At 68.6% G+C, this 52,851-nt stretch carries 67 protein-coding genes and 1 pseudogene (1 of these 68 only partly in view); 24 read left to right on the top strand and 44 right to left on the bottom strand.

Translation table 11 applies throughout. The annotated features are described in order from the left end of the window. Both BM228_RS19600 and BM228_RS19595 read left to right on the top strand, forming a co-directional pair. Positions 1 to 223, top strand: the 3' portion of a protein-coding gene (locus BM228_RS19600; protein WP_092043248.1) for a hypothetical protein. It extends 62 nt beyond the left edge of the window; only the last 223 of its 285 coding nucleotides appear in the window; its start codon lies off the left edge, out of view; it ends in the stop codon at positions 221 to 223. 222 nt (positions 224 to 445) lie between these two features. After that, entirely contained in the window at positions 446 to 763 is a 318-nt protein-coding gene (locus BM228_RS19595; protein ID WP_425284969.1) for a hypothetical protein, read from the top strand. Between the two features lie 39 nt (positions 764 to 802). Here the strand turns inward: BM228_RS19595 and BM228_RS19590 are convergent, their stop codons facing one another. Continuing rightward, on the bottom strand, positions 803 to 1,060 hold the full coding sequence (locus tag BM228_RS19590; protein WP_092043246.1) for a hypothetical protein: 258 nt from the start codon (positions 1,058 to 1,060) through the stop codon (positions 803 to 805). A gap of 201 nt (positions 1,061 to 1,261) precedes the next feature. Here BM228_RS19590 and BM228_RS19585 point away from each other — a divergent pair, with 201 nt between their 5' ends. After that, positions 1,262 to 1,567: a hypothetical protein gene (locus BM228_RS19585; RefSeq protein WP_092043245.1), complete on the top strand. Its 306-nt coding sequence runs from the start codon at positions 1,262 to 1,264 to the stop codon at positions 1,565 to 1,567. 308 nt (positions 1,568 to 1,875) lie between these two features. Further along, positions 1,876 to 2,136: a hypothetical protein gene (locus tag BM228_RS19580; RefSeq protein ID WP_092043243.1), complete on the top strand. Its 261-nt coding sequence runs from the start codon at positions 1,876 to 1,878 to the stop codon at positions 2,134 to 2,136. 19 nt (positions 2,137 to 2,155) lie between these two features. Here the strand turns inward: BM228_RS19580 and BM228_RS19575 are convergent, their stop codons facing one another. Together BM228_RS19575 and BM228_RS19570 are read right to left on the bottom strand one after the other, a co-directional pair. Next, a complete protein-coding gene (locus tag BM228_RS19575; RefSeq protein ID WP_092043242.1) occupies positions 2,156 to 3,115 on the bottom strand; it encodes a helix-turn-helix domain-containing protein in 960 nt (319 codons plus the stop codon). Between the two features lie 284 nt (positions 3,116 to 3,399). Beyond that, positions 3,400 to 5,862, bottom strand: a complete 2,463-nt coding sequence (locus tag BM228_RS19570; RefSeq protein ID WP_092043240.1) for an EAL domain-containing protein — start codon at positions 5,860 to 5,862, stop codon at positions 3,400 to 3,402. 882 nt (positions 5,863 to 6,744) lie between these two features. On the opposite strand from BM228_RS19570, the gene BM228_RS19565 reads away from it, so the two are divergent. The 6 genes from BM228_RS19565 to BM228_RS19540 all read left to right on the top strand — a co-directional run bounded on the left by BM228_RS19565 (position 6,745) and on the right by BM228_RS19540 (position 8,684). Continuing rightward, positions 6,745 to 7,005 (top strand): hypothetical protein, encoded by a 261-nt coding sequence (locus BM228_RS19565; protein WP_092043239.1) that lies wholly within the window; start codon positions 6,745 to 6,747, stop codon positions 7,003 to 7,005. Positions 7,006 to 7,149: 144 nt separating this feature from the next. Then, positions 7,150 to 7,434 carry a hypothetical protein gene (locus tag BM228_RS19560; protein ID WP_167367778.1) on the top strand — a complete coding sequence of 95 codons (285 nt, stop codon included), beginning with the start codon at positions 7,150 to 7,152 and terminating at the stop codon, positions 7,432 to 7,434. Positions 7,435 to 7,532: 98 nt separating this feature from the next. Continuing rightward, positions 7,533 to 7,820 carry a hypothetical protein gene (locus BM228_RS19555; RefSeq protein ID WP_092043237.1) on the top strand — a complete coding sequence of 96 codons (288 nt, stop codon included), beginning with the start codon at positions 7,533 to 7,535 and terminating at the stop codon, positions 7,818 to 7,820. Positions 7,821 to 7,878: 58 nt separating this feature from the next. Continuing rightward, positions 7,879 to 8,094, top strand: a complete 216-nt coding sequence (locus BM228_RS19550; protein WP_092043236.1) for a hypothetical protein — start codon at positions 7,879 to 7,881, stop codon at positions 8,092 to 8,094. A 158-nt stretch (positions 8,095 to 8,252) separates the two neighbouring features. Beyond that, positions 8,253 to 8,414 (top strand): YqaE/Pmp3 family membrane protein, encoded by a 162-nt coding sequence (locus BM228_RS19545; RefSeq protein ID WP_092043234.1) that lies wholly within the window; start codon positions 8,253 to 8,255, stop codon positions 8,412 to 8,414. A 30-nt stretch (positions 8,415 to 8,444) separates the two neighbouring features. Further along, positions 8,445 to 8,684, top strand: coding sequence for a hypothetical protein (locus BM228_RS19540; protein ID WP_092043233.1), 240 nt, complete (start codon positions 8,445 to 8,447; stop codon positions 8,682 to 8,684). A gap of 47 nt (positions 8,685 to 8,731) precedes the next feature. Here BM228_RS19540 and BM228_RS19535 read toward each other — a convergent pair whose 3' ends face one another. The 4 genes from BM228_RS19535 to BM228_RS19520 form a co-directional block, all read right to left on the bottom strand. After that, positions 8,732 to 9,055, bottom strand: a complete 324-nt coding sequence (locus BM228_RS19535; protein WP_092043336.1) for a hypothetical protein — start codon at positions 9,053 to 9,055, stop codon at positions 8,732 to 8,734. 207 nt (positions 9,056 to 9,262) lie between these two features. Further along, a complete protein-coding gene (locus BM228_RS19530; protein ID WP_092043231.1) occupies positions 9,263 to 9,454 on the bottom strand; it encodes a DUF3606 domain-containing protein in 192 nt (63 codons plus the stop codon). 85 nt (positions 9,455 to 9,539) lie between these two features. Continuing rightward, positions 9,540 to 9,863 (bottom strand): GCG_CRPN prefix-to-repeats domain-containing protein, encoded by a 324-nt coding sequence (locus BM228_RS19525; protein WP_092043230.1) that lies wholly within the window; start codon positions 9,861 to 9,863, stop codon positions 9,540 to 9,542. Between the two features lie 330 nt (positions 9,864 to 10,193). Next, complete coding sequence (locus tag BM228_RS19520) at positions 10,194 to 10,454, bottom strand: hypothetical protein (RefSeq protein ID WP_092043228.1); 261 nt, start codon at positions 10,452 to 10,454, stop codon at positions 10,194 to 10,196. Positions 10,455 to 10,990: 536 nt separating this feature from the next. On the opposite strand from BM228_RS19520, the gene BM228_RS19515 reads away from it, so the two are divergent. Further along, the gene (locus BM228_RS19515) at positions 10,991 to 12,424 is read left to right on the top strand and encodes a tyrosine-type recombinase/integrase (RefSeq protein WP_092043226.1); all 1,434 of its coding nucleotides are present in this window, start codon (positions 10,991 to 10,993) and stop codon (positions 12,422 to 12,424) included. An 89-nt stretch (positions 12,425 to 12,513) separates the two neighbouring features. Further along, positions 12,514 to 13,095, top strand: a complete 582-nt coding sequence (locus tag BM228_RS19510) for a metallophosphoesterase family protein (protein WP_092043225.1) — start codon at positions 12,514 to 12,516, stop codon at positions 13,093 to 13,095. On the opposite strand, the gene BM228_RS19505 is transcribed toward BM228_RS19510, so the two are convergent. The 9 genes from BM228_RS19505 to BM228_RS19475 all read right to left on the bottom strand — a co-directional run bounded on the left by BM228_RS19505 (position 13,092) and on the right by BM228_RS19475 (position 17,184). Continuing rightward, positions 13,092 to 13,586 (bottom strand): hypothetical protein, encoded by a 495-nt coding sequence (locus BM228_RS19505; protein WP_092043223.1) that lies wholly within the window; start codon positions 13,584 to 13,586, stop codon positions 13,092 to 13,094. The two genes, BM228_RS19510 and BM228_RS19505, sit on opposite strands and share 4 nt — an antisense overlap. An 86-nt stretch (positions 13,587 to 13,672) precedes the next feature. Next, entirely contained in the window at positions 13,673 to 14,311 is a 639-nt protein-coding gene (locus BM228_RS19500) for a hypothetical protein (protein ID WP_092043221.1), read from the bottom strand. Continuing rightward, on the bottom strand, positions 14,304 to 14,789 hold the full coding sequence (locus tag BM228_RS19495) for a hypothetical protein (RefSeq protein WP_092043220.1): 486 nt from the start codon (positions 14,787 to 14,789) through the stop codon (positions 14,304 to 14,306). Before BM228_RS19495 ends, BM228_RS19500 begins: the two co-directional genes overlap by 8 nt. 116 nt (positions 14,790 to 14,905) lie before the next feature. Next, on the bottom strand, positions 14,906 to 15,415 hold the full coding sequence (locus BM228_RS19490; protein ID WP_092043218.1) for a hypothetical protein: 510 nt from the start codon (positions 15,413 to 15,415) through the stop codon (positions 14,906 to 14,908). A gap of 112 nt (positions 15,416 to 15,527) precedes the next feature. Further along, positions 15,528 to 15,674, bottom strand: coding sequence for a hypothetical protein (locus BM228_RS34755; protein ID WP_167367777.1), 147 nt, complete (start codon positions 15,672 to 15,674; stop codon positions 15,528 to 15,530). 107 nt (positions 15,675 to 15,781) lie between these two features. Next, positions 15,782 to 16,417: a hypothetical protein gene (locus BM228_RS19485; protein ID WP_092043216.1), complete on the bottom strand. Its 636-nt coding sequence runs from the start codon at positions 16,415 to 16,417 to the stop codon at positions 15,782 to 15,784. A 28-nt stretch (positions 16,418 to 16,445) separates the two neighbouring features. Continuing rightward, a complete protein-coding gene (locus tag BM228_RS34750) occupies positions 16,446 to 16,622 on the bottom strand; it encodes a hypothetical protein (protein WP_167367776.1) in 177 nt (58 codons plus the stop codon). Continuing rightward, a complete protein-coding gene (locus BM228_RS19480; protein WP_092043215.1) occupies positions 16,619 to 16,843 on the bottom strand; it encodes a hypothetical protein in 225 nt (74 codons plus the stop codon). The genes BM228_RS34750 and BM228_RS19480 overlap by 4 nt, the downstream gene beginning before the upstream one ends. Beyond that, a complete protein-coding gene (locus BM228_RS19475; RefSeq protein WP_244537220.1) occupies positions 16,840 to 17,184 on the bottom strand; it encodes a hypothetical protein in 345 nt (114 codons plus the stop codon). The genes BM228_RS19480 and BM228_RS19475 overlap by 4 nt, the downstream gene beginning before the upstream one ends. 139 nt (positions 17,185 to 17,323) lie before the next feature. Between BM228_RS19475 and BM228_RS19470 the strand changes: the two genes are divergently transcribed. Both BM228_RS19470 and BM228_RS19465 read left to right on the top strand, forming a co-directional pair. Then, positions 17,324 to 17,836, top strand: coding sequence for a hypothetical protein (locus tag BM228_RS19470; protein WP_092043213.1), 513 nt, complete (start codon positions 17,324 to 17,326; stop codon positions 17,834 to 17,836). A gap of 98 nt (positions 17,837 to 17,934) precedes the next feature. After that, complete coding sequence (locus BM228_RS19465; RefSeq protein ID WP_092043211.1) at positions 17,935 to 18,558, top strand: hypothetical protein; 624 nt, start codon at positions 17,935 to 17,937, stop codon at positions 18,556 to 18,558. Between the two features lie 75 nt (positions 18,559 to 18,633). Here BM228_RS19465 and BM228_RS19460 read toward each other — a convergent pair whose 3' ends face one another. The 14 genes from BM228_RS19460 to BM228_RS19400 form a co-directional block, all read right to left on the bottom strand. Beyond that, positions 18,634 to 18,942, bottom strand: a complete 309-nt coding sequence (locus tag BM228_RS19460; protein WP_092043210.1) for a hypothetical protein — start codon at positions 18,940 to 18,942, stop codon at positions 18,634 to 18,636. A gap of 460 nt (positions 18,943 to 19,402) precedes the next feature. Further along, positions 19,403 to 19,780: a hypothetical protein gene (locus BM228_RS19455; RefSeq protein WP_092043208.1), complete on the bottom strand. Its 378-nt coding sequence runs from the start codon at positions 19,778 to 19,780 to the stop codon at positions 19,403 to 19,405. A gap of 5 nt (positions 19,781 to 19,785) precedes the next feature. Next, positions 19,786 to 20,022: a hypothetical protein gene (locus BM228_RS19450; protein ID WP_092043206.1), complete on the bottom strand. Its 237-nt coding sequence runs from the start codon at positions 20,020 to 20,022 to the stop codon at positions 19,786 to 19,788. A gap of 40 nt (positions 20,023 to 20,062) precedes the next feature. Further along, the gene (locus tag BM228_RS19445) at positions 20,063 to 20,272 is read right to left on the bottom strand and encodes a hypothetical protein (RefSeq protein ID WP_092043205.1); all 210 of its coding nucleotides are present in this window, start codon (positions 20,270 to 20,272) and stop codon (positions 20,063 to 20,065) included. 1 nt (position 20,273) lies between these two features. Then, positions 20,274 to 20,435, bottom strand: coding sequence for a hypothetical protein (locus BM228_RS34745; protein WP_167367775.1), 162 nt, complete (start codon positions 20,433 to 20,435; stop codon positions 20,274 to 20,276). Positions 20,436 to 20,638: 203 nt separating this feature from the next. Beyond that, positions 20,639 to 20,860 carry a hypothetical protein gene (locus BM228_RS19440; RefSeq protein ID WP_139234128.1) on the bottom strand — a complete coding sequence of 74 codons (222 nt, stop codon included), beginning with the start codon at positions 20,858 to 20,860 and terminating at the stop codon, positions 20,639 to 20,641. 25 nt (positions 20,861 to 20,885) lie between these two features. After that, positions 20,886 to 21,086, bottom strand: a complete 201-nt coding sequence (locus BM228_RS19435) for a hypothetical protein (protein ID WP_092043203.1) — start codon at positions 21,084 to 21,086, stop codon at positions 20,886 to 20,888. A gap of 287 nt (positions 21,087 to 21,373) precedes the next feature. After that, positions 21,374 to 21,751 carry a hypothetical protein gene (locus BM228_RS34740; RefSeq protein ID WP_092043201.1) on the bottom strand — a complete coding sequence of 126 codons (378 nt, stop codon included), beginning with the start codon at positions 21,749 to 21,751 and terminating at the stop codon, positions 21,374 to 21,376. Between the two features lie 210 nt (positions 21,752 to 21,961). Further along, positions 21,962 to 24,055, bottom strand: coding sequence for a hypothetical protein (locus BM228_RS19425; protein WP_139234126.1), 2,094 nt, complete (start codon positions 24,053 to 24,055; stop codon positions 21,962 to 21,964). A gap of 156 nt (positions 24,056 to 24,211) precedes the next feature. Further along, a complete protein-coding gene (locus BM228_RS19420) occupies positions 24,212 to 25,228 on the bottom strand; it encodes a threonine ammonia-lyase (protein ID WP_092043198.1) in 1,017 nt (338 codons plus the stop codon). A gap of 35 nt (positions 25,229 to 25,263) precedes the next feature. Continuing rightward, a complete protein-coding gene (locus BM228_RS19415) occupies positions 25,264 to 25,725 on the bottom strand; it encodes a RidA family protein (protein WP_092043196.1) in 462 nt (153 codons plus the stop codon). 64 nt (positions 25,726 to 25,789) lie between these two features. Next, positions 25,790 to 26,437 carry an RraA family protein gene (locus tag BM228_RS19410; protein WP_092043195.1) on the bottom strand — a complete coding sequence of 216 codons (648 nt, stop codon included), beginning with the start codon at positions 26,435 to 26,437 and terminating at the stop codon, positions 25,790 to 25,792. Further along, complete coding sequence (locus BM228_RS19405; RefSeq protein WP_244537219.1) at positions 26,437 to 27,105, bottom strand: RraA family protein; 669 nt, start codon at positions 27,103 to 27,105, stop codon at positions 26,437 to 26,439. Before BM228_RS19405 ends, BM228_RS19410 begins: the two co-directional genes overlap by 1 nt. Beyond that, positions 27,102 to 27,767 (bottom strand): RraA family protein, encoded by a 666-nt coding sequence (locus BM228_RS19400; RefSeq protein WP_092043192.1) that lies wholly within the window; start codon positions 27,765 to 27,767, stop codon positions 27,102 to 27,104. The genes BM228_RS19405 and BM228_RS19400 overlap by 4 nt, the downstream gene beginning before the upstream one ends. Before the next feature lie 101 nt (positions 27,768 to 27,868). Between BM228_RS19400 and BM228_RS19395 the strand changes: the two genes are divergently transcribed. Next, positions 27,869 to 28,798 (top strand): LysR substrate-binding domain-containing protein, encoded by a 930-nt coding sequence (locus BM228_RS19395; protein WP_092043190.1) that lies wholly within the window; start codon positions 27,869 to 27,871, stop codon positions 28,796 to 28,798. 189 nt (positions 28,799 to 28,987) lie between these two features. On the opposite strand, the gene BM228_RS19390 is transcribed toward BM228_RS19395, so the two are convergent. The 4 genes from BM228_RS19390 to BM228_RS19375 form a co-directional block, all read right to left on the bottom strand. Continuing rightward, positions 28,988 to 30,685: a dihydroxy-acid dehydratase gene (locus tag BM228_RS19390; protein WP_092043189.1), complete on the bottom strand. Its 1,698-nt coding sequence runs from the start codon at positions 30,683 to 30,685 to the stop codon at positions 28,988 to 28,990. A 25-nt stretch (positions 30,686 to 30,710) separates the two neighbouring features. Then, positions 30,711 to 31,610: an NAD(P)-dependent oxidoreductase gene (locus BM228_RS19385; RefSeq protein WP_092043187.1), complete on the bottom strand. Its 900-nt coding sequence runs from the start codon at positions 31,608 to 31,610 to the stop codon at positions 30,711 to 30,713. Further along, entirely contained in the window at positions 31,607 to 32,956 is a 1,350-nt protein-coding gene (locus tag BM228_RS19380; protein WP_092043186.1) for an NAD(P)H-dependent oxidoreductase, read from the bottom strand. Before BM228_RS19380 ends, BM228_RS19385 begins: the two co-directional genes overlap by 4 nt. A gap of 305 nt (positions 32,957 to 33,261) precedes the next feature. Beyond that, positions 33,262 to 34,188: a LysR family transcriptional regulator gene (locus BM228_RS19375; RefSeq protein ID WP_092043184.1), complete on the bottom strand. Its 927-nt coding sequence runs from the start codon at positions 34,186 to 34,188 to the stop codon at positions 33,262 to 33,264. Between the two features lie 238 nt (positions 34,189 to 34,426). Between BM228_RS19375 and dctA the strand changes: the two genes are divergently transcribed. The 8 genes from dctA to BM228_RS19335 all read left to right on the top strand — a co-directional run bounded on the left by dctA (position 34,427) and on the right by BM228_RS19335 (position 42,932). Next, positions 34,427 to 35,758 (top strand): C4-dicarboxylate transporter DctA, encoded by a 1,332-nt coding sequence (gene dctA, locus BM228_RS19370; RefSeq protein ID WP_092043182.1) that lies wholly within the window; start codon positions 34,427 to 34,429, stop codon positions 35,756 to 35,758. Between the two features lie 146 nt (positions 35,759 to 35,904). Continuing rightward, the gene (locus BM228_RS19365; protein ID WP_092043333.1) at positions 35,905 to 36,297 is read left to right on the top strand and encodes a VOC family protein; all 393 of its coding nucleotides are present in this window, start codon (positions 35,905 to 35,907) and stop codon (positions 36,295 to 36,297) included. 4 nt (positions 36,298 to 36,301) lie between these two features. Beyond that, positions 36,302 to 37,540 (top strand): CaiB/BaiF CoA transferase family protein, encoded by a 1,239-nt coding sequence (locus tag BM228_RS19360; RefSeq protein WP_092043181.1) that lies wholly within the window; start codon positions 36,302 to 36,304, stop codon positions 37,538 to 37,540. A 13-nt stretch (positions 37,541 to 37,553) separates the two neighbouring features. Continuing rightward, on the top strand, positions 37,554 to 38,447 hold the full coding sequence (locus BM228_RS19355; RefSeq protein ID WP_092043179.1) for a hydroxymethylglutaryl-CoA lyase: 894 nt from the start codon (positions 37,554 to 37,556) through the stop codon (positions 38,445 to 38,447). A 146-nt stretch (positions 38,448 to 38,593) separates the two neighbouring features. After that, a complete protein-coding gene (locus tag BM228_RS19350) occupies positions 38,594 to 39,922 on the top strand; it encodes an MFS transporter (protein WP_092043178.1) in 1,329 nt (442 codons plus the stop codon). Further along, positions 39,922 to 40,734: an N-acyl homoserine lactonase family protein gene (locus BM228_RS19345; protein WP_092043176.1), complete on the top strand. Its 813-nt coding sequence runs from the start codon at positions 39,922 to 39,924 to the stop codon at positions 40,732 to 40,734. Before BM228_RS19350 ends, BM228_RS19345 begins: the two co-directional genes overlap by 1 nt. Positions 40,735 to 40,803: 69 nt before the next feature. Continuing rightward, entirely contained in the window at positions 40,804 to 42,042 is a 1,239-nt protein-coding gene (locus tag BM228_RS19340) for a CaiB/BaiF CoA transferase family protein (RefSeq protein ID WP_244537218.1), read from the top strand. Next, positions 42,039 to 42,932, top strand: a complete 894-nt coding sequence (locus tag BM228_RS19335) for an HpcH/HpaI aldolase/citrate lyase family protein (protein WP_092043173.1) — start codon at positions 42,039 to 42,041, stop codon at positions 42,930 to 42,932. Before BM228_RS19340 ends, BM228_RS19335 begins: the two co-directional genes overlap by 4 nt. 785 nt (positions 42,933 to 43,717) lie before the next feature. On the opposite strand, the gene BM228_RS19330 is transcribed toward BM228_RS19335, so the two are convergent. Beyond that, positions 43,718 to 44,473, bottom strand: coding sequence for a hypothetical protein (locus BM228_RS19330; RefSeq protein WP_139234124.1), 756 nt, complete (start codon positions 44,471 to 44,473; stop codon positions 43,718 to 43,720). 828 nt (positions 44,474 to 45,301) lie between these two features. On the opposite strand from BM228_RS19330, the gene BM228_RS19325 reads away from it, so the two are divergent. Then, entirely contained in the window at positions 45,302 to 45,577 is a 276-nt protein-coding gene (locus tag BM228_RS19325) for a sigma factor-like helix-turn-helix DNA-binding protein (RefSeq protein ID WP_092043170.1), read from the top strand. A 516-nt stretch (positions 45,578 to 46,093) separates the two neighbouring features. On the opposite strand, the gene BM228_RS19320 is transcribed toward BM228_RS19325, so the two are convergent. From BM228_RS19320 to BM228_RS19280, 9 genes and pseudogenes are all read right to left on the bottom strand, one after another. Beyond that, positions 46,094 to 46,285 (bottom strand): hypothetical protein, encoded by a 192-nt coding sequence (locus BM228_RS19320; protein WP_092043169.1) that lies wholly within the window; start codon positions 46,283 to 46,285, stop codon positions 46,094 to 46,096. Positions 46,286 to 46,410: 125 nt separating this feature from the next. After that, positions 46,411 to 47,256, bottom strand: a complete 846-nt coding sequence (locus tag BM228_RS19315) for a transglutaminase-like domain-containing protein (RefSeq protein WP_092043167.1) — start codon at positions 47,254 to 47,256, stop codon at positions 46,411 to 46,413. 95 nt (positions 47,257 to 47,351) lie between these two features. Continuing rightward, complete coding sequence (locus BM228_RS19310; protein ID WP_092043166.1) at positions 47,352 to 48,128, bottom strand: hypothetical protein; 777 nt, start codon at positions 48,126 to 48,128, stop codon at positions 47,352 to 47,354. A gap of 11 nt (positions 48,129 to 48,139) precedes the next feature. After that, positions 48,140 to 49,312: a coiled-coil domain-containing protein gene (locus BM228_RS19305; protein ID WP_208612063.1), complete on the bottom strand. Its 1,173-nt coding sequence runs from the start codon at positions 49,310 to 49,312 to the stop codon at positions 48,140 to 48,142. Positions 49,313 to 49,342: 30 nt separating this feature from the next. Continuing rightward, positions 49,343 to 49,645, bottom strand: coding sequence for a hypothetical protein (locus tag BM228_RS19300; RefSeq protein ID WP_244537217.1), 303 nt, complete (start codon positions 49,643 to 49,645; stop codon positions 49,343 to 49,345). A 26-nt stretch (positions 49,646 to 49,671) separates the two neighbouring features. After that, positions 49,672 to 50,469 (bottom strand): annotated as a pseudogene (gene aqpZ / locus BM228_RS19295) (aquaporin Z). A 54-nt stretch (positions 50,470 to 50,523) separates the two neighbouring features. Continuing rightward, positions 50,524 to 50,997 (bottom strand): YidB family protein, encoded by a 474-nt coding sequence (locus tag BM228_RS19290; RefSeq protein ID WP_092043163.1) that lies wholly within the window; start codon positions 50,995 to 50,997, stop codon positions 50,524 to 50,526. Positions 50,998 to 51,094: 97 nt separating this feature from the next. Beyond that, entirely contained in the window at positions 51,095 to 52,045 is a 951-nt protein-coding gene (locus BM228_RS19285; RefSeq protein WP_244537216.1) for a PhnA-like protein, read from the bottom strand. 496 nt (positions 52,046 to 52,541) lie between these two features. Next, a partial coding sequence (locus BM228_RS19280) for an integrase core domain-containing protein (protein ID WP_139234123.1) occupies positions 52,542 to 52,851 on the bottom strand: 310 nt, incomplete at its 5' end.

The following is a 52,851-nucleotide window of genomic DNA, read 5'->3' as shown; positions in this document are numbered from 1 at the left end:
TTCGGCCGTTCCCGCCGGCCCCGCGGCCAGCGTCTCATCACCGTCCGACATGCTCACCCAGGTCCGGATGCGGCGTCACCGGATGCGGCGGTCCTCAATGATGCGGACGCAGCGGAAGTACCCCGGCGCCAGCTTCGTCCGGAACACCACCCGCGGCGCGCCGGCAGGGAGCAGCGGCGGCAACGGGACCACCGGCAGCTACGCCGCCCCCAGCGGGAAGTAGAGTTTTCGGTTCAGATCGATCAGCCCGCCCGGCTCCGGCCGCGGCGGGCTGTTTCGCGGCTGCACGGGCGACAGTACAAGCGGCTCATGATCTGAGAACACAGGACGGATAGGCCGGTTGGCAAGCCTAAAAGCCTAACGGTGGAAACCCTGGCTCCCATCATACGTTCTGGCACGAAGGCCCTGTGCAACGCACACGATAGGGCGAGATGCCGAGGAGCTCATGATGCGTCATGCCGTCTTCGCTGTTCTTGCGCTCACCGCTGCAACGCCGGTTCTAGCCCAGACGAATACCGGTCCCGCGCCGATCAAGCAGCCTGGACCGCCCCGACACGTCGCTCCGGGCACGCCGGAGGGGACCGTCGTCGTCCCCGGCGGAGCCGAGAATAGCGGCCCGGGCAGCACGGCCATCGTCGCGCCGACGGGCACGGGCGCGGCGACCATCACCACGGACACGGCGGCGGGCGGAAATGCCAGCCAGCCGGAGCGCGGCGTTCCCCAGACCGGCGCCGGTGGCGGCGGCGACAATGGCGGCGGCTGAACGCTCGCGGAGCGCGGGCCGCCTCGTCCACCAGCGGCTCTAGCCGCCCCCTCCGCCACCGCCGCCCGTCCCGGGGCCGCCGAGATTGCCGTCCTTGTTCGGCGTGTTCCAGTGGATGATGCCGTCGTCCGGGGGGCGCAGCGTCGTGGTCGGCGGTGGTCGTGGGCGGCCGAAGGGCGGTGCCGTGATCGGGCCGCGCCGATACGGCCTCTCGGCCCGGACGCGCTCGGCGATTGCTGGCGTGCTGCCGAGACAGGCGAGGGCGACCACGAGCCATCGCAGTGGCGCGCCGGTCATGACTCTGCCACGCCGTGCGGAGCGCGCCGCCCGGCGGGATCGCCGCAGGGCCGAGGGTGTTGCGCGAGAGCGGGGCTCATCCGGTCAAGGCCCATCCAGTCAAGGCTCTTGCAGGTCACTTCGTCAGGAACGGTCTGACCGGCCGTCGGGTTTCCAAGACGCCGGGGGCGCGCCTCAGCGGCCCCGGCGAGGAGAGAATCCGTGTTCAAAGTCCCGACGTTGACGGGTGGCCTGTTCGCCGCCAGCCTGTTTCTTGCGCCGCTTCCGGCCGCCGCCGCCCAGATCGGCCTCGGTGCCGTCACCGAACCGGCCCCGGCGGTCGAGCAGGTCCAGTACGGCTATGGCGGTCCCCGCTTCGGGCCGCGCTTCGGCGGTCATCGCCACGGCTTCGGCGGCCCGCGCTTCCGGGGACGGGGCTACGGCTATGGCCGCGGGTATGGTCGCGGCTACGGCCGGCCGCATGGCTTCGGCGGCCCGCGCGGCTATGGGTATCGCGGCGGCTTCTGACCGCTTTCGATCCGGATCCTGACCATCATGGGCCCGCCCGGCCTCAAGCCGCGGCGGGCTTCTTCATGGGCGCCTGGTCCCGGCCCGGGACGATCGACCCCGCGGCGCCGGCACGGCCCGCTAACCCTGGCCGGTCATCCTGCCTCACGAGCCGCGTTGCGTATCGGCTCGACCGCTGGTGAGATCGGACGCTCCCCCGCCCCGTGATCGGATCGGGGCGGGGCCGAGCGGCCGGTCCGCCCGGCCCACACGGGCTTGTCATGTCCGCGGTCGTAAAACCGCCGTCTCGTCCCTGCCTGGATTCCTGCATGCGCCTGACCTTCGCCGCCCTCCTCGTCTGCTGTGCCACGGCTGCCTGCGCCGGGGAGCCGCTCCTGGACGGTCCGGTCACGGGCGGCGGCTTCGGGATGAGCGGTTCGGATTATTACGGCGACATCCGCAGCCGGATGCCGTTCACGCAGGAGGCCTCGCCCCGGCCGGTCGGCGTCAGTAATGTCGAGCGCGCGCGGGTGGTCCGGAAGCGCGCGGAGGCGCGAGACCCGGCGCGGCGGCGCGCACCCCACGGCTGAGCCGGCCGGGATCGATGGCCTATGACGCCCGGAAGAGAGACGCGGCCCGGTACGCGCTCGGGGTCATGCCGTACTGCGCCTTGAAGCGGCGGGCGAAATGGGCCTGGCTGGCGAAGCCACAGCCATAGGCCAGGGTGCCGATCGGCAGGTGGGCGTGGCCCGGGTCGGTCAGGCGTTGGGCGGCCGTCTCGAGCCGACGCTGCCAGATCCAGTCCGAGATGTGCTGGCCGTGCCCGTGGAACAGCTCCTGCAAGCGGCGCAACGAGACGCCGACCGCGGCGGCGAGTTGCGGCGGGTCGAGGGTCATATCGCCGAGATGGGTCTCGACATAGGCCTTGGCGCGCTGAACCACGACGGTGCCGTGCAGCGGCCGCGGGATCTCCCGGGCCAGGCGCTCGGCGATGCTGGCCACGATCAGGTCCGTGCCGGCCGAAGCCATGCGGGCCGCCGCGGCGGGCGGGAGCTTGTGCTGCACGCGGATCAATTCGCGGAAGAAGGTCGAGACCAGGGTCGCCGAAGCGAGATCCGAGCCCACGGTCAGGGCCGTGTAGAGCCGGGTGGACCCGAGCACGTTCTCCAGGCGCTCGCGCGGCAATTGAAGCGAGAGGGTCGTGCTGCCCGCGCGCGTCGTCATCACGACCGGCCGCTGATCGATCACCACGAAGTCGCCAGGCCGCTGCGCCGAATTCCGACCATCCTGATCGGTCGTTGCCGCGCCGGCGAGCTGCAACATCACCACGACCATGCCCTCGTTGGTCGAGTTCCGGAGCATCTCGCCCGTGGCCTCGCTTCGCTGGGCACCCTGCGAGACGCGGTGCATCGCGACGGAGCCGATCCTGGTGGCCTCCATCTTGCCGTCGAATGGACCGTCGTCGAGGCGCTGCTGATCGAGATTTGCGCCCAGATCGAACAGCATGTCTCGCCAGCGCTTGAAGCTGTCACGGGGATGCACCCCCGCCGTCGAAAACAATGTCTGCATGAAGTGTGCTTAAGTACTCGCGTCGTGCGGCGGTCGAGAATATTTCTATCGCGCACAACTGTAATTTTCAAATGTATATAAATTAAATCTATGATTGAGGCTGCGGGGCGGCGGCTGTCCTCGAAAGCCCCGGGACTCGCTCGCTGAGGTGGGGCTATTGATTACAGATTGAACGCCGCCCGGCTTCGAATGCGGGACGTTGAGCCAAGACTGTGCCCGTCAGGCGCCGCCTGTGGCCTGCCGGTGACACGCGTATCAGGCCGCCCGTCCCGCAGGCGCCTTCTTCAGGCGGTCGCCCGGGCCAGGCGAGCCGGGCGGGGTGCGATGTCCTCGGCGTGTTCGGGCAGGCAGAGCATCGCGGCGTAGTCGCCGATCGGCCGCGGCTTGCCGAACAGGTAGCCCTGCATCTCCCCGCAGGCCTCGTCCGCCAGGAAGCGCCGCTGGGCGGCGGTCTCGACCCCCTCGGCGACGACGCCCATCCGCAGGCTGCGGCCCAGGCTCAGCACGGCGCGCACGATCACGGCGGCCTGCGGGTCGACGCCGAGTTGCGCCACGAAGGAGCGGTCGATCTTCATCTTGTCGAAGGGGAAGGCCTGCAGGGTCGCCAGCGACGCGTAGCCGGTGCCGAAATCGTCCATGCTGATCCGGACGCCGAACCCCTTCAGGCGCCGGAGGATGCTGATCGCCCGGGCCATGTCGTTGATGATGACGCTCTCGGTGACCTCCAATTCCAGCCGGTCCGGCGACAGGCCGGTCTGGGCCAGCACGGCGAGCACGGTCTCGGGCAGGTCCGGCTTCTGGAACTGCCGGGGCGAGAGGTTGACCGCCACCTTCAGCGACGGCGCCCAGGTGGCGGCCTCGCGGCAGGCCGCGCGCAGGACCCAGTCGCCGAGCGCGATGATCAGCCCGGTCTCCTCGGCCAGGGGGACGAACACGCTGGGCGGGATCTGGCCGCGCGTGGGATGCGTCCAGCGCACCAGGGCCTCGAAGCCGACCAGCACGCCGGAGGCGCCGTCCACCTGCGGCTGGTAGTGCAGGCTCAGGGCATCGTCGGCGAGCGCCTGCCGCAGGTCGCTCTCCAGGACCCGGCGCTCCTCCGCCTCCTCGTCCATGTCCGAGGCGAACACCCGGTAGGTGCCCCTTCCCTCGGCCTTGGCCCGGTAGAGGGCGAGGTCGGCACGCCGGTAGAGGCATTCGGCGCTCGCCCCGTGCTCCGGCGCCAGGGCGATGCCGACGCTCAGGCCGACGGCGATCCGCTGCTCGCCGACCCAGAGCGGCAACTCGAACAGGCCGATCAGGCGCTCGGCGGTCGCGATCGCCTCCGGGCGGTCCCCCCCCAGCAGGACGGCGAACTCGTCGCCGCCCAGGCGCGCCACGACGCCGTCGCCCACCGCCGACCGCAACCGGTCCGCCACGCTGCGCAGCAGGTCGTCGCCGGCCTGGTGGCCGAGCGTGTCGTTCACGCCCTTGAAGCCGTCGAGATCGAGATACAGCACCGCCCCGGTGCCGCCCCGGACAGCGACGTCGGCGAGCCGCGCATCGAGATATTCGCGGAACAGGCCGCGGTTCGGCAGGCCGGTGAGGATGTCGTGCCGGGCGAGGCGTGCCACCTCGGCCTCCGCGGCCTTGCGCTGGGTGATGTCGGTGAACGTCCGCACGAAGCCGCCATCCTGGAGCGGCACGGTCCGGATCTCCAGCACCAGGCCGTTCGGGCGGATCCGCTCGTGGACATGGGCCTGTTCCAGCCCGCCGCGCTCGATCCAATCCCGGTACGACCGGTCGGTCCGGTTGCGCTCGCGGTTCTGCAGCTGGTGGCGCAGGACCGCCTTGTAGCTGGGACCGGCCAGCATCATCGCCCGCGGCAGGTCGAGCAGTGTCAGGGCGCGCTCGTTGCAGACCTGAACCAGGCCGCGGCCGTCCACCATGATCAGCCCCTGGTCCATGCTGTCCAGGGTCATGTCGAGCAGCAGCGTCTTCTCGCGCAAGGCGACGCCCTGGCGGGCGAGGGCGGCGTTGATCGTGCGCAGATGGTCGAGCATCAGGGCCAGCGCCGCGAAGGCCAGGATCACCGCCATCATCACCGCGATGCCGCCGGCCAGGGCGCCGCGGGCGAGGCCGAGATCCGGATTCGCCAGCATCGGGTCCGGGATCACCCGGGCCGCCGCCATGGCCAGGAAGTGCAGCCCGGCGATGGCCGCCGTCAGGATGGTGGCCGCGGTCACGCGGGTCCGCGCGTCGCCGCCGCGGGCATGAACCACCAGGGCGGCACCGGAGAGGCCGCAGCCGATCACGGTCGCAGCCAGCGCCAGCGCCGGATCCCAATCGAAGCGTCCGGGCAGGACCACGCCCGCGATGCCGAGGAAGTGCATGCAGGCGATGCCGCCGCCCAGAACCAGTCCGGCGACGGCTCCGGCCCCGGACGCGCCTTGATGTGCAGCCCGCAGGAGCGTGAAGGCGACCAGCGCGGCCGCGACCGCGACGAGAAGCGAAAGCAGCGTGGTGGCCATCTCGTAGCCGACCACGACACCGGGATCGTAGCCGAGCATGCCGATGAAGTGCGTGCTCCAGATGCCGGCGCCGGCCGAGAAGCTGGCGGCCAGCAGCCAGGCGGGGGCCGAGGCGCCGCCCTTCCGGACGCGCTGTTCGAGCAGCAGGGCGACGTAGCAGGAGATCCAGCAGACACAGGCGGCGAGAGGGACCACCCAGGGGGTGTGCTCGTCGGTCAGGCAGGCCAGAGCGCGGTACATGAAAAGCCTCGCCGTGCGGCAACACGGGGGCACGATAGCGGGTCGATACTAATCAGAAGTTGCATATTCGGTTGCGATTTTGCCTGGCTGCTGGTTTTCAGAGTGTCGATCCCTGCGGCTCATCTCCGGCAACTGACACGGGTTCTGAGGCACAGGCGCTGTTGCAGACCGTGACGGGTTCTCTTTCCCGGGCAGGCTACCGTGCTCACATTTCGCATTCGGCGACGTGCAACGCGCTCTCCTCCCCCTTGCGGGGAGGAGGTGGGGGTGGTGCAGACGGCACCGTGCCGTTCGATCCTGCACCACCCCCACCCCTGCCCCCTCCCCGCAAGGGGGAGGGGAAATGCGTGGTGTTTCATAGCCTCGCGACAGAACGATCTGGATGCGTGAATCCGCTCGCCCGCTCGCCCGCTCGGGAGAGGGGACCCGCGTGGCCTGTGGGCACTGATGGGACCGCGGCTACGATCGAACCCGGTGTGCCCGAAGGCTCTTCCTTGAGCGATGCTTGGAGCAGGCAACTGCGCGCCAACGAGCGGCCGCCGCGACGGCTATAGTTCTCATCCCCACCGTGTTCGCGGCCCGCATTATGGGCCGCTTCGCCTTTGAACACTTCAAATCGGCTCGATCGCGGCCCTGAAGCGTACAAGCGTAACGGTTACATGCTTTCGGCGCGCTTCTGCCATGCCGGATGGCCCATGCCGCGGCCGGAGTCCCTGCGGTAGGTGATCCGTCCTCCCAAGACGACCCCTTCGAGCCCGCTCGGCACCAGCTGCGGCGGGCTCTTTTTCGTTAAGCGGTTCGCCTTACGCCTTATGCGCGTCCGCGATCCGACGTTCCGCCCGCCGTCAACGGATGCTTTGACGGCACGCTGTGACCGCCCGCATGACAAGATTCCTGGCCCTCGTCGCGACCCTGATCGTGTGCGCGACCCCGTCGCTGGCCGAGGGCGATCGGCGGAATCTGGGCTGCGACGACCCGCGCACCACGGGCTCGCTGCCGATGGAGGTCCATGGTCCGGCAGCCCTGGGGACCGCCTCCCGCCGGGTCGAGGTGACGCCGCCGGAAGACAGCTGGCAGGAGCAGGCGCAGCAGAACGCCGAGCGCCGCCGGCGCGAGCAGGCCGAGGGATGCCCGGTCGACTGAGGGCCGGTCTTCACCCTATCCCGCGTGCGTTCTCGGGTCGTTTGCCACTCCACGTTGATCCGTCGAGCAATCCCCGGCACTCTGTGTTCGGCGGCGATCCGTGGTGCTCGCCACCGGGCACCGGACGACGAAGGGCTCTCTGACATGCGGCACTTGGCTCTCGGCGCCTTGATGGTGCTCTCGGTCTCGCCGGAGGCGCTGGCCCAGGACCTGCGCGACGTCCCGGTCCAGCGCGACCTCAAGCGGATGGACCGAATCGACAGGCGCCTCGGCCGCGACGGCATCCGGCCGATCGACCCGAACGTGACGCCGGACAATCCCGACGGCGTCGTCGGCTTCGACGGGCCGCCCTTCAACGATGGCGATCCCGGCGTCATCGACGGCGGCCCACTGCCGCCCGGCTCGCCGGCCGATAGCGACGACGACTGAGCCGTCTCTGGGCCGCATGCGTCGGGCCCGCTGTCTCGGAGGCCGCCTGCTCTAGGTAGAGGAGGCGCAGACGGCCATGCGCGATCAGGGGATCCACGATGGCACAGGACACACCGGACGCGGACCGCGCCGCCCGCGTGATCGCCGAGAACGTCTACGCCGCCTTCTGCCGGCAAGCGACCCTGCCGATTCGCCCGATGGAGGAGCAGACGATCCTGGCGCGGCTCGTCGAGGCGATCCGCCCCCAGATCGGCAACGGCGCCCCGGGCGCGATCGTCGAGGCGGCCAACGCCGCCCTGTCCGCGTGGGAGCAACGGGATCCCGAGGTGCGCGGGCCGCGCGTCGTCGCGGTCAATCCGATCGATGGCGCCGTGACCGTCGGGTAGAATGGGCGTTTCATGAATGAGGCGCCGACAGTGAAGCGGTTGGGGTCAGGGATGCAGCATGCGTAAGGGGCGGTCTAAATCTGGCTCGTCGCAGCGTCCGCTGCCCGAGAGCCTGACGCAGCATCTCTCGGATCCGAAGATCCGGGTCCTCAGGACGCCGGACGGCCGCAAGCGGCCCTCGCGCGCGGCCGGGACGGCCCGGAAGGTCGGCATCTCGGTGGTGACCCTCGCGGTGCTCGTGCTGGCCGGCGGCCACCTCGTGCACGCTTGGTAGGGGATCGGTCGCCGGGGCGGTTTTTTCGGGCTCGGGCCCTCTGCATCTCCGCCGGATCCCGAAGGCTTTGCTCAGCGCGCCGCATCGAGACCGTCACGGCGAAGGTCTACCTGAACCGCTCCGGCTCCCTATGTCAGCCGCAAGGAGCCGTTCAACCCATGATCATGATCATCATCTGCTTCCTCGCGCCATGGCTCGCCATGTTCCTGCGTGGGAAGGTTATCCAGGGCATTCTCTGCATCTTGCTCCACCTGACCCTCATCGGCTGGATCCCGGCGACGATCTGGGCCCTGGTCGTCACGCGTCGGGAAGCCGCCTGACCCGCCACCCGCGACGGAGAGGAGGTGTTGATGCCGGCCAAACTCACCAAGACGATCGTCGGGGCAGTCATCGCCGTCGCGCTCGCGGCGGCCGTCTCCTACGGCTTCATCAGCCAGCAGACGGCCGATCAGATCCAGACCAAGGCGAACCAGACCCTGCAGACCGACCAGACCGGGCCCAGCCCGGTACCGCAGCAGCCCCAGCCGGCCCCGGAGGCGAACCCGCAAGCCCCCGCTCCGTCACCGCAGCCCTCCGCGCCGCGCCCCTAGCGCCACAGGGCGGATCGGTCGCCGTCCCCCCTAACCCGCGAGCGGGATCACTGGAGAGAGCCGGGTCCCGGAGACATCGAGCGTCCCGCTTCGAGCAGGGCTCGAATCTTGGCCGTCGCATGCGCGAGGATGTCGGGACGCGCGTCGTCGTAGGACGTTTCGGTCAGGAAGCTCTGGAGGGCTTCCTCGATCCGGCCCTCAATCTCGTCCATCACGGTCAGGCCGTTGGGGCCTTCCCGGCGCAGATAGGCATCCGCGAGGGCCAGATAGGCCGCGCTCGCGAGCAGAAAGGCCACGCCATTGGCCTCTTGCGCCTGATCGGAGCCCGGCTCGGTATCGCCCGCCAGATCGTCCGAGAATTCATCGATCATCAATGCATGCTCTGCACGGAGCCCGTGCGGAGCATGTCTCAGTTACTGCGGCGCACACAGCTGCAAATACTGCGTAACGGCCTGACCATTCGGGTGATAATTCTATTCTAGATGAGGCAATTTCGCAGTAATGCGCCCCTCGGTTGTGTTCACGCCGGCCGCAAGACCGTTCGCCGCGCGCGTCGAGACGCGAGCCGGCATGGTGACCTACACGATCCCGCTGCCGTCATAAGGCCAGGGCCGATCCAGATGCGCCGCCACCGCCGCTGGTTCATCGCCGACCGCGCGCACCGCCGCGGTCACGGCTTCGACCGGCACCTGGAGCCGGCGTGCCCAGTAGGCCGCCGAACTCGGATCCTCGACATTCACGCGCTTGGGCTCTTGGGACAGATCGGACATGGGGCCTCCGGCTGGAGAACCGCCGGGAGCCCTGGCGGTTCAGTCGCGCCTGTCGCGACCGGTCGGTCCCGGCCGCGGGCGGCGCTCACCAGCCGCCGTAGAACCGGCGCGGGCCGTCATAGCCGCCGGGGCCGCGCTCATAGCCGCCGCCGTATCCGCCGCCATAACCGTATCCCGGGCGGCCGCCATAGGGTCCGCGCGGGCCGCCATAACCCCAGCCGCGATCGTTGGGTCGGCAATGGCCCCACGGGTTCGGATGGAAGCCCGGGCCGCAGCCGCCGGCGACGCGCTCGATCAGCCCGGCGCCGCCGGGCGGCCCGTAACCGAACGGCGCCGCGTTCGCCGCCGTGGCGCTGGCGAGCCCTGCCGCGAGCAATGCGGCCATCCCGAGGGTCTTGAAGCGCACCATGACACGACCTCCTGAAACCGTCGGTCCGCTTGGCCGGACCGGATGCCAGGAGACTAGAGCCGGTGTGCTGAACCCGTTCTGGTCGGACCGTTCATCAACCTGATGGTGAACCGGACACGCGCGGATCGCGGTGTGGTTTCGGCAGGACGCAGAAAAAGCGGCGGGGCTCGCACCCCGCCGCAAGGCGATTGGTCGTCTGGGCTTGGGCCTTACGAGCCCAGCAGCATGCTGGCGGACCCCAGGAAGGTCATCAGCAGGCCGCCGACGAAGGCCCCGATCATGGCGTACGAAAAGGCTTTCAGGGTCATGCGGGGATGCCTGATCCGCGGATCAGCACCGGTAGCCGCCGGTGGTCTGGCCGTACTGCTTCACGGGACGGGTCTGCTGGTCGGCATTGCCTTCCGCGGCCGAACTCATCGGGCAGCGGTCATAGATGGGCGCGTCATGGACGCCGAGCCCCAGCGCGCCGGTGGTCTCGACCTCATAGGGCGCGAAGCCGGTCCAGCGCGCACCGTTGGATGCCATGGCGGACGAGATCGGGGCGACGCCAAGGACAAGCGCGGTGACGGCGGCAGCGATACGGGTCTTCATGGATAAATCTCAGCTCCTGCAAACTACAGACCGGTCATTCGGGTCTGTTTCATCTTGTGCAAGACTAAGATGGTGCATCCCGTCCCGCCGTGACGTGCCACCCCGCACGCAGCGCGACGGATTAAAGGCCGGCCTGCATTTGCGTGAGGTGTCGCAAGAGCGCCGGGAGCGGACGAGCCAAAATCGGGAGGGACATGAACCCGGATCGGAAGTCCACGCGCTGCAGGCCCTGTCATCGTGTTTGCGGAGCGGCGTTGGCCCTTCGACCGGCGCAGGCCGACATCCCGGTGCGGTGAGGTGGACGGCGTTTCGGCACAGATCGATCGTCCCCGTAGATCGGGGCGACGGCTCGGCGTAGGCACTCGGAAAAGGCCAGTTGCGGAGGCTGGCCGCTAGGCTGGCGGAGACGGAGGGATTAGACCCCAAGCATCGCTTAACCGATTCTAGGATAAGCAAGCCCAGGCGATTGCACGGAATCGTGGTTCGAGATAGCGGTACGACTGCGGTACGAACCCCCTTCCGAGGACGCCCATCCAGTGCCCCGCAGAACCAACACCGGCGTGCGCTACCTCGCCGAGTACAAGGGCTACTACCGGGTCACGATGGCGGTCCCCCGGCAGCTCCAGGACCAGCTCGGCCAGCGCCTCGTCAAGGGGCTCGATACGCAATCCCTGCTCATCGCCAAGGCGCGGGCCCAGCCGGTCATCGCCGGGTTCAAGCGCCGGATCGAGGATGCCTGGACGGCGCGAGGCGGCAAGAAGCACAGCCTGCTCGCCGAGGCCCTGGAGGTCCGGAAGCTGTTGGAGGACGCAGACGAGGACATGGCGCACTTCCTCCTGCAGGGCGTGCGCGAACGCGCCGAGGAGCTGCTCAACAAGGGGGCACGGGACGAGGTCGTATGGGACCCGGACCTGGGACCCGAAAAGCGCCGCGTCCCCACCAAGGAGGCGATCGCGAATTCGGAGACGTTCAAGGGCGTCGTCGCCGGGCGGACACCGATCGCCTACTACCACGGCGACTTCATGCGGACGCTCAAGATCTCCGACAGGTCAAAGTTGGACGAACCCCGCGCCCTTGCCCTGTTCACCGACTGGCTGATGACCAGGGAGCGGCCGATCGATCTATTCATCGAGAACGTGACCCGTACCGTCGCCCTTAGCTACATGGACGACATGCCGGCGCACACCGGGCTCGCGTGGGGATCGAACGCCAAGTATTTCGGACGGCTCAAGTTCTACTGGGGTTGGCTAGCCCGGCGCGGATACGCGAAGGAAAGCCCCTTCCATGACCTGACGATCGCCAAGGAGAAGGTCCAGCACGACGAGGAGGAGCGGGCGTTCACGGACTCAGAGATCCAGCGGCTGTTCATGGGCGACCCGCCCGAGGGCCGGTCCATGCTCGACGTCATGATGGTGGCGGCCCTGACCGGGGCCCGGCTCGACGCGGTGATCGACCTGCGCGTCGGCGAGTGCGACGACGGCTGGTTCACGTTCAAGCCGCAGAAGAAGGAGAAGTCGTCCCGGGACGTGCCGATCCATCCGGACCTGCTGCCGATCGTGCGCAGGCGGATCGAGGGCAAGCGCCCCGACGACGACCTGTTCCCCGAGTGGCCGGCCCCCAAGGCGCCCTCGGTCAAGCCGCGCTCGTCCTATTTCTCGAAGCGGTTCACCAAGTACAGCCGGGACATCAAGGTACGGGACGAGCTGGAAGGCAAGCGGCGCAGCCTGATCAACTTCCACAGCTTTCGGCGGTGGTTCATCACGAAGATGGAACGCGCGGCCGTGCCGGGCGACCTCATCGCGGCCATCGTCGGCCACAAGCGGTCCGGGCTGACGCTCGGCCGCTACAGCGAGGGCCCGGACATGCGGGCCGCCATAGAGGCCGTCGGGAAGGTCCGGCTGCCCCCGCTCGACGGCAGCGTCGTGATCGAGGACCGGGGCCTGACCCCGCGCCGCAGGAGGCAGACGTGAAACGCTTGACCCGTTCGAATCCCGACCTGTCCGCCAAACCCTAGGGGCCCCGCAGGGGGCCCGCCCAGCCTCCTACGGATCCTCTCGCCATGACGACCTTCCTGACCGCCGACCAACATTTCGGGCATGCCCAGATCTCCAGGCTGTGCGGCCGCCCCTTCGACGACCGCGACCCCTCGCCCATGAACGAGGCCCTGATCGCCGCCTGGAACGCCAGGATCCGGCCGGGGGACGACGTCTGGCACGTGGGCGACTTCGCCATGCGGCTGAAGCCGGGTCCCCTGCGCGAGATCTTCGATCGCCTCCACGGCAACAAGCGGCTCATCCGGGGCAACCATGACCACCGCGACACCCAGGACCTTCCGTGGGCCGAGCCGCCTCGCGACCTGCTGGAGACGACCATCGAGGGGCAGCGGCTCGTCCTGTGCCATTACCCGATGAGGGCGTGGAGAGGCTCGATGTCGAGCACGATCCATGCCTATGGGCACGTGCACGGCCTGATGGAGCCGACGCGCCTGAGCCTGGACGTCGGCGTCGACGCGTGGCCCGGCCTGGAGCCGGCCAGCCTCGCCCAGGTCATCGCCCGAGTTGAGCGGTCCGAGCTGGAGCCGGAGGAGCAGCGGCTCGTCCGGGAGAGGCGGGAGAGGCGGGAGAGGCGGGAGAGGGCCTAGAGCAGGTCCTCGCCGCGATGGGCGCCCCAATCGGTCGGGCCGGCCTCCATGACTTGCGCCAAGAATCCGTCGACGTCGAAGTCCTCCCCCTCCGGGGCGGCCTCGGCCTCGGCCGCGGCCGCGGTCGGCCCGGATTCGCGCGGGGCCTCGCCGGCCGCCCCGGGCTCGCCTTGGGCCCTGGGCGGGGCCCCTCCATCCGGATACAGGGCCTCCAGCTCGGCGGCGCGCCGGCGCAGGTCGGCCGCCTTATCCCGGGCAATCGCCGGCAGGGCGTCCATGACGTGCGAGGGGACCGGCTTCGGCGGTACGTTCACGCGCTTGTCGGCGCTCGGCTTCAGCAGCCATTGCCCCACCCGCGGCTGCGGGATGTCCAGCTCCCTGGCGAGGGGCGTCTGCCAGCTGTGCTCCCCCCAGGCGAGCGTGCCGACGAGCTCGACCCGTTCCCGGCGGCGCTGGCGCTCGTTCTCGTCGATGTGCTCTCGCTTCGCCATGACCGCCTCCGGATGCGCAACACCCCGGGGGAGAGCCCCGGGGTGAATGATTGTATCACCTACCCTGCGAGAGTGAATGGGCTTATTCACTCACGGTACGGCGTCTGGTCCCTCCAGGCCCGGTAGCGGGCCGTCCTCGCATGGCGGTAGAGGAGCGCCGTCAGAGCGCGGGTCGCGCTGTGGGCACGATCGACGAGCCTTTCCGCCGAGAGCGTCAGGGCGCCCCCACGGCGGGTCGCGTCGAGGAGCGCCATGCCGCGGCAGACCCCAACCCGCTCGATCGCGTCGCAGATGCAGTCGAGCCCGATGTCGTCGACCATCGCGTGGGGATCCGTCAGGCGACGCTGGCTCAGGATGATGTGGACCACTGTGGGCAGGGCGTCCACGTCCTCCGCGGCCCGGATCCAGGCATCGTGCGAGAGCTCGAAACCGCACAGGCCGCCCAGCTTCGCCATGTCCCGGCACCCCACCGCGACCTGCGCCATGTGCCGGGACGCGTCGTGCATGGCCTCCGACTCCTCCCGGTCGAGCATGACGCCCTGGTCCTCGCGGACGATGCCGGGCCGCTCGGTGACGCCGGTGGCGATGTCGTTTACGTACGCGTCGATGTCGAACGCACCGACGCGGCGCGGCCGCGGCACCGCGTTGCGGGCCTCCATCGCCGCGAGCCGGGCCTTGAGCTCCGGCGTGACGACGGCCTGGGGGCGGACGATCTTCTTAGGCATGGCGCTGGATGCTCCCCCGCTTCGAGGGCGACGGGACGTCGAGCCGGCGCGCCTGGTTCCTGACGTTGTGCTCGTGGACGCCGTACTGGCGGGCCAGGTCGGAGAAGCTCCGGCACGCGAGCAGGTCGCTCCGGAGCGTCTCGTCGTCCGGCAGGAACCGCCGGATAGCCCGGCGCCCGTCGACACCGACCCTGTCGCTCTCCTCGGTGAGGAGCTTGCGGCGCACGCCCAGGCGCCGGGCGACGGCCGACAGGCCGGTGCCGTTCCGGGTCTCCCGGAACATCCTCTTGAGCACGGTGTCGGACTGCGGGATCTTCTCGAAGCCGTAGCGGAACCGGGTGCGGATCCCCAGGCGATCGGCGTGCGTCCGCACGCACGTCTTGGACAGGCCGAGCCGCTCGGCAGCGTCGGCGAACGATCGCGAATCTTGGATGACGCGCTTGAGGACGATGTCGTCGGGCGCCTTGCGCTCGGCCATGGCTGCTCTCCTGTGGTGGGGGATCCTCATGCGAGGGATGCCTGTCGGCCCTCGGCGGGCGGCCCCGGGCGGGGCGGCCGGCGAAGGGCCGGGGCGCGGGGCCCCGGCTTCCACGCTCAGTCCACGCCCTCCGCCAGGGCCTGCACGTCCGGGACGTACAGCCGGGCCTCTGTGACGCCCGTGTAGCCGTCGGCCATGGCCTTCGCGGCGACCTTCCGGGGGCAGTCGTGGATCACAACCGTCGCGTCGACCACAGTCGTCCAATTGGCCCTGGAGCCGCCCGACGTGACGGAGCCATCCAGGCGCACGATGCCCTCGCCGAGCTTGGCGCCCGAGTCCCTGCCGAAAGCCCTGGCGATGATGCGTCCGGCGACCTCGACGGGGGACTGCCAGCTGTCCTTCTCGATGTGGCACTGCAGCGACACCGTGTCCGGCTCGCCCTCGCCGTCGCCGCCGTAGGAGCGCACCAGCGCGGCCCTGACCAGGGCCTCGTTGCGGGCGTCGACGCGCCAGGCCGGCGCCTCCCAGCGGCCGCCCATGTCCTTGATGCGCGCGTTGAAGTTCGTGTTCGCGTGCGGGGTCCGGACGAGCAGGTCGGTGCCGGAGCGGGTGATCTGAATGGCCACGTGGCGTTCTCCTAGATCGTGCCCGCGAGGTCGGGCGGTTGGCAGGCCCCTCGACGGGCCGCCCCTGCGCCAGGGCGGCCGGTGGAGGGGCCGGGGCGAACCCCGGCCGGTCTCAGAAGATCGTGGGGAAGGCGATGACGCTCTCCGGCTCGGGCAGCTCGCGGAGCTCGGCGTTCTCAGCCTCGACGACAGCCAGGAGGGTATCGAGGAGGATCTCTGTCAGCGTCTGCTCGGGGAGGGTTTCGGTGGTCTGGGGCATCAGGTGTCTCCGTCCGTCTTGGTAAATGATTTAATTCACTTAGATGCGGGATGCAAGTAGGTGAATGAAATTATTTACCGTGCTGGCTGCGTCCGCGTGACGTCATGTCAGCCGCCGCGTGGGCGCCTCGGGAAGGGGATGACGGTCGAGTGCAGAAGCTCGACGTTCAGCCGTTTGCGGGGCCAGGGCTCCCGATTCTCGGCCTCCGACCTAGGGTCCCGGCTGTAGAGCTCGTCGATCCACCGATCCTCGACGGCTTGAGCGGAAAGCTCTGGCAGGCCGCTGGGGAACAGGTCCGACTGGGCCTCGGCCTTCGCCCTCGCTGCGGTGCGCTCCAGGGCGGCCTTTACGTCCGGGTCGGCCTCGAACTCGGCCCGCTGTGCCGGGGGCACGCTTCGGCGCAGCCGGTCGTCTTGGATGTGCCGTGCCCGGCGCGACAGGAGCGGGTCGGTGTAGGCCTGTTTCCGCCCGTCCCAGACTAGGCCTAGCGCCTCCAGCATCGGCCCGCTGGCCCGTCGCTCCCCCGTCAGGACCTCCCACATGAAACCGGGCGTGCAGCCCAGGCGATGGGCGTACTGCGCCGGCGTGCCGACTTCTGCCGTGGCCGACACGAGCATCTGGCGCAGGTCGTCCGGCGACAGCCGCCACGAGGATCGGTGCCCTTCGGCGCGCTGGCGGTCGATGATGCGCCTACGCGTCGGGTCCCAGAGATGCATGTCCGGGGGGATGGGCGGTCGGGCCATGGGGGTACTCCACGCGTAGAGGGGACGGTCAGCGGCCGCCGGGCTCGCAGGCGGCGGCGGTGAGGCCCAGGAACAGGCCGACGAATCCGGCACAGACGCAGACGGCCACGTCGCCGGGCGTGGACAGGTGGGCATGGGCCGCCAGGGCGACCGCGGGCGCGCCGCCGGCCGAGATGACGACGCGCAGCAGGAATCGCTCGATCACGGCCGACCTCCATCGATGGGTGTGTAGGTGCGGGGCATCTCGGCGAGGCCGAGGGCAGCCAGGACGCGCTCGCCCGGCGGCTGGTCCCCTCGCAGCACCTTCGAGACGTAGGACTGGCTGATCCCGTTGAGACGCGACCAGGGTCGCTGCCCTCCGGCGATCCGGACGGCGGCGGAGAGCACGACACGGACGTCCTCGTCCGTCAGTGGGCGCCGGCTCACGACCGGGCCTCCATCAGGGCGCGGCGGCCGGCCTCGTCGGTCGGCAGGCCATAACGGCGCGCGGCCACGCCGATCGTGCACGGCTCGCAGCCGAACGCCTTGGCGATCCTCGTGAGCGGGATGTCCGAGTGCGACAGCGCCAGCGCCAGCGCGTCGCGGGCCGGCGCCTTGCCCTTGAGCTCGCCCAGCCCGAGCCGGCGGCACCGGTACCGCACGCGGTGCACCTCGACGCCGTGCTTGCGGGCGATCGAGGCCAGCGTCTCGCCGGCCTCCAGGAGCTCGCGGAGGAGGGCGGGCGGGGCCCGGTACTCCCCGTCCCGCATGTACTGACCTTCGTCCATCCCCTCGTCCTCCGATCGCCGCGAGTCCTGTGCTGGCCTCGATGGTTCTCAGTATCGGTACTTGATTGAGGTACGCAAGGGGGAGATTATATGGATGGTGAATCCACGATGAGTCCCACCCAGGACTCGGGAGGCGGCGATGGCGGAGACGGCGACGGTGGTGATGCGGGCGGGGGCGATCCTCCGGCCGGTCCTCGTCTGGAGCGGGACGCGCACGCGCCTGGAAGACCGCCTCGTCGCCGGTTTTGCTGCCTACCCGAAGCGGCCGCACTACTTGGACGCGGCCCGGACGACGTGGCGGTCCGAGCACGACCTGCCCGTCGGCGTCATCGTCACGACGGGGCGCAGCATCCCCTGGGACGACGACACGTACCTCGTCACCGCCGACGGCCTGCAGCCCCTGACGCGCGAGCAGGCCTGGGACATGCTCGACCCGGCCGGCGCCGAGGACCGGGCCGCGCAGCGCGCCCACGACGCCGCGGCCGACGCGGCCGGCCTGCCCGCGACGCTGACCCGATTCGTCGGGGCGCACAGCCTCCAAAACGGGGTCCACCGGACCGTGACTTCCGCTTATTTCGCAGAGAGATGCACCGCGCGGCAGGCATTCATGCGGCGGGCCACCTGGGCGGAAGTGGCTGGCCTTGCTGGGTGATGCGCGCCTGCACGCTTTGTGGCTTGCAGGGCGGAGTGCTGGAATCCGGTTGAGGGGCCGGCGACACGGATCGGACCCCAACCGCACAGGGTCCCCCCATGAGCTTCCTCGCCCGCCTCGCCTCCATCCTCGCCCGGATCATGGGCGGCCTGCAGACCGCCGTCGGCTACGGACTGCAGGTCCCCGGCGCCGTGCTGAGGTCCATCTTCCCGAGCCCGGCGCTGACGCCCCGCGCGGTCGCCGACGACGCCGTTGCGCAGGACGACGTCACGGACCCGGACTTCGACTGGCAGAGCCCGACGTTCGGCCTGTTCGTCCAGCACGCGGCCGTGGCCCTGCGCGACGGCGGGGAGAAGGCCTTCGCCCGGCACGTCGGCCACATAAGCGAGCCCGTCGCTGGCTGGCTGCGCAGCCTCGCCCCGCAGGACCTGGCGGTGGCCGCCCGCATGCCGGTGCCGGACCTGACTCGGCACGTCGGCGCCCGGACCGTCTCGGAGGGCTCGCCCCTCCTGCCGTCGTACGTGACGTTCATCGAGAAGCGGGCCAAGGATTCGGCGCGCTCAACGGTCGATGTCGCGCTGCTGGCCGCGAAGGCCCGCACGTCGTTCCGGACCATGCAAGCCGAAGTGGCCGCGATGGCGGCGCGCGGCCCCCGCCCGATCTCCGGGCAGGAGTGGGACGACGGGCACGACCTCGGCGGACCGAAGCCGTCATTCCACTGAGCCATCCTCCGGGAAGCGAGAAGGGCCCGCCGGAATGACCGGCGGGCCCTTCTGCGTTTCGCGGTCCCCCGCGGGTCAGATGCCGCAGACGTCGCGGAGCGCGGCCGTCAGCTGGCGCTCCTGCGCCAGGGCGTGTCGCAGCGCCATGAGCTCGGCCTGGGATGCGGCGAGCCGCGCCTCGGCCTGGGCAGCCCGGTGCAGCGCGGCGCGCTGTGCCTGCCGGGCCTCCTGGAGCCGGATCGCGAGCTCCGAGACCGAGTCGACCGCCTGCTCGCGGCGGCCCCGGGCCTTCGCCGAGGCGATCTGCATGCCCAGCCCGATGGAGCTGCCGACGCTCGCCAGCGTGCCCGCCACGTGCAGCGTCGCCTCAGTGCCCCGGTTCATTGCCGTCTCCCTCGATCCGTGAGCCCAGGAGAATCCACCTGGGCCGGACGGTCAACGGGTGTCCCTCGGCAACGGTTAAGGCATCCCTGGACGGGCTGTGCGCCCATGTGCGCCCGACGTGCGCCCGATGTGCGCCCATCTGTAATTTTGTATTCATTCCGATAAGCGACTCTCGGGACTCGCGAAATCGGCCTGTTTTCGGAAAGTCCGGTACATGAGCCGGTACATCGTGGGTCCAAGACGTGGCCCGGCGGGTGTCCCGTATTGAATCAGGAAAGCCCGGCCGGAGATTTGCGAGATGCCGTTACTCGGCTGTGGAAAACCTGCGTTGCAACGCACTTCTACTTGCGTTGCAACGCAGTTCCAGGCGCTCGACTTTATCGTTGCAGAGTGAACCAGTAACGGTAGAGTAAATGGGGTTGATAGAATTCCTACGTAAAATGGACCCCTCCGCCCTGAACTACACGTGGGTGCCGGCGATCCCGAGCGCGATCATCGTCGCCTTGAGCGCGGCACCGGTGTTGACGAGGTCGAGGAGGTCGCCGGGCTTGAGCACGATCGCCCCCGCCCCGGACAAGACGGCGTGGTCCTGCCCGGGCGGGATCGAGAGCGTGGCGACCGTCGCGCCGTTCACGCGCAGTGCGAGCGTGACGTTCGACTTGGACGTGTTCCCCGGTTTGATGGTGCCCTCCGACCCGGACCAGGCGGGCGGGATCGACATGGGCGTGCCGAGACGCCTGGAAGCGATCCTGCCTCCGGCCGCCGTGTCCGGCGCCGCGTATTGGAAACGGTTTTCCAGCTCGACATGCGCGACCTCGATCCGGTCTCGGCCTGCCATGTCCCTCACTCCCCTATGCCGACCCGCGGAGTGGCAGCCCCGCCCGCCGGGGCCAGCCCGAGCTCGCGGCGCAGGTCGTCTCGCGCGGCGAGCAGGCCATGCCGGTAGGCAAGGTGCGCCCACGGCAGGATCCCCTCGGGCGGGTTCGTCTGCCACGCGGCGAGGTCCCGCTCGAACTCGTCGAGTTCCTGCCTCGCCGTGGCAGCCTGCCGGGCGGCGAGGCGCTCCTGTGCCCGTCTCATGGATCGCTCCTCGGTAATGGAGGGGCTCCGATTGAGGCCCCTAGTCCTTCCGGTCCGCCTTCGGGATGCCGAGCTTGTCGCGCAGCTCGTCCCGGCGCTTGACGAAGCTGGCGAGGTCGAGGGCGAGCAGCTCGGGGCGGACGCCCTCCGGCGGCTTGGATCGGATGTTGCGGACGGTCTCCTCCCAGACGCGCAGCTCGGCGCGCAGTCCGGATTCGACGAAGATCTCGTGGGCGGTGCGGGTGGTCATGTCAGTGCTTCCTTCTCTTGCAGGTTTCCCGGAGGATGTCGGTGATGCCGTCCCGGCGTGGCCGGGGACGCTCGGCGGCAGCCAGCGCGCCGACCAGAACGACGGCTAGAACGAGCACGAAGGCCGCGCCCCAGATGACAAGGTCTTGGGCGAGCTCAGCCATGGCGCTTGCTCCAGGCGATGCCCTTGCCGACCGCGACGCCGATCGGCAGGGACGCGACTGTCCAGAGGGCGATGATCTCGGTCACGGTCATGGACGGCCTCGCTGCGGGCGGTGCGTGGCCAGCAGGGCGATGCCCACCGCTGCCGTGAGCAACATGCCCCACGGGACGGTGACAATGAGCAGGAGGGCTAGGCCGGGCGGGATCACCATGTCAGCGCCCCGGCAGGCTCAGGCTCAGGCTCAGGCTCGGGGGCGGCGACGGCGCCGAGGGACTCGTGCCGGACGGCGAGACGCTCCTCGATCGCGGCGATGCGGTCCTCGACGGCGCGGGCCCACGAGGGCGACGACGCGTACCGGACGGTGTCGCGGTCAGCTTCCCAGGCATCCAGGCGCGCGACGAGCTCGGCCGTCGTGAGCCTGTCCATGTACTCGTCGCGCGGGAGCGGGAGGCTAGGCACGCCGCACCTGGACGAACTCTACGCGCCGCTCGATCCCGATGGCGGCCAGGATCGCGGGCCCTGCCTTGCGGCGGCCGTGGACGACGTCGCCGACGTGGATGGCGCTCACGCCCGCCATGCGCGCGAAGGCACGGTGGGACCCTGCCGCGGCGACGTGGCGGAGGAAGATCGCGTGTACGGCGGAGTAGTCCATGGCCCTGCCGGGATCCCGGTTGCCGCGAATCCTGAACGCTCGCGGGTAGCCAAGAAGCTAGCAAGCTTTCACGCGTATTACAGCGCAATGTACATGCCGATTTCAGAGTTGACGCGACGGCTCCTCGTAGCGGTCCGTATCGGATGTCTACAGGCGTGTCGGAACAGCGCTCCACGTTGCCCGGATGCCACATGTACATGTGTGCAAGCCCGACATGTACATGGCCCAGAATGCGGGGATGTTTCCGGGCCGCCCCTATGCTCTCCCAGGAACTACAGGCGAACGGCTCAGGCGGCCTCGGCGACGGACGCGGCGGGATCCGGAGGGGCGCCGAGGCGGAGGCGCTCGCGGACGGCCTCGCGGGCCACGGCGGGCTCCATACCCCCGGCCTGCAGCCGCTCGCGGGCGAGGCGGATGACCTCGACGAGGGGCAGGGCGGGATCCCGGCGGCCGGTCGCCTCGCGGGCCTCCACATGCAGCCGGACCAGGGCGCGGACCACGGCGGCGTCCACCGCGGCGACGTCGGCCTCGGCCTCCAATGTCGACAGGCGACCGGCGCGGGCGTCACGCCACCGCTTGTTTCTGGCGCGGCCGCGCTCCAGGCGGACGGCGTAGCGGGCCTGGGACTCGGCCGAGCAGACCTTCTTCCGGCGGGGCTTGGCCATGGGAGTGGATCCAACTGAGTTGCAACGCTCGCAGCATCGGATGCTGGGATGCAAGGATCAAAGGACGGGACGGCGAAGCCCAGAAACACGGAAGCCCCCGCGGTAGTCCGCAGGGGCCTCTCTACGTGTGGTGCACGTCCCAGCCGCGCTGGCCAGTGCCGAGATTATAGCGGGCCACCATGCCCGCCACAAGGGCTGAGAGGGTTGGGTTCACCGGCCAGATGCCAGACGGTAGGCCTCGGCGGCGGCCTTCACATCCAGAGGGGCGACGGCAACCCGGCGGGCAAAGGAATGGGCCGCGGAGACCCGGGATCCCCGGCGACGGTCTCGGGTAGCCTCGCGGTGGAGATCGGCTTGTACGGCGGCGAAACGGGCGTCCGTGGCGGCATTCAGGCCGGACGTCAGCGGCGTGCGGTAGCCGCCCTCGGGCACGAGGTCCGGGGCGTCGAGGGGCATGTCCTCGCGGACCTCGTAGGCCATGCAGCCTGTGCCGACCTTGAGGATAGTCCAATGCGCCGTGCTCGACCGGTACTCGGCGAAGAAGGGGGTGTACCGCCGGACCAGAACCGGCTCGTCGGCAGGGGCGGTAGTGGGGTCGGCCGCGACAGCTGCGAGGGTTTCTGGGGCAGGTGGGGCGGAGCCCCCGATATAGCGTCCCGAAAACCGAACCTGTCGAATCCCGGACTTCCGGGCCGGAGCGGTCCGGGGCTCGGGGGCGGCGGCGACCGTCTCGACCGTTGCCTCGGCCGGTGTCGCGGCCGCGAGCTTCATCGCCTCGATCGCCCACGTCCTGCCGCGGCCGGACAGGTTCATGACAGCCGCGACAGCCTCCGCCTTGGACTTGCCCTCGGCCTGCAGCGTGAGGCCCTGACGGCCGGCAAGGAGCTTGGCGTCGGCCCGGGCCGCGTGCGGGACGGCGCCGTCGCGGACCCGCTTCTCGGCCTTGCGCTGGATCGCCGGGATCGCGTGGCCCTTGCCGGGACGGACGATGCCGAGACCGGCGCCGTCCGCCTCCTCGACCGTGACCCCGAGAGCGTCCGCGATCTTCGCGCCGCTGTAGTGGAACAGGGGGTTCCACGTCAGCTTCCCGTGCTCGACGGTCTCGCCGGCCTCGCGGCGCTTCTGGCGCCGGCCGAGACTGCCGAGGCAGTCGAGGGCCTCGGCGACGCTCAAGCCGGCGAGCGGGGCCAGCAGCTCGGCCCACGTCGACGGGTCGCCGCCCTTGGTCTGGGCGTAGCAGTTGGCCGTGAGGAACACCCACAAATGCCTCTGCCCTACGGCGATGCGGCCGCGGTGCTCGCGCAGCCTGAGCAGGTCGGCGAGCTTCCGGTCCCAGGCGGCCATCTTGCCAGCGTGGGGATTGGCGCTGCGGGTGCGCTTGGGCTTCGGCTGCCTGGGGGCCTCGGTCGGAGCCCTTTCGGCCTTCTCGGCCAACCGCTGCCGGTAGGCCACGTTCGTCAGGGGCAGGACCGCATCGGCGATCAAGTCGACCCGGTGGCTCTGGATGTCCTCGATGAAGGCGGGCCACAGCCTGCGGCACAGGCGGCTGGCCTTGCTGTTCCAGGTTCCCCACATCCTCAGGACGCGAGAGGGATCCCGGGTCTGCCTGTCGAGGCCGGCATCCCGGAACACGCGCCACATCGGGGCGAGCCGGGATTCCTGGGCGTCGCGGTCCGGGTCTTCGAGGCTCCGCGCCGGGACCGATCCGTCGGGATTCAGGGTCGGGCCGTACAGCTCGTCCATGATGCGCTGGACCTTCGTGGCCGCCTTGCCGGGCAGGGCCTCGCACAGCCACACCGCGTGCAAGCCCCGCCCGGAGTCGGTCCAGTACGAAGGTGCGGGCAGGCCTGCCTCAAGGATCGCCGCGAGGATGATTGCCATCAGCGCCGCGGGGTTCATTCCGCGGTATGGCAGGGCGTTTCCCTGGGCGTCCTCGCCGTAGGGGTCGAACTCCAGCCACAGGTGCCCGACGCTGGCCAGCGCCGAGCCGAGGCGGCGGCGCTGGAACCGGTTCATCGAGACGAAGTCCTCGTACCGGACCGAGGCCTGAACGAGCCGATCTCTCGCCCGGTACGACCGTTCCTTGTAGGGTCCGCGCTTCGAGGCCAGGACATAGGCCCCGTCGGAGCCATGCGGGTGGATGAGCCGCACGTGCCGCATCATCTCGCGCTCGCACTCATGCTGGCTGGGGTAGTCGCGCGCGACCTCAGCGGTACGCGGCTGGCTGCCGGGCCGGATGGCGGTCAGGAATGCGGGGACGACGGGCTTGCGGGCTTGCATGGTCCTGTGCGCGGCTTGAGACATGCGCGGGCACCACTCCGCGCGTCGAGCCATCAGGCTAGCCGGGACGCCTGCAATCTCCAAACGGGCTCCGGCTCGGCGGATTACCGAGGCCGCTTATGTTCGGAGGAGGCTCAAGGCGGGGGGCCTGCCGACCCCAGACTGTCCGGACAGGACGAGCTATGATCCGTCGCCGGAGCTGCGAGCGCTGGATCGAGCATCTCCGGCCACCGCGTCCGCGAAGACGTCCTCGTCGACGTTGCCCCCCGTACCAATCACCGCCACCGTCTTGCCCGCTAAACTCGAACCCTTGGTGATGGCGGCCGCCAAGGCTGCGGCCCCGCCTGGTTCGAGGACAAGCTTTAGGAAGCGGAAAGCCACCGCCATGGCTTCTTGGGCTTCCGCATCCGTGACCGTCAGTCCCGTCGCACCTAGCCCGCGCAGAACGGCGAGCGGGCGAGCACCTGCGATCGGCCCCGCGATCCCGTCCATGATTGTCGTGGGCGAACTCGGCTTCGGTTGAGGAAAGCCGCAGGCGAGGGATCTGGCCATCTTGTCGAGCCCGGCTGGTTCGACGACGTGGCAGGCGAGATCGGGGAAGCGGGCTTTCATTGCGGTGGCCGCACCGGATGCGAGTCCGCCTCCGCTGCAGCAAACCAGTAACGCGTCCGGACATGCGTCGAGCCGGACCAGCTCCTCGGCAAATTCCAGCCCGGCCGTCCCTTGCCCGGCCATCACCTCGAAGTCATCGAAGGGCGGGACAAGTTCGAGGCCACGCGGCTCGGCGATCGCGCGGGCGACCTCCTCGCGGTCCTGGGAAGTGGGGTCGTAAAAGACCGTTTCGGCGCCCCACCACCGACAGTTGTCGACTTTTATCGTCGGTGCGGTGACTGGCAATACAATGACCGCCGGGCAGCCGACCTCGCGCGCAGCCGCCGCGACCGCATGGCCATGGTTTCCCGCGGAATAAGTGATGATGCCCCGACGGCGTACCTCGGGGTCCATGGCGAGGATCTTGTTCAAGGCACCCCGAAACTTGAACGAGCCCGTTCTCTGCAACGACTCGGCTTTCACGAAGACGCGACATTTGGCCAGCTCGTCCAGCATGGGCGAGCTGAGCACCGGCGTGCGGATGACGCGTCCCGCGATTCTTCGAGACGCGGCCTCGATCTCAGCCAATCCGAACTCAGTCGCCATGATACCCTCACCCCTTCTCCGACATGCGCCCGGCTTCAGATCATTTCGAAAATCGCCTCGACCTCGACGCAGGCCCCCCGCGGCAGGCATAGGACTCCTACGGCCGCACGGGCGTGATCTCCGCGCTCGCCAAGCGCTAAGCGGAAGATTTCCGACGCACCGTCGATGACGCGTGGCTGCTGCGTGAAGTCCGGGCTGCACCTGACGTAGCCGTTGACCTTGACCGCCCGGACCCGCCCGAAATCGCTGTCGCAGGCCAAGCCGAGGTTGGCGAGCAGGTTGAGGGCGCAGACAGCCGCCGCCTGTTTCCCGTCCTCCAGCGACAGGCTGGCGCCCACCGTGCCCGGAAACAGCAACTCGCCGTCTCGCATTGGGGTGGCCCCGGCTAGGAACACGAGGGATCCCGCCCGGGTGAAGGGGACGTACACGCCGTTGGGGGGATTGGGCTGCGGCAACCTCAACCCGGCGGCTTCCAAGCGTTCGACGACACTGGTCATGGGTCCCTCTCGACAGATCGGCGGTGGCTCGGTCTAAAATGCTGTGCCCGCGGACCGGTGCTGGCTAGGCGCTCGTCCGCCAATCGGACAGGCCCATGAGGTCCAGGGTCGACGCCCCCTGCGCAAGCCGTTCCATCATCGCCGCCTCCTTTGCCGCCCGGGCCTCGCCGGCCGTAAGCACCCGCTCCGCCTCCGTGGTCGGTAGGATGATGACGCCATCGTCGTCCGCGACCACGAGGTCGCCGGGAGCTACCGCCACGCCGGTGATGAGCTGCGGCTTGCCGATCGAGGGCGCGCTTGCCTTGATCGTGCCACGCACCGAGATGCCTCGGGCGAAGACCGGGAAGCGGCGTGCGGCGAGCGCGGCGATGTCGCGAGCGCCGCCGTCGATGACGAGGCCGACGATTCCGGCGACCTCGGCCGCCACGGTGAGCACCTCGCCCCAGTACCCGGCGACGAAGTCGCCGGTGGACACGACGAGTACGCTGCCCCGCGGGGCCCGTTCCAGGCCGATGTGGATCGCGAGGTTGTCGCCAGGAGAGCAGGTCAACGGGTAGGCTGGCGCGGCAATGCTGGCCCCGGGCCATACGGGCCGGACGAGGGGGTCGACGGAGCAGGGCAGGCCTGACGCCTCGTAGAGGGTCGAGCTGCCGAGCGCGCGGGCCCGGGCGGCGAAGTTCGCCGGGAACGCGGAGAAGGCCGGATCGGACATCAAGCCTTCCTCGACTGCAGGGAGTGGTAGTCTAGCGCCTCGCGCGCGGCCTTCAGGCTCTTGCCGCCCTCGATCTCGCGCCGAATCTTGTTTTCGACGCCCTCGATCTCACGAGCGAGCTCAGCCACCTCACGGGCGCGGGCTCGGGGCACGACCAGCGCCCCGTTAGCGTCGGCCACGACGATGTCGCGGGGACTGACGCGGGCCTGACCCACGGAGACGGTGACGTTCACCGCCTCGACCTGCACTCGGTCCTTGCCGGTGCGCATGAAGCGCCCGCGGGTGAACATCGGGTAGCGGTCGGCGAGGGCCTTCGCCACGTCGCGGCAGACGCCGTCGATGAGCGTGCCGGCGAACCCTCGGCCCCCGGCATACTGGGTCATGATATCGCCCCAGACCGTGCAGTCTGTGCGCCCATCGTTGTCGATGACGACGAAGTCGCCCTCGGCCACGTCATCGATGAAGTCGCCGACCGTGCCGGGCGGGGTGGTCGCCGATACGTACTTCACCGTGAACGCCGGCCCGACGACCGTCTTCGTGTAGTCGGCGAGGGGGGTGATGCCGAAGCAGTGGCCGGGCAGGCCGAGCTTGTCCATCGCATCGGAGACGCCGGGCGTGTCGAGACCCTCGAACAGCGCCACCAGGGTCTTATCGTCGTCCGCCATCATGCCTTCTCCGCCTGGATCGCCTCGAACTGCTTGTCGTGCATGACCTCCTCGACCGAGCGGCTGGCTCGGACCGCCTCGACCATTCCTTCCTGGCGGCGCGCTATGCGATCGGCAAGGTCGAGGACCTCCGCGATGCGCTCGGCCGGCACGAAGACGGCACCGCAACGATCGGCAATGACGTAGTCGTCCTGGCGCACGGTCACGCCGGCCATCCTGACGGGCTCGCCGGAGGAAACTTGCACCACCCGATTGCGGGCGCTGATCATGGTCACGCCGCGGCCGTAGACCGGGTAGCCGATGCCCTCGCTGCCCTCGATGTCCCGGCTCAGGCCGTCGATGACCGAGCCGCGGATGCCCTTCGCCTTCGCGGCGTTGGCGAGGATGTCGCCCCAACAAGAAATGCCCTCGACGCCGCCAGCGATGACGAGGACGCGGTCGCCCGTCTCGATGCGGGCGATGACCGGGGAGATCAGGTGGACGGTAGGCGCGGATCCCTGCTTAAGCCCGAGCTGGATGGTGCTGGCCCGGCCAACGACCTTCGGGCAGTTCCATAGCGGCCGCAGGCCGTAGGTGGCGCCGGGCAGCCCGAGGAAGTCGAGCGCATCCGAGACGGTGTTGGTGTCCTGGCTGGCAAGCCGGTCGAGGTGGGTTGCGTCAGGCATGGAGTCTCGCAAACGCTGTGTGGATGATCTCTTCACAGCTTCGCTTCGATCGGTAAAATACGAAAACAGGATGCCTGTGATAGGTTGAACGGATCGCCGCGATGATCAATTTTCGGCTCGTTCGGCACCTCTGGCTGTTTCTGGCCGTAGCTGAGGAGAAGCACTTCGGGCGTGCGGCGAAGCGGCTGGGCATGTCGCAGCCACCTCTGACCGAGCAGATCCAAGCCTTGGAACAGGCCCTGCGGGTCAGGCTATTCGATCGGAATCGGCGCGGCGCGAAGCTGACCCCCGCGGGGGCGGCGATCCTGCCGGCGGTACGCAAGTTCGCCGAGCAGCTGGAACGCTTGGAACTGGCTGTCCGCGAGGCAGTCGATGGGCAATCGGGGACGCTGACGATCGGAGCCATCAACGCGGCGATCGTGAACGAGTTGCCGCCGCTCGTTGCGCGGCTGCGCGCTGTCCACCCACAGCTCACGATCTACGTGAGGGAGATAGACAGCGTCGAGGCCGTTCCAGCGTTGGAAGCTGGCGACATAGATATTGCTTTCGCGCGGGTCGATGGCGAACTCGGACCATGGGTCCGTAGCTTGCCCGTTGCGGAGGATAGACTTGCCGTCGCGCTACCGCGGGGGCACAGGCTCGCGGAAACGGCAGAGGTATCATTGCGCGCGCTGGCGCAAGAGGACTTCACCATGGCATCACGTAGGGGAAGTCCGATCTACTTCGATCACATCGTCGCTGCCTGCCGAACGCACGGCTTCTCGCCGCGCATCCTTCACGAGGTCCGTTCCGTGACCTCCCAGATCGCATTCGTCGGCTGCGGTCAGGGGATCGCCTTGATACCGTCGAGCTTCGAGCAACTTGCCGCGGCGACGGTCATCGTTCGCCCGCTTGTGGAGGATATCAACGTCGTGTCGACCGCGATCGTTTGGTCTTCAGCGAGGCACAATCCATTGATAGACTTCATCATCGAGACCGCACAGCCTCTCGGCAGCCGAAAAGACATGACTATGCCGCGCGTTGTATCGTGATCCGCGCAGCAGGTTCTCGTCTATTGTCGGATGATCGGTCGTCGGCCGTTCCTACGTGCTGAGCAGCTTTCGCGGCACTCTATGCCGGCCTCGTCCGCGTTAAGATCGCTGGATCCTTGAGCGGCCACAGAGCGTCGCACACGCTCCGTGTTCATACATTGCAAGTTTTCGAGCCATCCGAAGGCTGGTTCAGTTTGTGCCGCTTGCCAAGAAATCGAAGTCACAGCCCTCCGGGGCCTGAGTGACGCTGCGCCGGTAGAGCGCTTTGTAGCCCCGGGTCGGGGCTGGCGGCGGCCGGTGGTCGGCGAGCCGCCGTGCGATCTCGTCCTCCGCGACTAGGAGGTCGATCCGCTTGTCCTTGATCGACAAGCGGATGCGGTCGCCGTCGCGCACCGCCGCGAGGGGCCCGCCGATCGCAGCCTCGGGCGCCACGTGCAGGACGATCGACCCGAACGCCGTGCCTGACATCCGCGCGTCGGAGATGCGCACCATGTCCTTCACTCCCGCCCGGGCGAGCTTCTTGGGAATCGGCAGGTAGCCCGCCTCCGGCATGCCCGCCGCGTGCGGACCGGCATTCTGCAGGACCAGCACGTCGCCTGGCGCGACGTCTAGGTCGGGGTCGTCGATCCGCCGGCTCAGGTCCTCCAAGCCGGTGAACACCACGGCCCGGCCCTCAGATTCGAACAGCTCAAGCGTCGCCGCCGCACGCTTGAAGATCGCGCCCTCGGGGGCGAGGTTGCCCTTGAGCGTTACCAGCCCACCGAGCGGCGAGACCGGATTGTCCGAAGCGCGGATTACCTTCCGGTCGACCCATCCGGCCGGCTCGTCGAGCCGCTCGGCGAGCGTGCGGCCCTCCACGTCCACCGTGTCGAGGTGGAGGAGCGGGCGCAACTCGCGCAGTAGCGCGCCCATGCCGCCGCCCGCATGGAAGTCCTCCATATAGCCATCGCCCACGGGCTTAAGGTCGACCAGCACCGGCGTCTCGTCCGAGATCTGGTTGAATCGCTCGGGCGAGATCCGGATGCCGAGGCGCCCGGCGATGGCAGTCAGATGGACGATGGCGTTGGTCGAACCGGATACCGCCATCAGCACCCGGATCGCGTTCTCGACCGACTTCTGCGTGATGACCTGCGACGGCCGGATCTTTGTCCCGATGAGACGCACCGAGGCGCGGCCGGTCTCTTCCGCGGCGACCAAGCGGTCGGAATGCACCGCCGGTATCGCGGCCGTGCCCGGCAGCGACATGCCCAGCGCCTCCGCGATACAGGCCATGGTCGAGGCCGTGCCCATCACCGCGCAGGTGCCCTGGGTCACCGAGAGCCGGCCCTCGACCTCGGCGATCTCCTCCGCATCGACCGTGCCGGCCCGGTACTTGGCCCAGAAGCCCCGGCAGTCGGTGCAGGCCCCGAGGCGCTGGCCCTTGTGGCGACCGGTCGACATCGGGCCGGTGACGAGCTGAATCGCCGGCAGGTCGGCGGAGGCCGCTCCCATGAGCTGGGCCGGAACGGTCTTGTCGCATCCACCGATCAGCACCACCGCGTCCATCGGCTGGGCCCCGATCATTTCCTCGGTGTCCATGGCCATCAGGTTGCGGTACATCATGCTGGTCGGGTTGAGGAAAACCTCGCCGAGCGACACGGTGGGGAACGGCCGCGGAAGAGCGCCGGCTGCCAGCACGCCACGCGAGACTGCCTCGACGAGTTCCGGCATGCCGCGGTGGCAGTTGTTGAAGCCCGACGGCGTCATGGCGATCCCGACCACCGGCTTGTTCAGGAGACCCGGCGAGATACCCATCGAGCGGGCGAAGGAGCGGCGCAGGTAGCGGGCGAAGTCGCGGTCGCCGTAATTGGTCAGGCCCCGGTCGAGGCCGTGGGGTTCATCCGACATAAGCGTTTCCTCTCCAGTAGCTTTGTTATTGCGAACCGCCGGTCGAACGGCTTCGAAAATTCACTCCCAGGGCTTCCTCGAAGACGCGTACCATCGCACCCTTGTCTTTCGCACCGTGCCCCTGGAGCAGCGCGGTCTGATAAGTGGCGGTCGCGGCCGCCAGCACCGGCATCGGGATCGTGCGGGCCGCCCCGAGTTCGGCTGCGCTCACGAGGTCCTTGTAGGCGTGCGCCAGCGGGTATCCGTCCCCGAAGTGGCCGCGCAGGATGCGCGGGATGAAGAACTCGGAGGCGTGGCTGCGTCCGGTCCCGCTGTTGACGACCTCCCCTACCAAGTCGGGATCCAAGCCCATCTTCGCGGCCATCGGCAGTATTTCCGCGAGGCCCGCTGCATTAATGTCGAAGAGAAGCTGATTCACGAGTTTGGTGAGCTGTCCGCTCCCGGCCGGCCCCATGTGGAGGATCTTGCTTCCGATCTGAGACAGGATCGGCCGCACTTGCTCGAAGGCTTCGGCCGTTCCGCCGCACATCACGGTCAGCGTACCGTCGACGGCGCGCGCCTCCATGCCGGAGATCGGGGCGTCGAGGAAGGCGATGCCGCGCGCCTCCAGGGTTTGCGCGATCGCGATGGTCGCCCCGTACGCGATCGTGCTGAGGTCCACGACCGTCCGGCCGGGGCCGAGGCGTTCGACGAGCAAGTCGCCGCCGACAACGGCCTGCACGGTCTGCGCGTCAGGCAAGCACAGGAACACAAGCTCCGCGTCCGCAAGATCGGCGACGTCGCTGGTGCAGCGTGCTCCCTTCTCCCGGAACTCGGCGAACCAGCGGTCGCTGCGGCTGCTGACGATCAGGTCATTGCCGTGCTTGAGCAAGTTGTGGGCGATCGGACGCCCCATCTGCCCTAGGCCGACGAAGCCGATCCTCATGAGAGTTCTCCGGCAAAAGTCGTTTCCATTTCGCGCCGGATCTTGTAGGCCGAGACGGTCTCGTCCACTTCGACGTCGTCCCAGGTCAGAGCCTGATCTTTCGCCACCGGCCGCACAAGCTTGAGCTTGTGAGCGAGGCCGAGCGGCAGGATCCGCTGCTCCAACGAGCGGCGGGCGGGTACGAGCTTACCGTAGACCGTGTAGCCGCCTTCGCCGTCCAGCATTTCTCCAGCCTGAAGATTGCGCTTGGCGGTGGCGGCGACGTCGGCGTTGAAGTAACGGCCGTAGCCGGTCGGCTCGTTGCGCAGGCCGATCGAGGCGACCGAGATGCCAAGTTCCAGCCCGATCAGGTGCCAGCGTTTGTAGAGCGACATGTAGCGACCGTCCGGGTCGGTCACGACCTGATATTCCTTGAAGCAGCGACGAATGTAGTCCGTGTCACCCTCGATGCAGACCCAGACGCCCTTGCGGATGTCGTAGGGAAGCGGTGTGCCGTCCAGCCTGAGCGACGAGGCCACCTCGACGATTCCCTTGCGCTCCAGAACTCCGCCTTCGCTGCGCGGTCGCATCACGGTGGGGATCTCATCGATCGAGCAGGGCGGGAACTGAAGGCCCTCCTCGGGCGCCTCAAGGCCGGTGGCGTTCGCGATGGCGGTACTCTCGATCGCGGGCTTGGAGCCGTCGAGGAAGGCGTTGAACATCTTCGGGTTCATGCCGCCGATCCGGGCCTGCTCGGCCGTGAGGCCCCAGAAATCCCAGACCGTGTCGGGCGTCGACTCGCGGAACTTCGGCAGCCACTTGTGGCCGCGGCCGGCGGCGACGACCGGGAAGCCGCAGGTCCGAGCCCAGTCCACCAGATCGCAGGTCAATGCGGGCTGGTCGCCGTAGGCCATGCTATAGAGCGTCCCGGCCTCGCGCGCCTTGCGCGCCAGGATCGGCCCGCAGAACGCATCCGCCTCGACCGTCACGTTGATGACGGGTTTGCCGTGACGGAAGGCGGCGAGGCAGTGCTCGACGGCGGCGATCGGGTTGCCGGTGCACTCGACGACGATGTCGATCGCGGGATGGCCGATGAGGGCCTCCCAATCCTGGCCGACATGCGTGTTGCCCCGCTTGATCGCCTCGTCGATGGAACTGGCGGCGCTGCGGTCGGCCTCCCAACCGACGCGCTCAAGGTTCGCGCGGGCGTTCGACACCGAAAGGTCGGCGATCGCGGCGAGATGGACGCCGGGGATCCTGGGAACCTGCGCGAGGTACATCGAGCCGAACTTGCCGGCCCCGATGAGTCCGACGCGCACGGGCGTACCGGCAGCAGCGCGCTCTTGGAGCTTCGTGAAAAGGTTCATCGATTCTTCCTCCCGGATGGCTCGCAACTCGTCGTTGGAAGCCCGCCCGGCAGCAGACGGGCGAACTCGGCGCGGTTGCTCGCGTTGCGATCGCCATCAAGGAAGCGAGTTCGGGAAGCCGACGGTCGGAAGCAGCACGTGCTTCCGCAGGGACGGCTCCGGAGATCGCTGCTGTGATCCTCAGATAGCTTTCTTGGCGTCACCTTCCGTTCGGTTTCGCAGAAGGGCAATTTCCGGTTGGGAAGCACCGCCATCGCGGCTCGGCATGGCGCAGGAACAGAGGCCTCGGCCAGGGCCCGTCGCCGTCAGGCGTCAGGACAGAGACAGGCGAGGAGCGCTCGTGCGGAGCGAGGTAGGGCGGCTTCGTCGCGAAAGGCCGCCATCAACGATCGACTGGCCCAGGCATCCCGAAGTTCGAGAGCCACGAGCTTGTTGTTGACGAGGTAGGGCAGGACGGCCCCCTGGGGCAGGATGGCGATGCCCAGTCCGGCCTCCACCATGCGGCGGATGCTGTCGAAGCCGAAGACCTGCACGCGCATCCGGACTGGCAGGCCGAGCCTGGCGCTCTCTTCCATGACACGCGCCTGGAGTGAACTGCCCTCCTGGAGCCCGACGTGATCGTAGGCGCTGGTCTCCTCCAGCGTGATGGCCTGCCGTCCGGCCAGGGCATGGCCTGTGGGCACGACGACCATCAGCGTGTCGCGCCGGTAGGTCCGCTTGCACAGATCGACCGGTCCGATGTGGTCGGAGTAGACGCCGATGTCGGCGAAGCCGTCCTTCACCGCGTCGACGATACGCTGGCTCGTGTCCTCCCGCAGTTCGATCCTGACGTCCGGAAACTGTTGCGTGAACACCGCGAGGTCCTCGGGAAGGAATTGCGTGACCGCCGAGGTGTTCGCCCACAGCCTCACGTGACCCTTCTCGCCCTCCGCGTAGGTGCTGAGTTCCGCCTGCAACTCGTCCGCGGTCCGCGCCATCAGCTTGGCGTACCTGTAGAGCGCATGTCCCGCCGGCGTTGGCTCCACCCCTTCACGGAGCCTGTACAGGAGCGCCGTCCCGGTACGGGCTTCGAGATCGGAGATGCGCTTGCTCACGGCGGAGGCCGCGATGTTGTGCAGGCGCGAGGCCTGGGCGATGTTTCGGTGCTCGACGACCGCGGCGAACAGGCGGAGGGAAACAAAATCGAACTGCATCGTCGATTGCCCGTCGATCAACCGATGCGCGTTGCCCACGCGCCAACCTCCCGGGGGCGTTCACACGCGGTACGATCATAGGACGGGTGCGTGCTCCTGAGCGAGCCGCACACGTCGAAGGGGGCGTACAAGGCGCGGCAATCGTCTCCCGCGATGGCAGCCGTTCCGAAACGGCACTTCCGATTCCGCACGCTTGCCGGATGATGGTTTCTGCACCGTCAAGCGCCGGCCTCTCAAAGCAACGCACGGCACGCGGATGCAATCATGGGAGAAACGCATGGGCGCGACAGCCGTCGCCGTGCCAGTCGATGCCGTGCGCTCGACGAAACGGCCCTTCTACAAAAACCTCTATGTCCAGGTCCTGACCGCGATCGCCCTAGGCGTCGTATGCGGGCACTTCTACCCGAGCTTCGGGGAGTCCTTGAAACCGTTGGGCGACGTCTTCATCAAGATGGTGAAGATGATCATCGCCCCGGTGATCTTCTGCACGGTCGTCCACGGGATCGCCAGTGTCGGCGACCTGAAGAAGGTCGGCCGCATTGGCGTAAAAAGCCTGATCTACTTCGAGGTGCTGACCACGCTGGCGCTTCTCATCGGCCTCGTCGCGATGAACCTCACCCAGCCCGGCGCCGGGATGAACATCGACCCCACGCACCTCGATCCGCAGGCGATCGCCTCGGTCTCGAACAGCGCCAAGAAGGGCATGGGTGTCGTCGACTATTTCACGCATATCGTGCCGAACACCTTCGTCGGCGCCTTCGCCGAAGGCGAGATCCTCCAGATTCTCTTCATCTCGATCCTCTTCGCCATCGCGCTCAGCATGGCGGGCCCGAAGGTCCAGCCGCTGGTGGACATGATCGACTTGGCTGCCAAGGGCCTGTTCGGCGTGGTCGGCATCATCATGAAGTTCGCGCCCCTGGGCGCCTTCGGCGCGATGGCATTCACGATCGGCAAGTACGGCATCGCCTCACTCGTGCCGCTGCTGCACATGATCGCGATCTTCTACCTGACGTGCATCGTGTTTGTGGTCGTAGTCCTCGGGGCCGTCGCGAGATTGGCTGGCTTTAGCATCTTCAAGTTCCTCAGGTACATCCGCGAGGAGCTGCTCATCGTCCTCGGGACGTCTTCCTCGGAAGCGGCGCTGCCGCGACTCATGGAGAAGCTGAAGCGTGCCGGTTGCGGCGAGTCGACGGTCGGCATCGTCGTGCCGTCCGGCTACTCGTTCAACCTCGACGGAACCTGCATCAACCTGACGACGATGGCGATCTTCCTGGCCCAGGCCACGAACACGCCGCTCGGCTTCGAAGCCCAGCTGGTCCTCGTCGGCGTCCTGCTCCTGACCTCGAAGGGCGCGGCCAGCGTCACCGGCGGCTCCTTCGTCGTTCTCGCCGCGACCCTCGCTTCCCTTCACTCGATCCCGGTCGCCAGCCTCGCCATCATCCTCGGCGTCTATCGCTTCATCTCCGAGGGCGGGGCGCTGGTGAACGCCGTCGGAAACGGGGTGGCGGCGATCGTTGTGGCGCGTTGGGAAGGCGATCTCGACACCGCGCGCCTCCACGCCGCCCTCGACGGCCGGCTGGTCGATACCCAGGAACCGTCGGGCATCTGACGCCCGGCCGGCAACGACCTTCGAAGAGCAGGAGGCACCTCTTGAACCACAGGGACCTTGACCGTCGCGCACTCGTCGGGGGCGTCCTCGCCCTCGGCCTGCTGCCAACCATCGAACAGGCTTCCGCAGCACCGGACACGATCGCGATGAGAATCACCCGAATCGACCATCTCGTTCTCACCGTCGCAGACGTCGACAAGACCTGCGACTTCTACAGCCGTACCTGCGGCATGGAGGTCGTCGCCTTCGGGCAGGGCCGCAAGGCGCTGAAGTTCGGTGACCAGAAGATCAACCTGCATCAAGCAGGCCGCGAGATCGAACCGAAGGCCGCCCGGCCGACACCTGGCTCGGGCGACTTCTGCCTGATCACCGACGTCCCGGTGGAGGACGTGAAGCGCCACGTCGAATCGCTCGGCATCGCGATCGAGGAGGGCGGGATCGTCGACCGCACGGGGGCCAATGGGCCGATCCGCTCGGTCTACTTCCGGGATCCCGATCGCAACCTCGTCGAGATTTCGAACTACAAGGATCGAGGCTGAGACGATGACCGACGTCGACGGCAATCCCGGGATCCTCTCCGGCCTCCGCATCCTGGAGATCGGCCATTTCGTGGCCGCCCCCTTCTGCACCCGGCTCCTCGCGGACCTCGGCGCAGAGGTCATCAAGGTGGAGCCTCCCGCCGGCGATCCGGTCCGTTCCTGGGGCGTCCAGATCGACGGCGTATCGCCCTGGTGGTCGATGCACGGCCGGAACAAGCGGTGCATCACGCTGAACCTGAAGCATCCCGAGGGCATCGCCATCGCCAAGGCACTCGCGGCCAAGAGCGACGCCCTCATCGAGAATTTCCGGCCCGGCCAGCTGGCCAAGCTCGGCCTGGGGGAAGACGTCCTCCATGCCCTCAACCCTGGTCTCGTCGTCGCCCACATCTCGGGCTTCGGCCAGACGGGGCCCGACCGCGACCGCGCGGCCTTCGGGGTCATCGGCGAGGCGATCGGCGGCCTCCGCCATCTGACCGACCACGCTCCCGGAACGAGCGACCTGCCGCCGGTTCGCGTAGGCGTCAGCATCGGCGATTCGCTCGCGGGCCTCTATGCAGCCTTCGGCGTGATGGCGGCCCTGTGGAATCGTGATCGACGCACTCGCGAGGGCGCTTCCGAAGCGCCGCCACGAAGCATCGACGTCGCCCTGACCGAGGCGGTGCTTTCGATGATGGAGGGCGTGGTGCCCGATTACGGCGTCCTCGGACAGGTGCGCCAGCCGACCGGGTCCCGGATCGCGACGGCGGCCCCGACGAGCGCCTACCCGACCCGGGACGGCAAGTGGATCGTGATCGCCGCCAACTCACAGCCGTTGTTCGCGAAGCTCGCCGCCCTGATCGGGCGCCCCGACCTCGTGGACGACCCGCGCTTCCTCACCAACGTCGAGCGGGTTGAGAACGTCGAGGCGCTCGACGCGACCATCGCCGATTGGACACGCTCGCAGGAGGCGAACGCGGCGGCCGAGGCGCTGGCCCGCGCCGACATCCCGGCGACCCTGGTCTACACGGCCGCAGAGATCGCGGGCGACCCGCAATTCCGGTCACGCGGGATGGTTCGGGAAGTCGAGGACCCGCACTTCGGCAAAGTCCTCCACGCCGGCATCGTCCCGCACATTCCGCAAGCCCCGGGCAAGGTCCGCTGGCCGGGTCAGCCCGTCGGGTCGCAGACCGAGACCGTCCTGAAGGAGATCCTCGGCCTCGACGCCGCCCGCGTCTCGGAACTCCGCGCCTCCGGCGCCCTCTAAGAAGGCAAGATCCATGGTCGAGATCATCGAAGTCGGACCCCGGGACGGTTTCCAGCCCATCGGTCCTTTCATCCCAACCGCCGAAAAGATCGCCCTGATCGAGGATGCGTTCGCTGCCGGGCTGTCGCAGATCGAGGTCACGGCGTTCGTCAGCCCGCAGGCGATCCCGCAACTGGCCGACGCCGCGGAGGTGCTCCAGCATGCCTTGGGCATACCGGGCCTAGAGGCACGGGTATTGGTGCCGAACGCGCGGGGGGCGGAGCGGGCGCTCGCCGAGGGGGCTCGCTACCTCGTCTACGTGATCTCGGCCTCGGAGGCGCACAACCGGAACAACGTCCGCCGCTCGGTCGAGGATTCGATCGCCGCCTACGCGGACGTCGTCGCCGGCCTGCCGGCCGACGTCGCCGTGCGGCTCAACTTGGCGACAGCTTTCGATTGCCCCTTCGACGGCATCGTACGGGAAGACTTGGTCGTCAGTCGTCTGGAATCGATCCTCACGGCACGCGAGAACGTGGAGGTGGGCCTCTGCGACACCACCGGCCGTGCCAACCCGCGCGCCGTCGAGAGCCTCGTCCGTCGCTGCGTCGAGCGGTTCGGCAGCGGGACCCGGTGGGCGTTTCACGGGCACGATACCTACGGGATGGGCCTCGCGAACGCGTACGCGGCATACTCCGCAGGCATCACGGTCTTCGATGGCGCCTTCGGTGGATTGGGCGGGTGTCCCTTTGCGCCGGGCGCGACCGGCAACACGGCGACGGAAGACCTCGTCTACATGTTCGACAGCATGGGCCTGCAGACCGGCGTCGAACTGGATGCCCTGACGACCGCCGCGGTCCACGCCGCGGCGCTGCCGGGCGCGGCTTCCGGAGGCCGCGTGCGTACGGCGCGCCAAGCGAGCTGCGCTTGAGGTGACCGACCCTCATGGCCAGGCGGCACATCGAGCGTCGCCCGCCATGCCTTCGACGGGCGGCGCAGCTGCAACGCACCGTGTTGCGCCGGGCGGTCCACACGCCAAGTGGCAATAGAAATAAAACACAAAACACAGGAGGAACCATGTCGACGTCGACCGAAGTCGCGGCTTCCGCCATGCGGAAGATTACGATCCGCTTTGTCCCGCTTCTATTTATATGTTTCATTGTCTCGTTTCTCGACCGCGTAAACGTCGGCTTCGCCGCGTTGACGATGAACAAAGATCTCGGATTCTCAGCTTCGATCTTCGGCTTCGGAGCTGGTCTGTTCTTTCTCACCTACGTCCTGTTTGAGGTCCCCTCGAACCTGATGCTGGAGCGCTACGGCGCCCGGGTCTGGATCGCCCGGATCATGATTACCTGGGGGCTTGTCTCGGCGTTGACGGCCTTCGTGGCCGGCCCTCTGAGCTTCTATGCGATCCGGCTGCTCCTCGGCGCGGCCGAAGCCGGCTTCTTCCCAGGCGTGATTTTCCTCCTCCTGCACTGGATCCCCCCGTCCTTCAGAGGTCGCGTCGTCGGGACGTTCATGGCCGCAATGCCGGTCGCGAGCGCGCTCGGATCGCCGGTGTCCGGCCTCCTGCTCAACATGGACGGGATCCTAGGCCTCCATGGGTGGCAGTGGCTGTTTCTGATCGAGGCCGTGCCCGCGGTGCTGCTCGCACCCGTCGTCCTGTACGTTCTCAGCGACAAACCTGCCGACGCCGCTTGGCTGACCGATGCCGAGAAGGCGTGGGTCCAGCAGCAAGTGTCGTCCGGCCTCGGGGCCGGGGTCGGACACGGCCATTCCAGCCTACGCGCTGTCTTCACCGACCCGCGCGTGCTTCTGTTGGCCCTCGCATGGTTCGGCCTGACCGGCATCAATTACGGTCTGAGCTTCTTCCTCCCGCAGATCGTCGCGGCCTTCGGGCTTTCCCTCGTCGCGACCGGCTTGTTGAGCGCGGTGCCCTTCGCTTTAGCCGGCGTCGCCATGGTCGTGTGGGGCAAGCGTTCAGACCGGATGCGGGAGCGCCGCAACCACATCTACCTGCCGGCCCTGCTCGCGGTCGCCGGCCTGATCGGAACTGCCTACTCGTCGCTCCTGGTGACCAAGCTGGCGTTCCTTTGCATAGCCGCGATAGGCGTGTTCTCGGCGCTTCCCCTATTCTGGTCCCTGCCGCCGATGGTCCTCTCGCCCGCCACCGCGGCGGCCGGCATCGCCCTCGTCAATGCGCTCGGCAATCTGTCCGGGTTCGTTCAGCCCAACATCATGGGCTTCTTGAAGGATCGGTTCGGTGGATTCGAGGGAGGATTGCTGTCTATCGCCCTGTTCGCGCTGATCGCGGTCGTCTGCATCTGGAGCATCGCGACCCGGCTTGGGGTGGGCGCGGTCGAAGCTGACCCGGCCCTGGCCCGGGCTGGCGTGGAGCACAGCTGATGAAAGACCAGCATCGAGACGGCCCAGGCGATCGCGCTCCAGCCTACGAGGTCCACGCGATCAAGTACGCCGAGCTGAAGGGTCGGCCCGCGACCGACATCTTCCTCGGGGTGGATCCTCACGAAGCGGCCGTCGACATGGACTACTTCGTCTGGTTGATCCGATCGGCCGAACGAACCATCGTGGTCGATATGGGCTTCACGGCGGAGGTGGCGGCCAAGCGGGGGCGCACCTTCCTGCGTTGCCCGGGCGAGGGGCTGCGGTGCCTCGGCGTCGACCCCTGGACCGTGACCGACGTCGTCGTCACCCATCTCCACTACGATCACGTTGGCAATTACGCCTTGTTTCCGGCTGCTCGGTTCCACGTCCAAGATCGCGAGGTTGCGTTCGCGACAGGTCGCATGATGCGGCACCGGTGCCTGTGCGCCGCCTACGAGCCGGATGACGTGGCTGCACTAGTCAAGACGGTGTTCCAGGGTCGGGTCGAGTTCCACGACGGCGACGAGGAGATCGCGCCGGGCATCTCGGTCCACCTCGCCCCCGGCCACACCGCGGGCCTGCAATTCGTCCGGGTCGCGACGCGCAAGGGTTGGCTCGTGCTCGCCTCGGACGCCTGCCACTACGGACGCCACCTGGACGAGAACCTCGTCTTCCCTCTCGTGACGAGCGTACCCGACCTAATGGAGGGCTATCGCCGCCTGCGCAAACTCGCATCCGATCGGGCCCTGATCGTTCCCGGGCACGATCCGGCGGTCATGACATCTTATCCCCGATCCTTGGACGATCAGGCTCTTTGCGTCAGGCTCGATTGATTCGCCCCGGGGCACGATCCGCTTGCGCCTCGCCGGGTTGCTACCTTCCAATCATGCCGGAGGCTCTCCTTGTCTTCCATAAAAGATCCAGGCCCAGCCGCCGTGCCGCGCCCCTACGACACCGCCGCCCGGCCGCCGTTGCGCGACCTGACGGTGATCGACCTGTCCCGGCTCGTCGCCGGTAACATGCTGAGCCTGATGCTCGCCGATTTCGGCGCCGAAGTAGTGAAGGTCGAGCGGCCCGGGCGCGGGGACACCCTGCGCGACTGGACGGACGGCGGCCAGCCCCTCTACTGGAAGGTGTACGCGCGCAACAAGAAGAGCCTTACGCTCGACTACAAGACTCCGGCCGGCAAGGAGGTCCTGACCCGGCTCGCCGCGCAGGCTGACGTACTGATCGAGAGCTTTCGCCCGGGCGTCATGGAGCGCCTCGGCCTCGGCCCCGAGACCCTGCTGGCCATAAATCCGCGGCTCGTCTACGTCCGGGTCTCGGGCTGGGGCCAGACTGGCCCATACCGGAACAGGCCGGGCTTCGGCAGCCTGATCGAGGCGATGTCGGGCTTCGCGGCGAAGACGGGCTTCGCCGACAAGCCGCCGATCATGCCCAACATGGCCCTCGCCGACATGGTGGCGGGCATCCAGGGCGCCTACGCGGTCATGGTCGCCCTGCGCGTCGCGGCGGACACGGGCAAGGGTCAGGTGGTCGACGTCTCGCTCCTGGAGCCACTCTTCGCCACCCTGGGTCCGGACGTGGCCATCGCCCGGGTGACCGGACGCGCACCCTCGCGAGTAGGCAATCGCACCTCGATCTCGGCGCCGCGCAACATCTACCCGACGCGGGACGGGGCTTGGGTCGCCCTCTCGGCCTCGACGCAGGACATGTGCGTGCGCTTGTTCAGGGCGATCGGCCGGGCTGACATGATCGACGACCCGCGCTTCCGCACCAACTCCGACCGCCTGGATCACGCCGACGAGATCGACCGGGTGGTCGGCGGCTTCATCGCCACCATGGATCTCGCCGACGCGCTTGGCTTCTTCGAGGCGGCCGAGGTGACGGTGGGACCAGTCTATGACGCGGCGCAGATCATCCATGACCCTCACGTCATCGGGCGGGGGGTCGTGGTCGAGATGGAGGACCGCGACGTCGGGGCCCTGCCGATGCACGGCATCGCGCCGCGCCTGTCCGAGACGCCCGGCGCCATCCGCACGCCGGCGCCGGACTTGAGCCAACACACCGACGAGATCCTGGAGCGCCTCGGTTACGACGCGCAGGCCAGACGTCGGCTCGCCGAGGAAAAAGTATCGTGAACTGGACAGAGATTGGCACCTTCCTGTTCATCCCGGCCGACGCTGAGCGGATGGTCGCCGGGGCGCACAAGCGTGGCGCCGGGGCGATCATCCTCGACCTCGAAGATGCCATCGCCCCGTCCAACAAGGACGCGGCGCGGGGGAAGCTTGCGAGTTCCGTGGCGATCCTCGCCGAGCACGGGCTGACCGTCGTCGTGCGGGTGAACAATGATCCCGAGCGCCTCGTCGACGACATCCGTGCGGCGGTGCTGCCTGGGGTCCATGCCATCATCCTGCCGAAGGTCGAGACGGCAAGCTTCTGCCAATACGTGGACGGTGCGCTCTCCGTGGCCGAGCGGGTTGGCGGGTTGGCCGAGCGCAGCATCGGCATTATCGCGGTTATCGAGCACCCAGCCGCGATGCGCGCCCTCGACGGGATCGCCGCCGCGACGCCGCGCATCGTCGCGCTTGGCTTTGGCTCCGAGGATTACGCCTTGGCTATAGGCACAAAGGCGACGTTCGAATCCATGGCCATGCCGGCCCAGGCTGTCGCGATCGCGGCGCGTGGGCGGGGCCTTGCGGTCTTCGGCGTGCCGGGATCCGTCGGCGTCATCGACGACGAGCCCGCGTTCAAGGCCCTGGCGCGTGCCGCGAACGCCTTCGGCTACACCGGCATCCTCTGCATCCACCCGCGACAGGTCACAATGGCCGACGAGGCGTTGGCCCCCTCGGCCGGGGAGGTGGCGAAGGCCCGACGTATTGTCGAAGCGTTCGACCGTTCGGTCGCGAGCGGCAGCGGAGCGGTCGCTGTCGACGGACAGATGATCGATGTCCCCGTGGCGCTCCAGGCGAAGCGGATCCTGTCCCTCGCGGACCGGATCGGGGCCCGCCAGCCATCATCGCCCGCCTAGGTCGGATCGGGCCGCCGGCGATGCCCTCGCCTCCGCTCTCGATGGACGTACCGAACCGGCGGCTTCCGCAGAGCCGACTAGCGACCAGCCGGCACGGTCACCGGCTCGCCCGGTCCTGCGAGGGGAAAGCCGTCGCGAAGCGGCGACCGGTGGCCGGTCCCCTGATGCTAGGTGAGTTCGAAGACCAAGGACTTTAGTTCGGGAATGCGCGCTAAGGTCGGAGTCGACATTTTGAAATGGGGACCCGCTTCGAGGAGCGGGCGGATCCGCCGAGCAATCAGGGAGCGACGCCCGAGCGCCAGGTGCTGGCAGCGATTGCCTAGCAGCGATTGGGGCCGGTGGCGCATTAAGGGTCCCCCGGATCCTGGTCCGGTCGAAAGGTGAGCCTCTGGGTCAGGGTCAACGGGGGCTGGACAGCAGGGTCGCGTACGGAAGGGATCATCGATCCACGGAACGGTGGGCCCACGGTCCCGAATGTCGTCGGGGCAGCCGAGGAGCTTCGGGTTCCGGTCTCGCGAGCCCGTACGAGAAGGCGGGGGGACCAGGGTCAGCGAGCCGGCGCCGGCCTCGGGATCCGAGGCCGTTCCAGGCTCGCTTCGGACGATGATGTCGTCGTCGACAACGTGACATGAACGGGCGCAGGTCCGTACGGCGGCCCTGCGCCCGTGGCCGCGAGCCCCCGTTCGCGAACGCCGCGAGCCGTCGCGGATCCTTCGCGCCCGTCCACCTCCGCCGTCCGGCGCGCAAGCACGCGTCGGCCGCCTCGCCGCCGGGCATTCCCGACCTCAGCAATTCACTCGCACCTGCCACGCCGCCTCGGAAAGAGATAACTCCAAGCTGGGTCCGCCGTGCGAATCGAGGCCCTCGAAGCCGTTGGCCGTCTCCAGGACCAAACCGAAGGACAAGCCTTCGTCCGAGAAGATCTCCCAGGCGCGCGACACCGGCTTGACGGGACGTCGTCTCAGCCTCGTCGCCGGATGGTCGGCCCAGGAGGCCAATCGGTCGACGATGACGGGAGTCGCGGACCCTTCGACGGTATCCGCGCCGTAATGAAGCGGCGCACTGGCCAGGATCAATGCCGGCGTCTCGACGGGAATCGCGGGGCCCGGCCCGTCATGCCGGCCGCGCCGTCGGAGCTGCGTCGGTGTACCCGCGACCTTGATGCCCCCGTGCCCCGGGAGCAGCACGATGTCGCCGGCGGCGAGACACTCGCCGACAAAGGTGCCGAGTTCCGTCAAGTTTGCCCCCAAGGGCCGACCGTCGTCCGCCCGTCGGATCACGGCCAGCCCGTCGATCTCCAGCGCCCGGAAGACGTATGCCCAACGGGTCGCGAAGACCTGTCCCAGGCTGCCGTCGACCTGCAGCGGGGAGTCGCCCGCCTTGATGGTCCGGCAGACCAGGTCCAGGGCCGCGGACCGGTCGCTTCGCTCCGGCGCGAGATTGTCGTTGTCGCCTCTCGTCATGGGTCTCACGGGGGTCGTCGCCGCTTCATGGGTGGGGGGATGCCTCGACGATGTCGGCGCCCGGGCGCGATGCGCCATGGCAAAGACGGTCCATGGTTAACGCGACGCCGACTCATCCACCGATAACGATGGGGGGCGAATGACGACCGATCCGAAGTGCCGCTTCCGCCCACGGGGAAGCCGAGCAGGACGACCGATCCTGGCGCGGCGGCGAGCGCCCGCTCCGCCATTGCCGTAAGCGTATCATCCTGGCCCAGGTCTGCATGCGACAGGGGCGCATACGCCTACAGGCTGAGTTCAACTTCGCGCCAGAGGTCGTCGTCGAGCATGGATCCCGGGACCAGGATCAAGGCCATGGCGATGCCTCGTTGCGTTCAGTTAGGACCCCGCATTAGTGGCATGGCGCGAGCGTATGAGGATACGGTCGAGTGCAGGTCAATCCTGGCGGCAATCGGAGCTCAGGCCGATCGGGAGGTTCGAAGACCTTCCGGGCACCTGCCGGCCCCGCAGTCGTGTAGATCGCCGGTGCTTCGCATTCCACTTGTAATCCTGGCCGATCAGCCCCGCGAAAAAATTATTGGAAGATCATTTGGGCCGCGTCGAATGTCCGGCAACCCTCTTCTTCAGATGCGGAGCGGACTGGCAGCTTTCGGCCAGACTACGCTAGGCCGGATCGTTATCGCGCGCAAAACCGGACGTTCGGCTTGGCGCCCATCCCGGCCATTCAGCGAGCTATGACAACATCCCGTAAGCGGACGCTACAGGCTGCCAACCGCCATTCGAGCAAGTGCAGCTTCGGTGGCCTACAGCGCGACGCTTGGCGGGCTCGTCGCGCTTGCCCAGATCTGCGTCAAGCTTGCAAGAAAGTTCGCCCGCTTCGACGCCTGAGCGTCAGTCGCCGGGCGCCTGGCCTCCGCTCCCGAGCAGGAAGGCCACGTCGAGGTCCGGGAACTCAAGGCGGCGCTCCGGCATCTCCCGGCGACCCAGCGCGAGGCGCTGCTCCTGATCGGGGCCCAGAGCCTGACCTACGAGGAAGCGGCCGAAGTCTGCGGGGTCGCGGTCGGGACGATGAAGAGCCGGGTCAGCCGCGCCCGCGGACGGCTGGTCGAGTTGCTCGGCACCGACGGTGCGGTCGACCTCGGGGTCGGCGCCGCGACCCTGGCAGCGGTCAGGGCGGCGTGAGCCTCGTCGTTCGAGGCGGCGTTCCGGAAGGGCCGGGGCATGCCTAGCCCCCGTCCACGATCTCGTCGGTGTCAACGGTGACCCCGGCCAGCGGCGCGGGCCCGAAGCTCGTCGTGAGCGCGCACTCCGTGCCGTCGAGACCGTAGGCCATGACCATGCGTCCGATCCGGGGCGGTTGGCGTCCCCCCCCTGTAATCGAGGCGCAGCCGTCCGTGCACGTAGTCGACGATGGCCCGGACGCCGGGCCAGCCTTCCGCGGTAGGCCCGAACACGTTTCAGGCGGTCTGCGCGCGCGGCGGCACCGCGTTGGCGTCGGCCGGGGCGAGTTGATATGACGTTCCCGAGGTGTACGGCGCTCCCGGCAGCCGCTGCACGGTTGTCGACAGCCATACCGTGCCGATGGAACACGGCAGCGACCGTATCATCGAGATCGTCGACTGACCGTGGCTTGCGAGGCCCTGGCTTGACGCCCCGGCCGCTCCCAGCCCCGTTGACGGCTCCGGAGATGCCTGCGTTCTAAAGCAGGAACCGGAGGCAGGCCGCAACGGCGGTCGTCGAGGCAAGGGGCATCCCCAACACTGGGGCCATGGTCCCGGCGCGCATGCCCGGTGGCTCGTTGTCGTTGCTCGCGAGATTGGCGAGGGTCAGGTTCCAGCGAGCGACGTCCGTCTCGGGGTTGGTCGCTCGGGATACGTTCGCGTCGGTCATGGTTTAGCCTCTCGAACGAACGCCCCCCATAGCACGGGACGAGGCGCCCGTCCGCCGCGCGACGCCCATTTTGGAATGCCTACCGGCCCGCAAGTGCACGCACTCCACCGAGCGCCGGCGGGCCGTCATCCCTCGGGCGGCAGCACGAAGTCGTCGGCGACCTCCACGGTTTGGACGTCGAACTGCGCGAGCAGCGCCGTGCCGAAGCTCGTCGAGATGGCGACGTCGGTGGCGTCGCGACCGCGGGCTATGACGACCCGTCCGATTCGTCTGGCGTCGTGCCGGGCGTCGAACGTGTACCAGCGCGGCCCCCGCGGGCCGTCGAGGTAGACCTCGAACCACGCGGAGAAATCCATCGGGTTCGGGTCGAGCGGCACGCCGATGTCGCCGAGGTAGCCGGTGCAGTACCGGGCCGGGATGTTCATGCAACGGCACAGGGTGACGGCGAGGTGGGCGAAATCCCGGCAGACGCCGACCTGCTGGCTGTACCCGTCGAAGGCCGAGCGGGTGGCGTCGGCGAGTTGATAGTCGAACCGGATGCGCTCGTGCGCCCAGGTGACGATGGCCTGCACCCGGCCCCAGCCCTCGGGGGCGTTGCCGAACAGCGACCAGGCCGTGCCGGCGAGCCTGTCGGTGTCGCAATAGCGCGAGCCCAGGAGGTAGACGAGCACGTCGTCCGGCAGGTCCTGGACGGCGATCTGCCGGGCGTCGGGCGCGTAGGCGTCGGGCTCGCCGCTGTCGGCGATCAGGAAATCGGCCGAGACCGTGACGCGACCGCCCGGCGCGAGCAGCCGCACGCAGGTGTTGCCGAACCCGTCCGTGTAGGTCCGCATCGGCACCGGGGGATCGACGCGCATCGCGTCCGAGGTCAGCAGGTCGTGGGTGCGTGAGGGGTGGACGTTCAACTGGTAGATGATCGGCGTCGGACCGAACGTGTCGTAGCCGATGATGTATCCGGCCCTGATCCTCATGTTCGTACCCGTGGTTGGGAGGTTCGCCGCCCCATTCGGTTCGGCGGTGTCCGTCGATGCTTGCATGTGCCGTGCCCCACCCGGGGGAGACCGACTCAAAGCGTGAGCAGCAACGCGGAGTACCCGGCGGCCCCGAGCGCGAAGGCCCAGAACCGGCTCTGCCGCTCGCTCGGCACCTCGTCCTTGAGGACATTGAGGATCACGCCGCCGCCGAGGAAGGCCGTCAGTGCGGCGATGGCCGCGTCCGACACCACCGTCACCGCGCCGACGAGGAATCCCGCGACGACGGCGGCGACCAGGACCCAACGTCCGGTTCTGCGGTATGCCGCCTTGTGGTCGTCGTTCAGGCCGTAGTCGGTGACCACGAAATGCAGGGCCATCGCCACGGTGAAGAACCCCAGGGGGGCGATGCCCGTCGTCTCGCGATGCAGGAGGAGGTAGCCGACGAGCCCGTTGTAGAGGCGGAAGGACGCCATGTGGATCCAGAACACCCCGGCCCCGGTGCCGACGTCGGCCGTCGGGGCGGAACCCCGGGCGTCGGTGACCGGGATGCCGGCACGGCGCGAGCGGTCGACCTTGGCCAGCCTGTCCAGCCCATAGAAGGCCATCAGGCCGCCGAGCGCGATCAGGTAGACATGCCGCTCCGAGAAGCCCCCGAGGGTGCCGCCGGCCATGCGGCCGACGCTGGCCTCGCCGCTGGCCAAATCAGGCAGGAAGTGCACGAAGACGTAGGCCACCGCGACCCCGCCGGCCGCCGACAGCCAGACGCTCCGGGGTGAGCCGTCCAGGAAGCGCAAGGACGGCGTCACGACATGCACGGCTGCAAGCACGACCGCCGCCAGGGCGGCGAGGACCAGAATGGGTGTCGTCATCCCGAACCGGTTCAGTTCGCCTTGGGTACGACGGCGGGTGCCGGCGACTGGGGCGGAACTGTGGGCACGGCCATGGGCGGGGGCTGATCCGAGAGCTTCTGCCGCGCATCGGCGAGCTGGGCCTGGATAGCCGCGAGTTCCTGCCTCGTCGTCGCAAGGCGATCCTCGACGACGGCCATCTCCTTGTTGCGGCCGGCCAGCGTCTCGGTCAGCGTGGCGAGCTGCGCCTGGGTGTCGGCCTGCCGCTTCAGGAGTGCCTCCACCGCCGAGTTCGCGCCATTGCGGTCGGCCGTCAGCTTCTGGACGGCCTGTTCGGCCTGCCCGCGCTCCGAGATCACCCGGTCGCGCTCGGACTTAGCGGTGGCCAAATCGGTTTGGGTCGACGCCAGTCCGTCCCTGGCCTGCTGCAAGCGCTGCCCGGCCCCGGCGATCTCGGCGGTCAGCTTATCCTTGTTGGCATTCAGACCGGCGATGGCCTGTTCCAGGTCGCCCCGTTGCTTCGTAACCTGCTCGGTGGCGGTCCTGGCGTCGGCAAGTTCCTTCTGGGCCGAGGCCGAACCTTCCCGGGCCTTCTGCTGGCTCTCCTCGGCCTTGGCGAGATCGGTGGTCTTGGCCGTCGCTTCCTGGGACATGGCGGCGATGTCGGCACGCAGCTTGGCTTCCTGCTGGCGCGTCTCCTCCAGGCGGCGCCCGACGTCGGCGAGCTCCTTCGTGCGGGCCGTCGCCGCCTGCTCGGCCGCGGTGGTGGCTTCCCTAATCGGCGCGAGCTTCTGCTCGGCCTGGGTGACCTGCGCCTGAAGATCGGCCAGCTTCCTAGCCTCCGCCTCAGATGTGGACTTCGCCTCCGCCGCCTTGTCCTCCGCTGTCTGCCGCTCCGATACGAGGCTCGCTGACTTGGCCTTGGCCTGCTCGCCGGCCTGGGTCGCGTCCCGGTCCTGTTGCTGGGCCGAGGCGATCCTGGCCTGGAGCGGGGCCAAAGTGCCGGCGGTCGACCGCTGCTGGTCGAGGTCCGTCTGGAGGGCTGTCCGCTGTCCCTCCAACTCGCCGATGCGGTGGTTTCTAGCGCTGCGTTGCTTGGCGCCGGCGATGGACGCCACGACCAGCCAGAGAAGCAGCACCGCGGCGATGACAGCCAGGCTAAACGGGAGGGGGCGGCGCAGTTCCGAACGGTAGTCGATGGCCATAGTGGTCTCGCGAGCTTGAGGGTGGTAGGGTCAGGTCAAGGCGGCGGCCTCGCCCGGGGTCGGTTCCGCGCCGGCGGCACCGGCTTCGGGACCACGGGGGGGCGTGCCCGACCCGGCATGCGTCGCCCCGACCAAGGAGCCGATCATCGTCAGCAACGTGCGGTGCTCCGGCGATCCACTGCCGGAGGCGAGGAAGGCCGTCAGTTCGATTCGGGACGGCATCCTGCCCGATGGTCCGTTCGGCTCGTGGAAGACGAACACGTCCACCGGGTCGTCGCCGCGGCAGAGGTACCACCGGTCGCCGTTGGAATTGGCGTGGATCGGCGTGCGCATGACCGGCATCCCGACGTCCCCCGCGCCTAATATTCGACCGGCTTGATGCCGGCCTTCTCCAGGCGCTGCTCCAACTCGGCCGGCAGAGCCTGCACCGCCTGCCGCACGGGCATCTGGACCACCGGATCGAGGGCGCGCATCGTGGAGTACAGCCCGGCTGCGGCGGCCCCCCCGAGGAGCGGGGCGAGCACGAACAGCCAGAGCTGACCCACCGCGTCCCAGCCGGCGAACAGGGCCGGCCCGATGCTGCGGGCCGGGTTGACCGAGGTGTTGGTCACCGGGATCGAGACGAGGTGGATCACGGTCAGCACGACCCCGATGGCGAGCCCGGCGAAACCCACCGGCGCCTTCAGGTCGGTCGCACCGAGGATGGTCAGGACGAGGAGCGCAGTCAGCACGAACTCGACGATGAACGCCGCCGCCATGTTGTAGTGGCCCGGCGAGCGCGCGTCGTAGCCGTTCGAGGCGAAGCCCGAGGCGACGTCGAAGCCCGGATGCCCCTGCGCGACGACGTAGAGGACGTAGGCTGCGACGACTGCGCCGAGGACCTATGCCGCCATGTAGCCGGACAGCCGGGCCGCGTCGAACTTCCGGCTCAGCGTCAGGCCCAGCGTGACGGCCGGGTTCAGGTGGCAACCGGAGATCGGCCCCAGCGCGTAGATCATCGCCATGAGGACGAAGCCGAAGGACAGGGCGACCCCGGCGTAACCGATGTGGTCGGCCGCCAGGACCGCGCTGCCGCAGCCGCAGAACACCAGGACGAAGGTGCCGATGAACTCGGCGAGGTACGGTCTCATCGGGGTCGAGCTCCGGAGGGGGCGCAGCGTCGGTGGAGGGCCTTGTGCGGTGCGCGCACGCCCGAGCTCGGGGAACGGGGCTCAGCGAGCCGGAACGGCCCCGCCGGGGGTGTACTGGTCGATGGCGCCAGGGAGGGTGCGCGACAGGCGCGTCATGAGCTCGTCGTGCGAAAGCCCGGTCCGTTGAGCGATGGCGTTCAACAGTTCGGGGCCGAGCGCCTGTCCGACCTCGTGCGGGGCCATGTTCCGGTTCTGACCCTGCCGGACCCAGGAATCGGCGGTCTCGCCATGCCCGTTCTGCCGGAAGTGGTCGACGAGCTGGCCGATGCCGCCTCCGAGGAAGCCACCGGCTCCGCCGGTGCCCAGCGCCTTGCCGATGTCGGCCAGAAGGCCCCCGGCGCCGCCTGGGCCCGGACCGCTCATCGCCGTGCCGGCCTGGGGATGCTGGCCGGAGCCGGCACCGCCGAGCATCTCAGCGATCTTGTCCTTGTTCTGGTAGCCCGCCAAGGCGAGCAGGCCGAGCAGGGCGGTCATGGAAGGATAGCCATCACTCATCGTTCGTCTCCTTGGCTCTGGAGGCGTCCCCGACGTTCGGGGACGTCCTTGTTTCCGGCTCGGTCGCCGTGACGGCCCCGGAGGTGTGGGCCGAAGCCTAGACGCGTCGCCCGGCGACCGAGGTGACGGCGCTACGATCCCCCAGGAGACCCTTCGCGCCGCCGCGGCCTGCGAGGAAGGCGGCGAGCGCCCCGAGGATCAGCGCCAGCGAACCGAACAGGGCGCTCTGCGACGCGACCCGCGCGGTGGCGTCCGCCGCCTGCTTGGCCTGCTCCTTGGCCTTGGCGACCGTGTCCTTGTACTGCTGGACGTACTGCTGGACCTCGGTCCGAGCCTGTTCGACCGGCACGCCCTTGGACTTGGCGAGCGCCTGGGCCGCCTTCTCCTGCGCGTCGGCCTGCTGGGCCGCGTCGCCGGTCACCGCGGCACGGACCGCGGTCACGGCCGCGTCCTTGAGCGCCTGCGGGTCGTTGCCGGTGTTGGCTCGGACCTGGCCCTCGACGCCGGAGAACGGGTTGTTCATGCCCGGCAGCGACGGGGCGGCGGCCTGGGCGGCGGTCTGGACCGAACCGCCCACGAGGTTGCCGGCACCACCCAGGGTGCTGGTCATGGCGCTGAAGGCGCCGCTGGCCACACCGCCCACCGCGGACGACAGGAGGTAGACGACGACGAGGGTCGAGACCGCCCAGGCCACGAGGCCGTGCAGGCCGCCGGTGTTGAGGGCGGGCTTGCCTGCGAGGCGGCCGGCGAGCCAGCCGCCGGCGGCGGAGGCGAGGATGCCGGAGATGACGAACCAGATCCCGGCTCCGGAGGAAAGCGAGCCGGCGGTGGGGGTGCCGTTGCCGGCCGGGTCGACGGTGGACAGGCCGATGCCGAGCCCGACCATGTTCAGGATGATCTGGGCGACCAGAGCGATGACGGCGCCGGCGAAGATCGCGCCCCAGGCGACCTTGTGGACAGCGACCGTGCGCAGGTCGTCGGCGGGCGAGACGCCCGTGTCGTAGGGGCGGTCGCGGTCGAGCCGCGCCTTGTCGGTCGTCAGGGCCATCGTGTCGATCCAGTGCTTGTCGAGGATTGCGCAAGACATGCATCGGGACGGCACGTCGACAGTCCAAGCGTTCCCGTCGGGCGATGTTCCGTCGATTAACATTTGGACGTTCTGCTTATGGGGTGCCGCCCTCGGAATGGTCAGGACACGAGTCCGGAGTCCGCAAGGTTTTTTCCGCGCCTCCCGGGAAGGCGCTCGGGCCCAGGTCGAGGCGATGGGACGCTGTCGTCGTCATCGTGGATGTCGGATACCTGCGGCGGGCGATCTCCTCGTGCAGCGAGCCGGTCGAGCTTCGAGCGCCCGCCGCAAGGACGGTCCGCATCGCCGTGGCCGCAGTCATGCCCCGCACGGCGAACCCGTCGGCCGACCCTCGCGGTGACGGTGGACCGTGGGTTCGGCCAGCAAATCTGAGTCTCGTGCGCCCAGGATGGGGGCGCCGCTTGTGGAAAGGCGGCGCTCGGTTGATCGGCCCCCACGGGGTGGTCCAAGGTTAAAGTTAGTGCACGGTTGGCCGCTCCACCACGGGTAGCTTGGCCGGCGGAGCTGGTCGGGCGAGCGCAGCCGGCCAAGCGGTGAAGGCTGGCATGAACACTTCCGGTGCCGGCGGCCGGTATCCCAGTGAGGCGTGCGGGCGTACGGTGTTGTAGTGCCGCCTCCAGCTTTCGATCACGATCTGCGCCTCCCTGAGTGTGTAGAAGATTTCGCCGTTTAGAAGTTCGTCACGAATCCGTGCGTTGAAGCTTTCGACGTAGCCATTCTCCCATGGTGAGCCTGGAGCGATGTAAGCCGTCTTGGCTCCGACGCCG

The organism is Methylobacterium pseudosasicola, from assembly GCF_900114535.1.
Lineage (GTDB): Bacteria > Pseudomonadota > Alphaproteobacteria > Rhizobiales > Beijerinckiaceae > Methylobacterium > Methylobacterium pseudosasicola.
The sequence above is the reverse complement of the archived record's forward strand: the minus strand, read 5'-3'. Positions and strand labels throughout refer to the sequence as shown.

Bases quoted from the DNA above. Each gene is read 5' to 3' on its own strand.
- BM228_RS19595 (WP_425284969.1), top strand. From the start codon at position 446: ATGATGCGTCATGCCGTCTTCGCTGTTCTTGCGCTCACCGCTGCAACG.
- BM228_RS19590 (WP_092043246.1), bottom strand. From the start codon at position 1,060: ATGACCGGCGCGCCACTGCGATGGCTCGTGGTCGCCCTCGCCTGTCTC.
- BM228_RS19580 (WP_092043243.1), top strand. From the start codon at position 1,876: ATGCGCCTGACCTTCGCCGCCCTCCTCGTCTGCTGTGCCACGGCTGCC.
- BM228_RS19575 (WP_092043242.1), bottom strand. From the start codon at position 3,115: ATGCAGACATTGTTTTCGACGGCGGGGGTGCATCCCCGTGACAGCTTC.
- BM228_RS19570 (WP_092043240.1), bottom strand. From the start codon at position 5,862: ATGTACCGCGCTCTGGCCTGCCTGACCGACGAGCACACCCCCTGGGTG.
- BM228_RS19565 (WP_092043239.1), top strand. From the start codon at position 6,745: ATGACAAGATTCCTGGCCCTCGTCGCGACCCTGATCGTGTGCGCGACC.
- BM228_RS19560 (WP_167367778.1), top strand. From the start codon at position 7,150: ATGCGGCACTTGGCTCTCGGCGCCTTGATGGTGCTCTCGGTCTCGCCG.
- BM228_RS19555 (WP_092043237.1), top strand. From the start codon at position 7,533: ATGGCACAGGACACACCGGACGCGGACCGCGCCGCCCGCGTGATCGCC.
- BM228_RS19550 (WP_092043236.1), top strand. From the start codon at position 7,879: ATGCGTAAGGGGCGGTCTAAATCTGGCTCGTCGCAGCGTCCGCTGCCC.
- BM228_RS19545 (WP_092043234.1), top strand. From the start codon at position 8,253: ATGATCATGATCATCATCTGCTTCCTCGCGCCATGGCTCGCCATGTTC.
- BM228_RS19540 (WP_092043233.1), top strand. From the start codon at position 8,445: ATGCCGGCCAAACTCACCAAGACGATCGTCGGGGCAGTCATCGCCGTC.
- BM228_RS19535 (WP_092043336.1), bottom strand. From the start codon at position 9,055: ATGATCGATGAATTCTCGGACGATCTGGCGGGCGATACCGAGCCGGGC.
- BM228_RS19530 (WP_092043231.1), bottom strand. From the start codon at position 9,454: ATGTCCGATCTGTCCCAAGAGCCCAAGCGCGTGAATGTCGAGGATCCG.
- BM228_RS19525 (WP_092043230.1), bottom strand. From the start codon at position 9,863: ATGGTGCGCTTCAAGACCCTCGGGATGGCCGCATTGCTCGCGGCAGGG.
- BM228_RS19520 (WP_092043228.1), bottom strand. From the start codon at position 10,454: ATGAAGACCCGTATCGCTGCCGCCGTCACCGCGCTTGTCCTTGGCGTC.
- BM228_RS19510 (WP_092043225.1), top strand. From the start codon at position 12,514: ATGACGACCTTCCTGACCGCCGACCAACATTTCGGGCATGCCCAGATC.
- BM228_RS19505 (WP_092043223.1), bottom strand. From the start codon at position 13,586: ATGGCGAAGCGAGAGCACATCGACGAGAACGAGCGCCAGCGCCGCCGG.
- BM228_RS19500 (WP_092043221.1), bottom strand. From the start codon at position 14,311: ATGCCTAAGAAGATCGTCCGCCCCCAGGCCGTCGTCACGCCGGAGCTC.
- BM228_RS19495 (WP_092043220.1), bottom strand. From the start codon at position 14,789: ATGGCCGAGCGCAAGGCGCCCGACGACATCGTCCTCAAGCGCGTCATC.
- BM228_RS34755 (WP_167367777.1), bottom strand. From the start codon at position 15,674: ATGCCCCAGACCACCGAAACCCTCCCCGAGCAGACGCTGACAGAGATC.
- BM228_RS19485 (WP_092043216.1), bottom strand. From the start codon at position 16,417: ATGGCCCGACCGCCCATCCCCCCGGACATGCATCTCTGGGACCCGACG.
- BM228_RS19475 (WP_244537220.1), bottom strand. From the start codon at position 17,184: ATGGACGAAGGTCAGTACATGCGGGACGGGGAGTACCGGGCCCCGCCC.
- BM228_RS19470 (WP_092043213.1), top strand. From the start codon at position 17,324: ATGGCGGAGACGGCGACGGTGGTGATGCGGGCGGGGGCGATCCTCCGG.
- BM228_RS19465 (WP_092043211.1), top strand. From the start codon at position 17,935: ATGAGCTTCCTCGCCCGCCTCGCCTCCATCCTCGCCCGGATCATGGGC.
- BM228_RS19460 (WP_092043210.1), bottom strand. From the start codon at position 18,942: ATGAACCGGGGCACTGAGGCGACGCTGCACGTGGCGGGCACGCTGGCG.
- BM228_RS19455 (WP_092043208.1), bottom strand. From the start codon at position 19,780: ATGGCAGGCCGAGACCGGATCGAGGTCGCGCATGTCGAGCTGGAAAAC.
- BM228_RS19450 (WP_092043206.1), bottom strand. From the start codon at position 20,022: ATGAGACGGGCACAGGAGCGCCTCGCCGCCCGGCAGGCTGCCACGGCG.
- BM228_RS19445 (WP_092043205.1), bottom strand. From the start codon at position 20,272: ATGACCACCCGCACCGCCCACGAGATCTTCGTCGAATCCGGACTGCGC.
- BM228_RS34745 (WP_167367775.1), bottom strand. From the start codon at position 20,435: ATGGCTGAGCTCGCCCAAGACCTTGTCATCTGGGGCGCGGCCTTCGTG.
- BM228_RS19440 (WP_139234128.1), bottom strand. From the start codon at position 20,860: ATGGACAGGCTCACGACGGCCGAGCTCGTCGCGCGCCTGGATGCCTGG.
- BM228_RS19435 (WP_092043203.1), bottom strand. From the start codon at position 21,086: ATGGACTACTCCGCCGTACACGCGATCTTCCTCCGCCACGTCGCCGCG.
- BM228_RS34740 (WP_092043201.1), bottom strand. From the start codon at position 21,751: ATGGCCAAGCCCCGCCGGAAGAAGGTCTGCTCGGCCGAGTCCCAGGCC.
- BM228_RS19425 (WP_139234126.1), bottom strand. From the start codon at position 24,055: ATGTCTCAAGCCGCGCACAGGACCATGCAAGCCCGCAAGCCCGTCGTC.
- BM228_RS19420 (WP_092043198.1), bottom strand. From the start codon at position 25,228: ATGGCGACTGAGTTCGGATTGGCTGAGATCGAGGCCGCGTCTCGAAGA.
- BM228_RS19415 (WP_092043196.1), bottom strand. From the start codon at position 25,725: ATGACCAGTGTCGTCGAACGCTTGGAAGCCGCCGGGTTGAGGTTGCCG.
- BM228_RS19410 (WP_092043195.1), bottom strand. From the start codon at position 26,437: ATGTCCGATCCGGCCTTCTCCGCGTTCCCGGCGAACTTCGCCGCCCGG.
- BM228_RS19405 (WP_244537219.1), bottom strand. From the start codon at position 27,105: ATGATGGCGGACGACGATAAGACCCTGGTGGCGCTGTTCGAGGGTCTC.
- BM228_RS19400 (WP_092043192.1), bottom strand. From the start codon at position 27,767: ATGCCTGACGCAACCCACCTCGACCGGCTTGCCAGCCAGGACACCAAC.
- BM228_RS19395 (WP_092043190.1), top strand. From the start codon at position 27,869: ATGATCAATTTTCGGCTCGTTCGGCACCTCTGGCTGTTTCTGGCCGTA.
- BM228_RS19390 (WP_092043189.1), bottom strand. From the start codon at position 30,685: ATGTCGGATGAACCCCACGGCCTCGACCGGGGCCTGACCAATTACGGC.
- BM228_RS19385 (WP_092043187.1), bottom strand. From the start codon at position 31,610: ATGAGGATCGGCTTCGTCGGCCTAGGGCAGATGGGGCGTCCGATCGCC.
- BM228_RS19380 (WP_092043186.1), bottom strand. From the start codon at position 32,956: ATGAACCTTTTCACGAAGCTCCAAGAGCGCGCTGCTGCCGGTACGCCC.
- dctA (WP_092043182.1), top strand. From the start codon at position 34,427: ATGGGCGCGACAGCCGTCGCCGTGCCAGTCGATGCCGTGCGCTCGACG.
- BM228_RS19365 (WP_092043333.1), top strand. From the start codon at position 35,905: ATGAGAATCACCCGAATCGACCATCTCGTTCTCACCGTCGCAGACGTC.
- BM228_RS19360 (WP_092043181.1), top strand. From the start codon at position 36,302: ATGACCGACGTCGACGGCAATCCCGGGATCCTCTCCGGCCTCCGCATC.
- BM228_RS19355 (WP_092043179.1), top strand. From the start codon at position 37,554: ATGGTCGAGATCATCGAAGTCGGACCCCGGGACGGTTTCCAGCCCATC.
- BM228_RS19350 (WP_092043178.1), top strand. From the start codon at position 38,594: ATGTCGACGTCGACCGAAGTCGCGGCTTCCGCCATGCGGAAGATTACG.
- BM228_RS19345 (WP_092043176.1), top strand. From the start codon at position 39,922: ATGAAAGACCAGCATCGAGACGGCCCAGGCGATCGCGCTCCAGCCTAC.
- BM228_RS19330 (WP_139234124.1), bottom strand. From the start codon at position 44,473: ATGGCGCATCGCGCCCGGGCGCCGACATCGTCGAGGCATCCCCCCACC.
- BM228_RS19320 (WP_092043169.1), bottom strand. From the start codon at position 46,285: ATGACCGACGCGAACGTATCCCGAGCGACCAACCCCGAGACGGACGTC.
- BM228_RS19315 (WP_092043167.1), bottom strand. From the start codon at position 47,256: ATGAGGATCAGGGCCGGATACATCATCGGCTACGACACGTTCGGTCCG.
- BM228_RS19310 (WP_092043166.1), bottom strand. From the start codon at position 48,128: ATGACGACACCCATTCTGGTCCTCGCCGCCCTGGCGGCGGTCGTGCTT.
- BM228_RS19305 (WP_208612063.1), bottom strand. From the start codon at position 49,312: ATGGCCATCGACTACCGTTCGGAACTGCGCCGCCCCCTCCCGTTTAGC.
- BM228_RS19300 (WP_244537217.1), bottom strand. From the start codon at position 49,645: ATGCGCACGCCGATCCACGCCAATTCCAACGGCGACCGGTGGTACCTC.
- BM228_RS19290 (WP_092043163.1), bottom strand. From the start codon at position 50,997: ATGAGTGATGGCTATCCTTCCATGACCGCCCTGCTCGGCCTGCTCGCC.
- BM228_RS19285 (WP_244537216.1), bottom strand. From the start codon at position 52,045: ATGGCCCTGACGACCGACAAGGCGCGGCTCGACCGCGACCGCCCCTAC.